The sequence below is a fragment of the Streptomyces sp. NPDC046261 genome (assembly GCF_040646235.1).
Lineage (GTDB): Bacteria > Actinomycetota > Actinomycetes > Streptomycetales > Streptomycetaceae > Streptomyces.
On the sequence record NZ_JBEYZU010000017.1, the window covers coordinates 57,672 to 113,364 of the forward strand.

The window sequence follows — 55,693 nt, forward strand, 5'->3', positions numbered from 1 at the left end:
GTCGGTATCACCAGGTCGGCCTCGACGGGGGCCTCCGCGGCCAGGCGGCGGCCCATCTCGACGCGGGAGAGGTAGACGTTGCGGCCCGCGATGTCGGTGTCGGGGCGCGCGAGGTAGACGTACTCGAAGACGCAGCCCTTGGGGCGGGCCTCGGCGAAGCGGCTGCTGCGGACGCCGTTCTCGTCGATGGCGACGAGCTCTCCGGGCTCCACCTCGCGGACGAAGGTCGCGCCGCAGATGTCCAGGGCGGCCGTCTCGGAGGCCACCACCCAGCCGCGCTCCAGCCGGCCCAGCACCAGCGGGCGGATGCCCTGCGGGTCACGGGCGGTGTACAGCGTGTGCTCGTCCATGAAGACGAGGGAGAAGGCGCCCTTGACGTTCGGGAGCACCTTGGTGGCGGCTTCCTCGATCGTCAGCGGCTTGCCGTCGTCGTCGGTCTGGCCGGCCAGCAGGGCCGTGACCAGGTCCGTGTCGTTGGTCGCCGCGACCTGGGTGGCCCTGCCGTTCTCCCGGGGGAGCGCGGCGACCATCTCGGCCAGCTCGGCGGTATTGACCAGGTTCCCGTTGTGGCCCAGGGCGATGGAGCCGTTGGCGGTCGCCCTGAAGGTCGGCTGCGCGTTCTCCCACACCGAGGCTCCGGTGGTGGAGTAGCGGGCGTGGCCGACCGCGATATGGCCCGTAAGGGAACCGAGGGAAGTTTCGTCGAAGACCTGGGAAACCAGTCCCATGTCCTTGAAAACGAGGATCTGGGAGCCGTTGCTCACCGCGATGCCCGCGGACTCCTGTCCACGGTGCTGCAGCGCATACAGCCCGAAATAGGTGAGTTTGGCGACCTCTTCACCCGGAGCCCAGACACCGAAGACGCCACAAGCGTCCTGGGGGCCCTTTTCGCCGGGAAGCAGGTCGTGGTTGAGTCGTCCGTCACCACGAGGCACACCTTGAGTCTATGGCAGGGATGAGGTTCATCCGAACCGGGGACGAGTGGTGATTGGCACACACCACGGACAGCCACTCGGCCGCCACGGTGAATCACCTATTCGGGTCCGGAAACGCCCCGCAATGGACCGCGGAATTACCGTTCGCTCACGTGAGCGGGCAAACCGTTCGCTCAGGTGAGCAGAGGAAGTTGCCCGGAAATGTCGGCGCGCTCGCCGCTGGCCGTCACAGCGGCATCCGAAAGGGCCGTGGACCACTCCGTACGGCCCGTGGCCAGCCGGATCCAGGTGAGCGGATCGGTCTCCACCACATTGGGCGGCGTACCGCGGGTGTGCTTGGGCCCCGCCACGCACTGGACCACGGCGAACGGCGGGATACGGACCTCCACCGAGCCTCCGGGGGCCTTGGCCGCCAGGGCGTCGGCGAGCAGCCGTGTGACGGCCGCGAGGGCCTGCCGGTCGTGCCGGACGGCGACGCCGGTGGCATCCGCCAAGTCGTCGCCGTGCACCACGGTTTCCACCAGTCGGGTGACCGTGAAATCGGCCACGGTCATGGCCCCGAAGGCGGTGGGGACCAGCGCGGCGGGGTCGGCGGCGGCGAGGGCGTCGGCCAGCCGCCCGGCGGCCTGATCGAGCCTGGCCGCCATGGACTTGGGCTCGACGTCGGCGAACGCCGCGGCTCCCGCCGCCGTGTCCCGGGCGACCGCGGCCGCCCGGGAGGCGAGGCCCCCCACGTAGTCGAGAAGCCCGGCCTCGGCCCGGGCGGGCAGGGGCCCGGGCTCCGCGAGGCGGTGCGGCAACAGCTCCCACGCGCCGGCCAGATGGACGATCAGCTCCCTGACCGTCCACTCCCCCAGCCGGGTCCGCTTGGCCAGCAGCGCCGGTGCGTCCGGTTCCGCGCACACCACGTCGACGACGTCCCGTACGGCCCGGACCTGCCCTTCGAGGGCGGCCCGCACCTTTGCGGGGTCGTAACTGCGAACACGGGGCTTGCGCGGTCCTGGAGGCATGGCGCGAGCCTAATCCTTGGCCAGGCTTCGGGTGGGCTCAACGGACTCACTGGCCGTGGCCGCCGTGGAGCCCACCCGTATCCGTGACGGGAGTTACGCGAGCAGCGCCGGGATGGTGGCTTCGTACGCCTCGCGCAGCTCCGCCAGGCCCAGGGTGAACTGGCCCTGGATGTCGATCGCTTCGCCGTCGACGACCCCGATCCGCGTCGCGGGCAGGCCGCGCGCGCCGCACATGTCGCTGAAGCGCAGCTCCTCGCTGCGCGGCACGGCGACGACCGCGCGGCCGGCGGACTCGGAGAAGAGCAGGACGAAGGGGTCCAGGCCGTCGGGGACGACGATCCGGGCGCCCTTGCCGCCGCGCAGGCACGACTCGGCGAGGGCCTGGATCAGGCCGCCGTCGGAGAGGTCGTGCGCGGCGTCGATCATGCCGTCGCGGGAGGCGGCGATCAGGATCTCGGCCAGCAGCTTCTCCCGGTCGAGGTCCACGGCCGGCGGCAGCCCGCCGAGGTGGTCGTGGATCACCTGCGACCAGGCGGAACCGCCCAGTTCCTCCTTGGTGTCGCCCAGGAGGTACAGCAGGTGGCCCTCCTCGGAGAACGCCATCGGCGTACGGCGGTCGACGTCGTCGATGACGCCCAGCACCGCGACCACGGGGGTCGGGTGGATGGCGGTCTCGCCGGTCTGGTTGTAGAGCGAGACGTTGCCGCCGGTGACCGGGGTGCCCAGTGTCAGGCAGCCGTCGGCGAGGCCGCGCGTGGCCTCGGCGAACTGCCACATGACGGCCGGGTCCTCGGGCGAACCGAAGTTCAGGCAGTTGGAGATGGCCAGCGGCCGGGCGCCGGTGGCGGCCACGTTGCGGTACGACTCGGCGAGCGCGAGCTGGGCGCCCGCGTAGGGGTCGAGCTTGGCGTAGCGGCCGTTGCCGTCCGTGGCGACGGCGACACCGAGGTTGGTGTTCTCGTCGACGCGGACCATGCCGGAGTCCTCCGGCTGGGCCAGGACGGTGTTGCCCTGCACGAACCGGTCGTACTGGTCGGTGATCCAGGACTTGGACGCCTGGTTCGGGGAGGAGACGACCTTCAGGACCTGGGCGCGCAGCTCCTCGGGGGTCTGCGGGCGGGCGAGCTTGTTCGCGTCGTCGGCCTGCAGGGCGTCCTGCCAGTCCGGACGGGCGTACGGGCGCTCGTAGACCGGGCCCTCGTGGGCGACCGTGCGCGGGGGTACGTCGACGATCTGCTCGCCGTGCCAGAAGATCTCCAGCCGTTCGCCGTCGGTGACTTCACCGATGACGGTGGCGATGACGTCCCACTTCTCGCAGATCTCGAGGAAGCGGTCGACCTTGCCCGGCTCGACGATCGCGCACATGCGCTCCTGCGACTCGCTCATGAGGATCTCCTCGGGCGAGAGCGTCGCGTCGCGCAGCGGTACGCGGTCCAGCTCGACGCGCATGCCGCCGGAACCGGCGCTGGCCAGCTCGCTGGTGGCGCAGGACAGGCCGGCGCCGCCGAGGTCCTGGATGCCGTCGACGAGGTCCTCGCGGAAGATCTCCAGGGTGCACTCGATGAGGAGCTTCTCCTGGAAGGGGTCGCCGACCTGGACCGCCGGGCGCTTGGTCGGCTTCGAGTCGTCGAAGGTCTCCGAGGCCAGGACGGACACGCCGCCGATGCCGTCGCCGCCGGTGCGGGCGCCGTAGAGGATGACCTTGTTGCCGGCGCCGGAGGCCTTGGCGAGGTGGATGTCCTCGTGCTTCATCACGCCCACGCACAGGGCGTTGACCAGCGGGTTGCCCTGGTAGCAGGCGTCGAAGACGACCTCGCCGCCGATGTTGGGCAGGCCCAGGCAGTTGCCGTAGCCGCCGATGCCCGCGACGACGCCCGGCAGGACGCGCTTGGTGTCGGGGTGGTCCGCGGCGCCGAAGCGCAGCGGGTCCATGACGGCGACCGGGCGGGCGCCCATGGCGAGGATGTCGCGGACGATGCCGCCGACGCCGGTGGCCGCGCCCTGGTAGGGCTCGATGTAGCTCGGGTGGTTGTGCGACTCGACCTTGAAGGTGACCGCGTAGCCCTGGCCGACGTCGACGACGCCGGCGTTCTCGCCGATGCCGACGAGCAGCGCGTCGTTCGCGGGGGCCTTCTCGCCGAACTGCCGCAGGTGGACCTTGCTGGACTTGTACGAGCAGTGCTCGGACCACATGACGGAGTACATCGCGAGCTCGGCGCCGGTGGGGCGGCGGCCGAGGATGGCACGGATGCGCTCGTACTCGTCCTGCTTGAGGCCGAGTTCGGCCCAGGGCTGGTCGGTGTCGGGGGTCTCGTCGGCGTGCTTGACGGTGTCGAGGGTCATGATGCTGCACCCCTTTCGTTCGCTTCTCCGCCCGCGCGGCGCAGGGGTGCGGCTTTCAGGTTCGTCTGCGGCTGAGCGGCCGCGCGTGCGTCGCTCACGCTGAGACCAGCCTCTTGAGGATCGAGGTGAAGAATCCGAGCCCGTCCGTGCGGCCGGTGCCCACGCCCGGCTCGACGGCGTGTTCGGGGTGGGGCATGAGGCCCACGACGTTGCCGGCGGCGTTGGTGATGCCGGCGATGTCGCGGAGCGAGCCGTTGGGGTTGACGTCCAGGTAGCGGAAGGCGACGCGGCCCTCGGCCTCGAGCTCGTCCAGGGTGCGCTCGTCGGCCACGTAGCGGCCGTCGATGTTCTTGAGCGGGACGGAGATCTCCTGGCCCGCTTCGTAGTCGGCCGTCCAGGCGGTGTCCGCGTTCTCCACGCGGAGCTTCTGGTCGCGGCAGATGAAGTGCAGGTGGTTGTTGCGCAGCATCGCGCCGGGCAGCAGGTGCGTCTCGGTGAGCACCTGGAAGCCGTTGCAGATGCCGAGGACGGGCATGCCGCCCCTGGCCTGCTCGATGACGGTCTCCATCACCGGCGAGAAGCGGGAGATGGCACCCGCCCGCAGATAGTCGCCGTAGGAGAAACCGCCGGGCAGGACCACGGCGTCCACCTGCTTGAGGTCCTTGTCGCGGTGCCAGAGCGGCACGGGCTCGAGCCCGGCGATGCGGACGGCGCGCTGGGTGTCGCGGTCGTCCAGGGTGCCGGGGAAGGTGATGACTCCTACGCGAGCGGTCACGGTGCTTCTCCGGCGGTCTCGTGGACCTCCCCGTCGACCTTCACGGTGAAGTCCTCGATCACGGTGTTGGCGAGAAACGTTTCCGCCATCTCGTGGATTCGGGCGAGGGCGGCGTCGTCGACCGGTCCCTCCACCTCGAGTTCAAAGCGCTTGCCCTGACGGACGTCGGCGATCCCCTCGAAACCCAGGCGTGGCAGCGCGCGCTGCACCGCCTGGCCCTGCGGGTCGAGGATCTCCGGCTTGAGCATGACGTCGACTACGACGCGTGCCACTGGCACTCCCGGTGTGTGGTGCGTGAGCTGAAGCGGTGATGTCAGAGTACAGTCCCGAAAAATCTACGCGCATAGATATGCTGGGCTTATCCTCCGCGTTTACCGGAGCCCGCATGGCGCCGGTGGAAAAGTTCGGGAAAAAGACCGGAAGATCGCACCGTCGTGATTGCGATGGGGCGCGCAGACGGAATTAACTGGGCTTCGCCATGCATTGCCCTTTGTTGTACAAATGAATAAGTATTGATCGAGAACAACCGCAACCCTCACGTCACCGCAGGTCAAAGCGGTGATACTGGCCGAAAGGACCGATTTCCGTGGCGCAGCGCGTAGTGGTCACACTCTCCGACGACATCGACGGCGGGGAAGCCGCGGAGACCCTCATCTTCGGGCTCGACGGCAAGTCGTACGAGATCGACCTGAACACTGCCAATGCGAAGAAACTGCGAGGCGTCCTCGCGCCTTACGTGGAGGCCGGCCGCAAGCAGTCCCGCTCGGGCAAGGTCTACCGGCGCACGGCCGTGGCACCCGACCCGGCGGCGGTGCGCGCCTGGGCCCGTTCGAACGGCATGGAGGTGCCGCCGCGCGGCCGCATCCCCAAGAAGGTCTACGAGGCGTTCAACGAGGCGGGCTGAGGCAGGGCGGGGGCCAGGGCGGGGGGCCTTGTGCGGGCGGCCGGGGCGAGCGGCAGGGGCGGGGCCCGGGGCCGGCGCCCCCTTCTGCGCGGGGCCTCGTGATCGCCCGTGATCGCCCGTGGGCCCTCGCGGGCCCCCGCGATCCCCCGCGACTTGCCAAGCACCCCGGATGATCAGCTAGAGTCTGGATCACGCCGAGGGGCAAGGCCGGGAAACCGGGCGGAACTTCGGGGTCATGCGGGTGTAGCTCAGTAGTAGAGCGCCCCCTTTCCAAGGGGGAGGCGCAGTGTGCGATTCCTGTCACCCGCTCTGACCGTTCGTTCGACCACATCAGTGGTCGGTACGGATGGACGCGCGGGTGTAGCTCAGTAGCAGAGCGTCCCCTTTCCAAGGGGAAGGCGCAGTGTGCGATTCCTGTCACCCGCTCTCGCCGTTCGATCGGCCACGTCAGTGGCCGGTGCGGATGGACGCGCGGGTGTAGCTCAGTAGCAGAGCGCCCTCTTTCCAAGAGGGAGGCGCAGTGTGCGATTCCTGTCACCCGCTCTCATCGCTTACCGACCACGCCAGTGGATCAGGTAGAGTGATGCACGCACCGCCCGGTGGTCCTTCTCTTCGAGAAGCCGTCGGTCGGAAGTATGCGGACGTAGCTCAGTTGGTAGAGCACCACCTTGCCAAGGTGGATGTCGCGAGTTCGAGTCTCGTCGTCCGCTCAGAGAACGAAGGCCCCGGTCGGGAACGACCGGGGCCTTCGGCGTTTGGAGAGCCGGCGGGGCTGTGGGGCGGGCCTGATGACATTCGTCATCCGAAGTCATGACAGGCCGCACTGACCCGGGGCGGGACCCGCCGGGAGCCTTGAAGCATGGGATTCGGGGAGAGTGTGATCGAGGTCTCAGGGCTGCGCCGGCGGTACGGCGCGTCCGGGGGCGAGGGATTCGAGGCGGTGCGGGACGTGTCCTTCACCGTGCGGCGCGGCGAGGTGTTCGCGCTGCTGGGGACGAACGGGGCGGGCAAGACCTCCACGGTCGAGCTGCTGGAAGGGCTGGCCCGGCCGACGGAGGGCCGGGTGCGGGTGCTGGGCCACGACCCTTACGCGGAGCGGGGCGCGGTGCGGCACCGCACGGGGGTGATGCTCCAGGAAGGGGGCTTCCCCTCCGAGCTCACGGCGGCCGAGACCGCGCTGATGTGGGCGGGTTGTACGAGCGGGGCGCGGCCCGTCGACGAGGCCCTGGGCCTGGTGGGTCTCGCCGGCCGCCGGGACGTGCGGGTCAAACAGCTCTCCGGTGGCGAGCGGCGGCGGCTGGACCTGGCGCTGGCCCTGCTCGGGCGGCCCGAGGTCCTCTTCCTCGACGAGCCGACGACCGGCCTCGACCCCGAGGCCCGGCACACCACCTGGGAGCTGGTGCGGCAGCTGCGCGACGAGGGCACGACGGTGCTGCTCACCACGCACTATCTGGAGGAGGCCGAGGCGCTGGCCGACCGGCTGGCGATCATGCGCGAGGGGCGGATCGTGACGTCCGGGACGACCGCCGGGGTGATCGGGGCGTATCCGGCGCGGATCCGCTTCGCGATGCCGGTGGGCTGGTTCGTCGGAGACCTGCCGCCGCTGGCCGAGCTGGGGGTGACCCGGCACGAGGAGACGCACGGGCGGATAGAGCTCCAGACCCGGGAGTTGCAGCGGACGCTCACCGGGCTGCTGCTGTGGGCGCGGGAGGAATCCGTCGAGCTGGAGGGGCTCGACGCACGGACGGCCTCGCTGGAGGAGGCGTTCCTGGCGATAGCGGGGGCGGAAGCCGAGCCGGTCGGCGCGCCTGAGGGCCTGGCGTCGGGGAGGGGCAAGTGATGGTGGTCACACGTGTGCTGGCGCTGGGTCGGGCGGAGCTGACGCTGCTCGGGCGGAACAGGATGGCGCTGTACATCGCGCTGCTGATGCCCGTCGCGATGGTGGCCGCCATGCGGCGGTCTCTCGAGGACCTCGACCTGGGCGCGTCCGGGATGTCGCTCAAAGAGGTCTCGATAACGGGGGCCTTCGGCTACATCCTGCTCTTCGCCGTCTACCAGAATCTGGTCAGCGCCTATGTCGCCCGGCGCGAGGAGCTGGTCCTCAAGCGGCTGCGTACGGGCGAGGCCGGCGACGCGGAGATATTGACCGGGGCCGCGCTGCCCGCGGTGGGGGTGGCGCTGGCCCAGTGCGCGGTGCTGGTGGTGGCCGGCGTGAGCTGGCTGGGCCTGCGGGCGGTCGCCCGGCCCGAGCTGTTGCTGGCCGGGCTGGTGCTGGGGGTGGTGCTCAGCGTCGCCCTCGCCGCGGTGACCGCCGGCTGGGCCAGGACCGTCGAGAGCGCCCAGTTGGTGACCATGCCCTTGATGGTGGTCTCGCTGCTGGGCTCGGGGCTGTTCCTACCGGTCGAGATCATGCCGGGCTCGCTCGCGGGGATATGCCGGCTGCTGCCGCTGACGCCGGTGGTCGAGCTGATGCGCGGCGGCTGGCTGGGCGGGCTGGGGGCGGCCGATGTGCTGCGGGCCCTGGGGACCGCTTTGGCCTGGGCGGCGCTGGGCGTGTTTGCTGTACGCCGGTGGTTCCGCTGGGAACCGAGGCGCTGATCGCGCCGGGCGGGGTGCTGGATGGACGAGGGGGCGGAGGGGGCGCGTGGTGGTGCGGTCACGGGTGCGGGAGTGGCGGGGCCGGAGCAAGGTCGCTCAGGTGGACAGCTACACGCGGTGGACGCTGTACCTGCTGCCGTGGCTGCTGCCGGTGGGCAACGGCCTGGCGTGGTTGCCCGACCCCGGGGGCGTACCGGCGCTGGTCTGGTTGCTGCTGAGTCTGTGCTTCCTGCAATGCGCACAGGGGATGAGGCTGATCCGGCGCTCGCTGGACCACTATCTGCGCAAGCGGTCCGCGCCCTGGTGGGAGCTGGCCGTCAGCGGGGTCATCTTCGCGCTCACTCTGGCGGTGTTCGTGGCCATGGTGCGCACGAACGGATCGTCGCACCTCACCGCCAACACGACGGTGCTGCTGCACGCCGGGCTGGTGTGCTTCGGCTCGTTCTGCCTGCTCACCCGCCGGATCCGTACCTACCTGGCCGGCTGTGCGGGGGCGGGGGCGGTCGCGGCGGCCGGGGTGGCCGTGACGGGCAGCGGGGTGGTCGGGACGGTCACGGCCTGGCTGATGGTGTTCCTGCTGGGGGTGTGGAGCATGACGACGGTGCGTACCTCGGCCTGGTTCCTCGCCGTGATGTGGGAGGTGGAGGCGGCGCGGGGCACCCAGGCGCGGCTGGCGGTGGCGGAGGAACGGCTGCGGTTCTCACGCGACATGCACGATGTGCTCGGCCGGAACCTGGCGGTGATCGCGCTCAAGAGCGAGCTGGCCACGCAGCTCTCGCGGCGCGGTGCGGCGGCGGCGCTGGAGGAGATGGACGAGGTGCAGCGGATAGCGCGGGAGTCGCAGCGTGAGTTGCGGGAGGTCGTGCGCGGCTACCGCGAGGCCGATCTGCACACGGAGTTGGCCGGCGCCCGGGGGGTGCTGGCGGCCGCGGGCATCGAGTGCCGCATCGTCGACTCGGCGGGGGCGGAGCTGCCGCCGGCGGTGCAGTCGGCGCTGGCGTGGGTGGTCCGCGAGGCCACGACGAACGTGCTGCGGCACGCGGAGGCGACCCGCTGCGCGGTGCGGCTGCGGGTCGTGGAGGGGGTGGCGGTGCTGCTCATGGAGAACGACGGCGTGCGCCGGGCCTCCGGGGAGGGTCCGGCGGCCGGGGGCGGGTCGGGGCTGGCGGGGTTGCGGGAGCGGCTGGCGGGGCTGGGCGGCACGCTGGTGTCCGAGCGGCGCTCGCAGCGGACGTTCCGGCTGACGGTGAAGGTTCCGCTGGCGCAGGCGGGAGCGGATGGGGGCGGGGACGGCGTCGGGGAGCGGCCGTCGGTGCCCGTGGGCGCCGTGGCGGCGGCCGGTGCGGAGGGGGAGCGGGCATGAGCGGGAACGAGGGTGGGCCCGTGCGGGTCATGCTCGCGGACGACGAGCATCTGATCCGTGGGGCGCTGGCCGCGCTGCTGGGGCTGGAGGACGATCTCCGTGTCGTGGCGGAGGCGGCTTCGGGGACCGAGGCGCTGGTGATGGCGCGGGCGCACCGGCCGGATGTGGCGGTGCTGGATCTTCAGATGCCCGGGGCGGACGGTGTGATGGTGGCCACATCCCTGCGGGCGGAGCTGCCCGGATGCCGGACCATGATCGTGACAGGTCATGGCAGACCGGGGCATCTGAAGCGGGCGCTGGAGGCGGGGGTGCGCGGGTTCGTGCCGAAGACGGTGTCGGCCCAGCGGCTGGCCGAGATCATCCGGGCCGTGCATGCCGGAAGCCGCTATGTGGACCCGGAGTTGGCGGCCGACGCGATCAGCGCGGGCGACTCCCCGCTCACGGCGCGCGAGGCGGAGCTGCTGGAACTGGCCGAGGACGGCGCGTCCATCGCGGAGATCGCCAAGCGGGCCTCGCTGACGCCGGGGACGGTCCGCAATTACCTCTCGGCGGCCGCGCTGAAGCTCGGTGCGGAGAACCGTCACGCGGCGGCGCGCATCGCACGCTCTCAGGGTTGGCTATAGTGGTTCCCGCACCGCACGACAGCGCGGGGCGAATGCGGACGTAGCTCAGTTGGTAGAGCACCACCTTGCCAAGGTGGATGTCGCGAGTTCGAGTCTCGTCGTCCGCTCAGAGAACGAAGGCCCCGGTCGGGAACGACCGGGGCCTTCGGCGTTGCTAGCCCCTGGCGTCGGGGAAGCTCAGGCGGAAGCGGGCGCCGCCGGTCTCGGCCTGCTCGGCCGTGAGCTCCGCGCCGTGGGCGCGGGCGATCTGGCGGGCCATGGCGAGGCCCAGGCCGGAGCCGGGCAGGGCCCGGGCCTGGCGGGAGCGGTAGAAGCGGTCGAAGACGTAGGGCAGGTCCTCGGCGGAGATGCCGGGGCCGTGGTCGCGGACGGTGAGGTCCGCGCCGCTGTCCGTGCGGGCCAGGCGGACCTCCACCATCGCGCCGGGCGGGCTGAACTTGGCGGCGTTGTCGAGCAGGTTGGACAGCAGCCGCGCCAGCCGGGCCGGCACCCCGGGGACGGTGACCTCGCTCACGTCCACGGTGAAGATCGTGGACGGCCAGTGGCCGCGGGCGACGGCCACGCAGCGCTCGGTGAGGCGATCGAGGCGGACCTGTTCGACCAGCGGCTGCGGTTCCTCGTCGCGGGCGAGCTCGATCAGGTCGTTGACCATGCCGGTCACCTCGCGCAGCTGGCGCCCCAGGGCCTCCGAGGCCCGTTCGCGCTGGGCGGTGGAGAGCCGGTCCGCGCGGGCGAGGAGCTCGGCGTTGGTGCGCAGCGCGGTGAGCGGGGTGCGCAGTTCGTGCGAGGCGTCCGCGACGAGGCGGCGCTGGGCGGCGACGGCCTCCTCCAGCTCGCCGAGCATGGTGTTGAAGCTGGTGGCGAGGCGGGTGATCTCGTCCTGGCGGCGCGCGTCCCCGTTCTCGTAGGGGGGCATCTCGATGCGGTGGGCGGGGTCGCGGGTGGCGGCGATGCGTTCCGCGGTGGCGGTGAGGCGGGTGACGGGGCGCAGGGAGGTGCGGGAGGCGGCGTAGCCGAGCACCGCCGCGAGGAGCACACCGACGCCGCCGACCGCGCCCAGGTACATCCCGGCCTGGCGCACGCCCAGGTCGACGGTGTCGGAGCGGGCGGCCACCTGCAGGGCCTGGTCCTTCCTGTCCCGCAGCCGGATGGTGTACATCCGCATGGGCTGTCCGTCGTGGGTGATGTCGCTGGAGTACGGGCCGAGCCGGCCGGCCGCGACCTGGCGGGTGGCGCCCGTGACGGGCAGGACGAGGTCTTCCTGGCCGGGGGCCGTGGGGTCGGCGGGGACGATCTGGGCGCAGGCGGGGGCGGCCCGCCAGACGCACTGGTTGAACAGGACGCCCTTGTCGGCGCTGCCGTGGGCCTGCTGGGCGATGATCCCGGCCTGCTGTTTGAGCTGGAGGTCGAGCTGGCGCACGAGCTCGTAGCGGATGACGACGTAGGCGGCGGCCAGGACGCCGAGTGCCACGAGTGCGACGGCGGCGGCGGTGACCATGGCCAGCCGGGTCCGCAGGGGGCGGCGGCCCAGCAGTCGGCGCCGCGGACCCCGGCTCACCGCTCCGCCAGCTGGTAGCCGACGCCGTGCACGGTGTGGACGAGGCGGGGTGCGCCGCCCGCCTCCAGCTTGCGGCGCAGGTAGCCGATGTAGACGGCGAGGGAGTTGGACTCCGGGCCGAAGTCGGTGCCCCAGACCCGTTCCTGGATCACCTCTCGTGGCAGGACCTGGCCGGGGTGGCGCAGGAACACCTCCAGCAGCGCGAACTCGGTGCGGGTGAATTCCAGGGCGATGCCGGCGCGCCGGCCGGTGCGGGTGAGCGGGTCGACGGTGAGGTCGGAGAACGTCAACTCGGCGTCCGCGGCCGCTGTTTCGGGTGGTGTGGCGCGGCGCAGCAGGGCGCGCAGGCGGGCCAGGAGTTCGTCCAGGGCGAAGGGTTTGACGAGGTAGTCGTCGGCGCCCGCGTCCAGTCCCGCGACGCGGTCGGAGACGGCGTCGCGGGCGGTGAGGACGAGCACGGGCGTGCGGTCGCCCAGTTCGCGCAGCCGGCGGCAGACGGCGAGGCCGTCGAGGACGGGCATCGCCAGGTCCAGCACGATGGCGGCGGGCTGGGCGGCGGCGACGGCGGAGAGGGCCTCGAGTCCGTCGGCCGCCGAGCGGACCGTGTATCCCTCGACGGTGAGGCCGTCGACGACGGCGGCTCTGACGTCGGGGTCGTCGTCGACGACGAGTACGGACGTCTCGCCCATCGGGCCTCCGGGGGTGCGGGATCTTGTGCCGGTGCTCCCACGATGGCAGACGCGTCTGAGAGGGCTCTTATGACCGGGCGGGTGGGTTCTTCTCCCCCGCCCGGCCCCTTCCCGCCGGTTATCGCCTGGTCAGGCCCACTTCTGGGCCGTCAGGCGTTCGTACGCCTCGATGTACTTCGCCCGCGTGCGGTCCACGATCTCTTCCGGGAGCGGGGGCGGCGGCTGTTCCGCCGTGCGGTCCCAGCCGGATGCGGGGGAGGTGAGCCAGTCGCGGACGAACTGCTTGTCGAAGGAGGGCTGGGCCCGGCCCGGCTGCCACTCGTCGGCCGGCCAGAAGCGGGAGGAGTCGGGGGTGAGCACCTCGTCGGCGAGGACCAGCTCGCCGTCCGCGTGGCCGAACTCGAACTTGGTGTCGGCGAGGATGATGCCCCGGTCGCGGGCGATGTCGCGGGCGCGGCTGTAGACGGCGAGGGTGCTCTGGCGGAGCAGGGCGGCGGTCTCCGCGCCGATGCGGCGGGCGACCTCCTCGTAGGAGACGTTCTCGTCGTGCTCGCCGACCTCGGCCTTGGTGGCCGGGGTGAAGATCGGGGAGGGCAGTTCGGAGCCGTCGGTGAGGCCCTCGGGGAGGGCGAGGCCGCAGACGGTGCGGGTCTGGCGGTACTCGGCGAGGCCGGAGCCGGTCAGATAGCCGCGGGCGACGCACTCGACGGGGACCATGTCCAGGGAGCGGCAGATCAGGGTGCGGCCGGCCCAGTCGGCGGGGGCGCCGGGCGGCAGGTCGGTGGACAGGACGTGGTTGGGGGCCAGGTCCGTGAGCCGGTCGAACCACCACAGGGAGAGCTGGGTGAGGACGCGGCCCTTGTCGGGGATCTCCGTGGGCAGCACCCAGTCGTAGGCGGACATGCGGTCGCTGGCGACCATGACCAGCCGGCCGGCCTCGTCGCGGTACAGGTCGCGGACCTTGCCCGTGTGCAGGTGCGTCAGCCCCGGCACCTCGACGGGTTTGGGCTTCTCGACGAATCCGGACACGCGGGCCTCCTGGTGGTTTGTCCAAGCACCTCGATTCTGCCGTACCGGTTCGCCGGGCTCCCGCGAGGGGTCAGACGCGTTTGCAGACGCGGTCGAGGAGATTGGCCGTGGCCCGCTGGATGCGGGCGTCGACATGGCCGGGCCGGTCCAGGGCCGGGGACCAGGCGAAGGTGCCGGAGGCGAAGACGAGGGCGCCGCTGGGGGCGCGGTAGAGCGAGGTCTCCTGGTGGCGCGTGGCGCCCTCGCTGTCCTCGTACGGGGAGTGGGCGAGCAGGATGCGACGGGTGTGCTCGGGCAGGGCCGTACGGGGGAAGTAGCGGTCGGCCTCGCCGGCGACGAGGCCGGGCAGCTCGTCGCCCTCGCCGGCGCCGGTGGCCTCCCACAGCCAGTGGTCGGCGTTGCGGACGACCATGGGGGCGGGCTCCGGGACACGGCCCGCGTACTGGATGCCGAGCAGCTGCTGCTCGGGGGGCGAGACCTCGCGCCAGAGGGCGGAGCGGCCGGGGCCGCGGCGCTTGCGGCAGGTCAGCAGGTGGTCCGGGCCGGCGGGCGAGGGGGCGAGCTCGACCTGCCAGTACATGGTGTTGGCGGAGAGGAAGACCAGCGAGGTGCCGCAGTCGCGGGCGTCCTCGACGGCGCGGCGCATGGCGGCCGACCAGTACTCGTCGTGGCCGGGGAAGACCAGGCCGCGGTAGCGCGCCGGATCGATTCGTCCGGCGTGCAGGTCGCGGGTTTCGGCGTAGGCGAGGCTGTAGCCGTAGCGCTCGGCCCAGCGGATGAAGTCGTAGGCGTGGCCGACGTGCAGCGGCAGGCCCGCGCCCGCGTACGGGCGGTCGAAGGAGACCGTGGTGGCCGCGTCCGCCTCGCCCAGGAGCCGGCCGTCCTCGTCCCAGGCGTGGTAGAGGCTGGCGCCGGTGCGGCCGTTCTCGGGGTAGAGGTTGTAGGCCTGCCAGGTGATGTCGGGCAGGACGAGCAGCAGATCGGCGGGGCCGCTGTCACGGACGGTGAACGGGATGTGGCTGCGGTAGCCGTCGGTGGTGGTGAGCACGGCCACGTAGGCGCCGGTGCTCCAGAAGGTGGGGATCTGCAGCCGCCAGGAGAGCCACCAGTGGTGGCAGGAGACGGTGCGGTCCACGGTCAGCGGTGGCGGCTGGACGATGCCGGAGAGCCGGGGGCTGGTGGTGACCTTGGCGGCGCCGACGCCCGCGTAGTGGCCGATGCGGTAGACGTCGACGCCGAACTGCTGCGGCGGGTCCACGGTGATGCGGAAGTCCAGGGCCTCGCCGGGGGCCACGGAGCTGGTGGAGGCGAAGCCCTTGATCTGGCAGTGCACGTCGTCCGCGGCGCGGGGGCCCGGTCTGCGGGGCGGGGGGACGCGGGCGCCGGCCGCGGTGGTCACCGGGTCCACGTACCAGGGGATGATCTGGCCGGTGCCGTCGAAGTAGTACTCGCCGCCGCGCAGCCAGGGCAGTGGGCCCTGGCCGAAGGGGTCCGAAACGGCGTGCGCGAGTGCACCGGATTCCCAGCGGCGGATCTGGTCCGTCCCCATGTGTGCTCCCTCCCCTAGGCCCCCGCATACCTTTTCGGTTTCCCAGCAGATACCCAGCAGATCACACGACGCGTGCGACTTGTCACCGTTCGTCAGGAAATTCCCCGGAAGTGATGGCTCGGCCCCTACGGAGCGTCACCACGTCACTCTCGGTCACCCGCCGCTGGTCACATCAGTCGGACCGGCTTCTCGGGGCGGACCCCGACCTCGCCGAGCCAGGCGCGCAGGGGCTCCCCGTCCCCGTCCTCGATCAGGCTCAGGACCGTACGGGCCAGGTCGGCGCGGCGGGCGCCGCCGACCAGCAGGGCCGGGCCGTCCAGCCAGTCCAGGCCGGGGGCGGCGCCGGCGGTGTCCACGGCCGCGCAGCAGACCATGGCCGTCACGTGGTCGGCCAGCAGCTCCCGGCCGCTGCGCGGCGGCTGCAGCGGGAACAGCGGCGCGAGACCGTCGACCCATGACCCGGCGGCCGCGCCGAACGCGCCCCGCTCGGCCGCGCGCTCCTCCTGGGCCGCCTCGCGCGCCACCTCGGCGCTCAGCCGCACTTCCAGCTCCTCGCCCACCCCGCTGCCGGCCGGGCCGGTGAGGCGGTCGAGGATGCGGGCGACCGTCGGCGCGGCCGGCACGGCGTCCTGCGCGGGGCCGCTGCGCGCGCCGGACAGCGCGCCCGGCACGGCGCCGCAGGCGGCGATGTCGTCGAGGACGCGGTGCAGCCGGGCGGCCTCCAGCCGCCATTTGCGGTCCACGACCTCGTCCGGGTACTGGCTCCAGGCGACCGGCGACCAGTCCGGGCCGGGCTGGGAGGGGCCGCCGTGGAAGAGCCGGGCGGCCAGCAGGGACGCGGCCTCGTCGATGAGGCCGGGCTCCTCCAGCAGGTCGCAGGCGGGCCGCTCGCCCAGCCGGGAGGCGAAGCCTTCCGCCAGCCGGTCACGGCGGGACAGCTCGGTGAGCGCGGAGACGACGCCGGCGTCCAGCCGGGAGGGCCAGCGGCCCATCCGCCAGGCGGGCAGCGCGACGCGGTTCAGCAGCCGGTCCCAGCCGGCGTAGGCGAGGCCGACCTGCTCCTGGGCGACGATGCGCAGGCCGTAGTCCACGGTCTGGGCGCGCTCGGAGGCCGCGGCGGCCACTCCGCGCTCCATCTCGGCCGCGTGGTCGCGGCAGGAGCGCAGCAGGAGCCGGGCCACCCAGCCCACGAACGCGAGGAGGGGCCGGGTCGCCGCGACGGCCACGGCGGCGTCCAGGCCCCGGACGAAGCGACGGGCGGCGGCTATGTCGGGGTGGGCGGCCGGGCCCGTCCCCGCCACCACCGGGGCCAGCAGGGCGCGCAGCTCGGCCACGCGCATCCACCACAGGAACGGCGAGCCGATCACCAGGACGGGAGCGGCCCCGGCCCGCCCGCGCAGCCGCAGGCGCTCGCGCGGCGGGGCGTGCGCCGGATGCGTACGGTCCTCCAGCCAGCTGTCGCAGTCGGGGGTGAGCGCTATGGCGGAGGGCGCCGGGACCTCCAGCCGCTCGGCCAGGTCGCGCACCAGGCGGTAGAGGTCGGGGGCCGTCTCCTCGGGGATCGGGACGGTGGGGCTCAGGGCGGGCCGGGCCCGGGCGACCACGGTGGCCACGCCGGCCGCGAGCGCCAGGACGAGCACGGCCACGGCGGTGACCGCCGGCCGGACGACGTCCCCGGGGCTGCCGGCGGGAATGCGGCCCATGGCGGAGCCCGCCGCCAGCACGACGGCGGCTGCCGCCGGCACCAGGGCGACGGCCAGCGCGGCGCTGCGCACACGCAGCACGGCGAGGGCTCTGGCGCGCGCGGTCAGCGCGCCTGTTTCCGGACCTGCCACGAGACCGATCACCCCCAGTTGCCTTCAGTGCTCTGCCGAGGTGTGTTGCGTACCTCCCCCACTGTGGCACCGGCCTCTGACATCGCAATGCCGGTGGGCCAGTTGCCGGATGCACAGCAGTCGGCCTTCGCCGCACCCTAGTTGGGGGACGGGCGTGCGTCAGCCGGTTGGGCAAGCGGTCACTCGATGGAATGGCTTTGGGCAAAGCCTCTGCGCGGGGTCCCGGGCAGCGGTTCGCGGCGGCTCAGGCCGAGGCCGCCGCCTTGGCCGCGATGTCCGTGCGGTGGTGCGAACCGTTCAGCCGGATGCGCGAGACCGCTTCGTAGGCGCGGTCGCGGGCGGCGGTCAGGTCGCTGCCGGTCGCCGTGACGGACAGGACGCGTCCACCGGCGCTGACCACCCGGCCCTCGGCGTCCAGCTTGGTGCCCGCGTGGAGCACGTACGCCTTGTCGACCTCGGCCGCCTCGGCCAGGCCCTCGATCACGTCGCCCGTGCGCGGGGTGCCCGGGTAGTTGTGCGAGGCGATGACGACCGTCACGGCGGCGCCGTCGCTCCAGCGCAGCGGCGGCTGGGCGGCGAGGTTGCCGGTGGCCGCGTTCAGCAGCACCCCGGCCAGCGGCGTCTTCAGACGGGCCAGGACGACCTGGGTCTCCGGGTCGCCGAAGCGGGCGTTGAACTCGATGACCCGCACACCGCGCGAGGTGATCGCCAGGCCGGCGTAGAGCAGGCCGGAGAAGGGCGTGCCACGGCGGCGGAGCTCGTCCACGGTGGGCTGCAGAACGCTCTGCAGCACCTCCTCGACCAGCTTGGGGTCCGCCCAGGGCAGCGGGGAGTAGGCGCCCATGCCGCCGGTGTTCGGGCCCTCGTCCTCGTCGAGGGCGCGCTTGAAGTCCTGCGCGGGCTGCAGGGGCAGGACCGTCTCGCCGTCGGTGATGGCGAAGAGGGAGACCTCGGGGCCGTCCAGGAACTCCTCGATCACCACGCGGCCGCAGGCCAGCGCGTGCTCACGGGCCGCGGCCAGGTCGGAGGTGACGACGACGCCCTTGCCGGCGGCGAGGCCGTCGTCCTTGACGACGTAGGGGGCCCCGAAGGCGTCGAGGGCCTCGTCGATCTCGGCGGGCGTGGTGCAGACGTAGCTGCGGGCGGTGGGGACGTTGGCGGCGGCCATGACGTCCTTGGCGAACGCCTTGGACCCCTCCAGCACGGCCGCCCGCGCGGACGGGCCGAAGACCGGGACGCCGCGCTCGCGCAGCACGTCGGCGACCCCGGCGACCAGGGGCGCCTCCGGGCCGACCACCACCAGGTCCGCGCGCAGCGACGCGGCGAGCTCCGCGACGGCCACGCCGTCCAGGGCGTCGACGGTGTGCACCCGCGCGACGTCGGCGATCCCGGCGTTACCGGGAGCGCAGTGCAGCTCGGTGACGTCGGGGTCGAGGGACAGGGAGCGGCACAGGGCGTGTTCGCGGGCGCCGCCGCCGATGACGAGGACCTTCACGGGTGCCACCCTATTGCACGCCCATTCGACGGCTCGTGGATCCCTACGACTCCAGGCCCGCCCCGTCCTCGTAGGAACCTCCCTGGGCGATCACGACGACGTCCCGGAACCGTCGCCCACGCACCGTGAAGGCCACTCGTCAGAACGTTTCCGCGCCCCGTACGACGTCATTACGCCGATCGGGCCGCACTCTTTCGGGTGAAGACCTCGGGCTCCTATACCCGATCCCGCTGCACTTACGGACGGAAAAGGCTGGATCTTGCGCCCAACGCCAACCGTTCGGCGGTAGGAAGGAGGCTGCGATCACTAATGACGCACGCGGCGGAGAGGGAGTGCAGGGGTGAGCCAGCCTGAGATGCAGCCCGAGGGGCTCCCTCGGGAGCAGGGAGGCCGCCAAGGGGGGGAGCACCGGGGCGACCTGCGCGGGCGTACCTTCCCGCTCGGGGACTGGGGAGAGCCCGCCGAGCGGTTGGACGAGCTGTACAGATGGGTCGAGGGCGGGGCGCTGAATCTGGCCGACTGGTACCTCACGGACCGGGCCTGGAAGCGCCGCTGGGCGCGCGGGCTGCGGCTGGGGGCGGCGCTCTGTGCCGTGGTGGGGGCCGCCCTGCCGCTGCTGGAGCTGACGAAGGTGCTGCGCACCGGCTCGGCGTGGGCCTTTCTGGCCCTGCTCGGCGCGGTGGCCTGTGTGGCCTGCGATCGCTACTTCGGGCTGACGTCCGGCTGGATGCGTGCGGTCGCGACCGCGCAGGCGGTGCAGCGGCGGCTGGAGGTGCTGCAGTTCGACTGGGCGTCGGAGTGCGTCCGCGAGGTGCTCGGCCCGACCGAGGGCACGGCCAGCGAGGCGGCCGAGCGCTGTCTGACGGTGCTGCGGCGCTTCTCCGAGGACGTCTCCGAGCTCGTACGGGCCGAGACGGCCGACTGGATGGTGGAGTTCCGGGCGGGGCCGGCGCCGCTGTTGACGCAGTCGCTGGTGGCCTGGGGGCCGCGGGGGGAAGCGGGTGGGCCCGTGGGGCGGTTCCCGTTGCCGCCGCATACGCGGCCGAACATGCCGCGGCAGCGGCCGCCGGAGTCTCCGCGGTAGGGGTGAGCAGGCCTGGGCCGGCGGGGCGGCGGCTGGGGGAATTCTCCCCGGCCCCGCCCTTTCACCGTTTCTTGTCCTCAAACGCCGGACGGGCTGGAGGCACGTCCTCAAACGCCGGACGGGCTGGAGGCATGCCCTCAAACGCCGGACGGGCTGGAGAGTCAGCTGAACACGATCATCGAGCCCTGCCCCAGGCTCCGGGTCGCCGCCGCGTGCAGCCCCAGCCAGACGTGGCGTTCGCGGGCGAAGGGGCTGTCGTCGTGCGGGGCGGGGGCCGCGCGTTCCTCCAGGGTGGTGGGACGGTCCGGGGCGGCGGGCGGGGCGGGCGGGTTGTCCGGGTCGATGCCCAGCACCGGGGCGACGGCGTGGAGTTCGCGCAGCAGGCCGTGGCTGGAACCCAAGGGGCCGCCGCCTTCGAGGAGTTCGTCGTTGGACAGCGGGTGCGCGAAGTCCACGGGCACGTACGCCCCGGCGTGGTCGTAGTGCCAGACCAGGTGCGACTGCTGGGCGGTGGCGTCGAACATCTCCAGCAACTGCTCGTAGTCGCCGCCGAGTTCGTCCACGGGGGTGACGGCGAGGCCGCACAGGTTCAGCAGGTGGGCGCGGCGCAGGAAGTGCAGGGCGTCGTAGTCGAAGCCGGCGATGGGTGCGACATCCCCCGACAGGCCCGGCATGTAGCCGAAGACGGGCACCGGCGGCAGCCCGGCCTCGCCGAGTGCCTTGTCGTACGCGGCGATCTCCTCGGCGAAGGGGTTGTCGGCGCTGTGGCACAGCACGTCGACAAGGGGCACTAGCCAGAGGTCACAGGCCACGTGAGCTCACTCTCGTTCTCGCGGTGCGATGGTCGGGGCATGCGATGGTCGGGCCAGAGTAGTGCCGCTCAGCCGGTTGTCACACAGGGCCGACGGACATAGACGCCCGGACTCCGCTTGCTTTCCGGCCGGGTGGTCAGCCCTGTCCGCGCACGTCCCACACCCACGAGTCACCGACGCGCCGCGGCTCCTCGCCCACCAGTCGCGTGACCGCCTCGCGCAGTGGCGCCGCGTTGTCCTGGGGGGTGAGGACGAAGGCGTCGGCGCGCCAGAAGTCGACGTCCCAGCCGAACTGGCGGCGCTGCTGGGCGCCGATGTCGGGCACCTTGCCGCTCTCGCGGACCTTGTTCAGCAGGTCGGAGGTGAAGCGCGGCTGGGGCCCGTAGATGCCGATGCGCTCCGGTCCCCAGGGCCCGTTGAAGTAGCCGCCGGGGAAGGGGAAGCCGAGGCCGGAATCGACCTGCCAGCCCAGGGCGGCCGTCTGCGAGGGGCTGGGCACCGGTACGGGCACGATCGAGCGGCCGGGGCGTACGTACTCCCGCCAGCTGCCGTCGGCGAAGAAGGTGGGGACGGCGGCGCGCTCGACGGTCCGGTACGGCGTCGGCACCAGCGGCAGGACCGCCACGACGAGCGCCGCCCAGCCCAGCAGCCGGCGGGAGCTCTCGCGCTCGCTGCGCAGGCGCCGCAGGGCCAGCCGGTCGCAGGCGAGGGCGAGGAGGATGCCGAGGGCGGGCGCGCAGACCATCGCCATGCGGGACTCGATGACCGACTCGAAGAACGGCATCCTCGCCACCACCCGCCAGGGGCCCGGCAGCGTCTTGTCCGTGCCGAGCAGCGGGATGTTCTGGCCGAAGGACAGGACGGCGGCGCCCAGCGCGGTGAAGCCCAGGGCGCGCACGCGCGGCTGGTCGCGCAGGTGGATGACGACGGCGACGGCCACGGCGAGGAGCGGCCAGCCGAAGAAGGCGTTCTCCTCGGTCCGGTTGAGCGACAGGGACGCGGCGACCTTCGCGTCCCCGGCCAGCGAGCGGGTGGCGAACTCCAGCATGGCCATGGGGTTGTTGCCGACCTGCCCGTGCAGGACGCTGTGGTAGCTCTGCGGGCCGTAGAACTGCCAGGCGACGGGGAAGATCACCAGCGGTACGGACACCAGGGCGGCGATGCCCAGGCCGCGCAGCAGCGGCCCGGCGACGGCCTTGGCGACGTCCGGGGCGGCGATGGCGTAGCCGAGCGCGAAGAGCGCGAAGCCGGTCACGGCCAGCAGCAGCGCCTCCTCGCCGAGGAAGATCTGGTAGGCGAGGAACAGGCCCAGGACGACGGCGTCGCGGGTGGGCCGGCGGTTCTCGCACAGCCGCAGCATCCGGTCGATGATCAGCGGCATCATGAACAGCACCGCGAAGTTCGGGTGCGCGTTGCCGTGCGAGATCATCGGCGGCGCGAAGGCGCAGAAGCCGCCGCCCAGCGCGGCCGCCCAGCGGGAGCGCACGAAGCGCCTGGCCAGCAGCCAGTACCAGGCGCAGGCGGTCGCGGCCAGGCCGCCGGTCAGCACGACGGCCCAGGTGACGTGGGCGCCGAAGGCCAGGGTGAGGGGCGCGAGGGGGACGGAGAGGCCCAGCATGGCGGTGTTGGCCATGAGGTTCACGCCGAGTGGGAAGTTCTGCAGGTCGGTGAAGAGCGGGTTGCGCAGGTGCGCGACGTTGTCCGCGGTGACCGCGAAGAACCACTCCCACTGCTGCTGGTCGGAGCCGGAGTCGGCGAGGTAGCCGGTGCCGGGGGCGCCCCACAGGCCGCCGTAGAGGAAGAACGAGAAGAGCAGGAAGAGCGCCGGCACGGCGAGCCGTACCGGGCTGATCGCGCGCAGGCGGATGCGCAGGAGGTCGGCGAGGACGCGGGGGTAGGCCAGCGGCCGGACCTTGGATCCGGGCTGGTGGGCCCAGCTGACCGGCACTTCGGCGACCTCCCAGTCCCGTTGGTGGAAGAAGCGCAGGATCTCGACGTCGTAGCTCCAGCCGTCGAGGCGGGAGCCGGTGAAGGCGGTACGGACCTTGTCGCCGTCGAAGAGCTTGAAGCCGCACTGGGTGTCCCGTATGCCGGGCACGGCGGCGGCGCGTATGAGGCGGGCGCCGAGCCGGCCCATGACCTCGCGCAGGGCGTGCTGGCGCACCGCGATGCGGGACTCGGGCAGGGCGCGGGAGCCGACGGCCGCGGTGGCGCCGGCGTCCAGGTGCCGCTGCAGGGCGGCGAGCTCCTCGATGGGGGTGGCCAGGTCCGCGTCGGTGACCAGGACGCGCCGGCCGCGGGAGGCGAGGACGCCGGTGCGCACGGCGTGGCCCTTGCCGCGGTTGGCGGGGGTCCGCAGCAGCCGGATGCGGGGCTCGTCGGCGGCCGCCGCCTCGGTGACCGCCGCGGTGCCGTCGGTCGAGCCGTCGTCGACGACGACCAGCTCCCACCGCAGCGGCTCCAGGGTCTCCAGGTGTGCCCGGATCGCCCGTAGCGTCGGGGCGAGCCGGTCCTCCTCGTTGAAGGCCGGGACGACCACCGTCAGGTCCACGGTGCTGGCTCCGGCCGGTATGGGGGGCTCCGACGGCTGGGCCGACGGCTGGGTCTTTGACATCACGTGACTGAGACGTCCCTCAAACGGTCGAAGGTTGCATATCCGACATCGAGCCCGCCGTCACGCGCGATCGTCCGGTCCGGTCACCTGTCCGATCACCGGTCTGATCACCCGCATGGCGGCGGTATCGAGCAGCTTCGACCCTATTCGGTCGAACCTGGATTGCTCCCGGTCGTATCCGTAAGACCGTCGATCAGCGCCAGCGTGTGCTCGTTGTACGCCACGATGATCCGCTGCGCCTGCGCCACGTCCCGGCAGGCCACCGCCTCGACCAGCTCGGCGTGCTGGTCCCACAGCCGCCCGCGCAGATCCCCCAGCGAGCGCAGCAGCGGCACCGTGAAGATCCAGCTCTGCACCCGGACGCGGTCCAGGAAGTCGGAGATGTAGGGGTTGCCGACCAGGCCCGCCATCTCGCGCCAGAAGCGCAGGTCGTAGCCGATGAGGATGTCGAGGTCCCCCGCGACCGCCGCCCGCGACGCCTCCTCGGCCCGGCGCCGCACCGAGGCCAGCGCCTGCGGGGTGGCCGCCTGCAGGGCCCGCGCGGCGGAGCGGCGGAACATGCCCTCGACGATCAGGGTGCGGGCCTCGATCATGTCCCGGAAGTCGGCGTGGGAGAACTCGCGCACCCGGTAACTGCGGTGCAGCTCCACATCGAGCAGTCCCTGCGAGCACAGGTCGAGCAGCGCCTCGCGGACGGGCGTGGCCGAGACCCCGTACTGCTCGGCTATCTCCTTGACGGTGAACTGCCCGCCGGCCGGGAGCCGCCCCGCGATGACCTCGTCGCGCAGGGCGTCGGCGATCTGCGAGCGCAGCGTCGTGCGCCTGACCGCGTCGCTGCCGGGCATTGGTCTCCGTCTCCCCTTCCGTGACCGTGCGCCTGGCATGCGAACGGCCCTCGCAACGATATGCGAGGGCCGTCGCGGGGCGATATGACCGTACGCACGGAAAGGGCGAACGCTACCCGATGGCCGCGCGGGACTGTCAGGGGCGGTAGGAGAAGTTCCGTTTCTTCGGCCGGCGCGCTCCCGCCACCGTCTTCCTCAGGCCATGTGGCCGTCCGCCACCGTCAGCGCCTCGTCCAGAGCCGCCAGGCCCTCCCTCACCTCGGCCTCGGTGACGGTGCACGGCGGGACGACGTGGGTGCGGTTCATGTTCACGAACGGCCACAGCCCCGCCTTCTTGCAGGCGGCGCCGAAGGCCGCCATGGGGGCGCCCGCCTCGCCGGACGCGTTGTAGGGCACCAGCGGCTCGCGGGTGGCCCGGTCCCGTACCAGCTCCACCGCCCAGAACACGCCCAGGCCGCGCACCTCGCCCACCGACGGATGGCGCTCGGCGAGCGCGCGCAGCCCGGGGCCGATGACGTCCTCGCCGATGCGGGCCGCGTTCTCCACGATGCCCTCCTCGGCCATGGCGTTGATCGTGGCCACGGCGGAGGCGCAGGCCAGCGGGTGCCCGGAGTAGGTGAGCCCGCCCGGGTAGGGGCGCCGCTCGAAGGTGGCGGCGATCTCGGCCGAGATCGCGACGCCGCCCAGGGGGACGTAACCGGAGTTGACGCCCTTGGCGAAGGTCAGCAGGTCTGGGGTGACGCCGAAGTGGTCGGCGGCGAACCAGCGGCCCGTGCGCCCGAAGCCCGCCATGACCTCGTCGAGGATGAACACGATGCCGTGGCGGTCGCAGATCTCCCGCACACCCGGCAGATAGCCCGGCGGCGGGACCATGATCCCGGCGGTGCCGGGCACGGTCTCCAGGACGATCGCGGCGATCGTCCCCGGCCCCTCGAAGGTGATGGTGTCCTCCAGGTGCGCCAGGGCGCGCCCGCACTCCTCCTCCTCGTTGCGTGCGTGGAAGGGCGAGCGGTACAGGAACGGCGTCCAGAAGTGGACCACGCCCGCGGAGCCGGTGTCGGAGGGCCAACGGCGCGGATCCCCGGTCAGGTTGATCGCCGCGGCCGTGGCGCCGTGGTACGAGCGGTAGGCGCTGAGCACCTTGGGGCGGCCGGTGTGCAGCCGGGCCATCCGCACGGCGTTCTCGACGGCCTCCGCGCCGCCGTTGGTGAAGAAGATCTTGTCGAGGTCGCCGGGCGTCCGCCCCGCGATCAGCCGGGCGGCCTCGGAGCGCACGTCCACGGCGAAGCCCGGCGCGATGGTGCACAGCCGTCCGGCCTGCTCCTGGATCGCGGCCACGACCTTGGGGTGCTGGTGGCCGATGTTGGTGTTCACCAGCTGGCAGGAGAAGTCGAGGTAGCGGTTGCCGTCGTAGTCCCAGAAGTACGAGCCCTCGGCGCCGGCCACGGCCGGCGGGTCGATCAGGCCCTGCGCCGACCAGGGGTGGAAGACGTGGGCGCGGTCGGCGGCCTTCACGGCGGCTCCGGCCGAGGGGTCGGGCTGCGTGCTCTCGGTGCTCACGGGCATGACCTCGCATCTGGTGGGGCGGGACGTCCGGGCCGAGCCTAGGGAGAGGGCTCGCGGCACCGGTACCGGCACTGTGTCGCCCCCTCGCCGCACCCGTGGACACAGTGCCGGGTGCCCGCCCGCACCCGGCCGCCGGCAGGGGGAACGGGCGCATCGCCACGCGGCGGGAAATCCCCATTCAGGGCCATTTGCCTGCTACGGTCATTTGCAGTTGCAGTTTTGGTACCCATTTGTCATGTGCGCCTGAAGGTCTGTGACCTCGGGCGCACTTGCGTTTTTCCTGGAGCACGGAATTCCGCCGTGCGCCCCCAATAAGGAGATCAGCTTGGCTACCGGCATCGTGAAGTGGTTCAACTCGGAAAAGGGCTTCGGCTTCATCCAGCAGGACGGCGGCGGCGCGGACGTCTTCGCCCATTACTCCAACATCGCCACGCAGGGCTATCGCGAGCTCCAGCAGGGCCAGAAGGTCACCTTCGACATCACCCAGGGCCAGAAGGGCCCGCAGGCGGAGAACATCCTTCCCACCTGACGGCCGGCGCCCGGCGGCCGGCGGCCGCCAACGGGACGGCCGCGACGGCCGACCGGGCGGCCCGCCTCCGGGCGGGGTTTCCAGGGGCCGGGGACCGCACTTGTGCCGTGCGGATACCCGGCCCTTTGCCATGCCGCTATTCTCCGCGGAGAAACATGGGGGAAGGAGTGCCCGGCATGGAAGATCTGTCGCCGGAAGACCCACGCACACTCGGCGCCTATCGGTTGCTCGGCAAGCTGGGCGCGGGAGGCATGGGCCGGGTCTATCTCGCCCGCTCCGACAGGGGCCGCACGGTCGCGGTCAAGCTGGTGCAGCCGGAACTGGCGGGCCAGGAGGAGTTCCGGCGCCGCTTCCGGCAGGAGGTGCGGGCCGCGCGGCAGGTCGGCGGCGAGTGGACCGCGCCGGTGCTCGACGCGGACACCGAGGCCGCCGTCCCGTGGGTGGCCACGGGCTACATCGCCGGGCCGTCGCTGCGCCAGGTCGTGGGCCAGGGCTTCGGGCCGCTGCCCGAGCGGTCCGTACGCATCCTGGGCGCGGGCCTCGCGCGCGCCCTGCAGGCCGTGCACGCCGCCGGGATCGTCCACCGCGACCTCAAGCCGTCCAACGTGCTGATCACGCTCGACGGGCCGCGCGTCATCGACTTCGGCATCGCCCGGGCCCTGGAGACCGTCACCGACGGGGGCCTGACCCGCACCGGCGCGGCCGTCGGCTCGCCCGGCTTCATGTCGCCCGAGCAGGTGCGCGGCGGCCGGATCACCCCCAAGAGCGACATCTTCTGCCTGGGCTCGGTGCTGGCCTACGCGGCCAGTGGCCGGATGCCGTTCGGCACGGCCGACAGCGGCGTCCACGCCCTGATGTTCCGCATCGCCGAGGAGGAGCCGGACCTCACGGGCGTGCCGGCCACGCTGCACCCGCTGATCTCCGCGTTCCTCGCCAAGGACCCGGACGAGCGGCCCACCCCCGAGGAGGCCCTGGCCCGCACTGGCGCCCAGGACCTGCTGACGGACCTGCGCTCGGGCGAGCCGTGGCTGCCGGGCGGCCTCGTCGCCCAGCTCGGCCGGCACGCCGTCCAGCTGCTCGACGTCGAGAGCCCCGCCCACCCGGCCGCGATACCGCCGCGGTCCATAGCCGGGGCGCCCACGCAGGTCGACCCGCCGCGGGACGCACGACCGGTGGACCCGCCGACCCTGACCGCGCCGGTCGCGGGCGCCCAGCCCCTGCCGCCGCTCGCGCCGGGGCCGCCCGCGGGCTACGCCTACCCGCCCCCGGGCCCGTACGCCGGCCCGTACCACCACCCGGTCGTGCCCGCGCCCGCGCCGCACCGCTCGAAGGCGCCCTACATCGTGGCCGCGATCGTGGCCGTCGGGCTGCTCACCGGCGGCGGCACGGTCTACCTGCTCAACCGGGACACGGGCGAGAGCGTGCGGGGCGGTCCGGGGCCGGCCCCGGCGCCCTCGGGCTCCTCCCACAGCGCGGCACCATCCGCCACGCCGGGGACGCCCACGCCCCCGCCCACGCACACGCCGACGACCGGGGGTGCCACCAGCGAGCCCGCCACCGGGCAGCACGCGTTCGCGGGCACCTGGCAGTCGAGCTTCGGCAGCGGCTCGCGCGTGAACACCCGGACCATCACCATCACCGGGGGCCCGGCCGCCGACGTCACCATCGACGGCAGCGGCGTGCTGGACGACGGCACCTCCTACGTCTGCACGTGGCGCACGAGCGCCACCGGCGGCGGCACCGACGGCGCTCCGATGCGTCTCGGCCCCTCCAGCGTCACCCGGGCGAGCCCGAAGTCGGCCTGCCAGCCGGGCTCGTCGTCCGAGCTGGTCATGCTTCCGGACGGCAGGATGCGGCGCGACTTCAGCGACTCCGGCACGAAGGACGCGTCGCTGGTCTACCGGAAGATCTACTGAGCCCCCTGCGGACACGACGGCGCCCCGGTGGCCTGAGCCACCGGGGCGCCGTGCACGCGCGCGTACCGCTTACGACAGGAACGAGTTGATCTCGATCGTCTCGTCGCGGCCCGGGCCGACGCCGATCGCGGAGATCGGGGCGCCCGACATCTCCTCGAGCGCCTTGACGTACGCCTGGGCGTTCTTCGGCAGCTCGGAGAAGGTCTTGGCCTTGGAGATGTCCTCGGTCCAGCCCGGCAGCATCTCGTAGATCGGCTTCGCGTGGTGGAAGTCGCTCTGGCTGTAGGGCAGCTCCTCGACGCGCTTGCCGTCGATCTCGTACGCGACGCAGACGGGGATCTGCTCCCAGCCGGTCAGCACGTCCAGCTTGGTGAGGAAGAAGTCCGTCAGGCCGTTCACGCGGGTCGCGTAGCGGGCGATGACCGCGTCGAACCAGCCGCAGCGGCGGTCGCGGCCGGTGGTGACACCGCGCTCGCCACCGATGGTGCGCAGCGCCTCGCCGTCCTTGTCGAACAGCTCGGTCGGGAACGGACCGGCGCCGACGCGCGTGGTGTACGCCTTGAGGATGCCGATCACGCGGTTGATCTTCGTCGGGCCCACGCCCGCGCCCGTGCAGGCGCCGCCCGCGGTCGGGTTCGAGGAGGTGACGAAGGGGTACGTGCCGTGGTCGACGTCCAGCAGCGTGCCCTGGCCGCCCTCGAAGAGGACGACCTTGCCCTCGTCGATGGCGTTGTTCAGGATCAGCGTGGTGTCGGCGACGAAGGGCTTGATCTGCTCGGCGTAGCCCAGCAGCTCGTCGACGATGCGGGCCGAGTCGATGGCGCGGCGGTTGTAGAGCTTCGCCAGGATCTGGTTCTTGAAGTCGAGAGCGGCCTCGACCTTCTGCTCCAGGATCGACTCGTCGTACAGGTCCTGGACCCGGATGCCCACGCGGTTGATCTTGTCCGCGTAGGTCGGGCCGATGCCGCGGCCGGTGGTGCCGATCTTCCGCTTGCCGAGGAAGCGTTCCGTCACCTTGTCGACCGTCGTGTGGTACGGCGTGATCAGGTGGGCGTTACCGCTGAGCAGCAGCTTGGACGTGTCGACGCCGCGCTCGTTGAGTCCGCTCAGCTCGGAGAGCAGGACCGCCGGGTCGACGACGACACCGTTGCCGATGACCGGAGTGCACTCCGGCGAGAGGATCCCGGAAGGGAGGAGGTGCAGCGCGTATTTCTGGTCACCTACGACGACCGTGTGGCCGGCGTTGTTGCCACCTTGGTAGCGCACCACATAGTCCACGGATCCACCGAGCAGGTCGGTGGCCTTTCCCTTGCCCTCGTCACCCCACTGAGCACCGAGCAGCACAAGTGCGGGCACAGGCGTACACCCCTTCCGGGCGGGGCATGTCCAACGTGCACAGGTGGCGTGAGCCCGTTGTTTCGGGCGTTCACCACCACTAGAGCCGTCGAACCGGTGCCCCGGATAGACGAAGCCCCTGGCGCAACAGCGACAGGGGCTCTTGCACCGAGAGATTACCTGAGGAAGGACGAAGGTGTCGGCTGCAGACCCGACCGGAGCGCAGCTGCTCGTCGTCATCGACCCGGTCGCACGCCGTGTGGACGGCGAGTCCACGCGGATCGCGCGGGACGTACTGTGCGCCGGAGCGGTGGCGAAAATCTGCCTCCCGAACGGGCCGGAGGAAGTGGCGCGGGCCCTCGCCCGGCGCGGCCGGCGCCGGACCGTCGTCATCGGCGACGACCGGGCGCTGCTGCGCGTGGTCGGCCTGCTGCACCGGCGCCGCGAGCTGGCCGAGGCGCCCCTGGCGTGGGTTCCCGTGGGCGCGCTGCCGGCCGTGTCGGTGGCCCGGGTGCTCGGCGTCCCGCTGGGGGCCGTGGCGGCCGCACGGGCCGTGCTGGACGGCGTGGAGCGGCGGCTGGGCATGCTGGCCGACGACAGCGACGGCGTCGTCCTGGGCGGCCTGTGGGTGCCCGCGGGCGCGGCCCACCGTGCCGCGCACCGGCCGGTGGGGGCGAGGCCCGAGCCGGGGGCGCACGAGCCCGCGGGCGCGCCCGGGGGTGAGGCGCGGGCGGTGTCCGCCGGTGGCGGCGCCCACCAGGCGTGGTGGACGCCTGCCGCGCGGACCGCCCGCACGGCCCTGACGATGCTCTCGGGCCCGGCCGGCCGGCATCCGCTGCCCTCGTGCACCCGGCTGCGGGTGGAGGCGGACGGGGTGCTGCTGGCGGATCTGGACCGGCCGGTGGGGCGCGTGGCGGTGGCGGCCGTGGACGGCCTCGCCGAGGTCGTGATCCACGCGCACGCCGACCGGGAGCCGGTACGGACCAGGGCCCGGGCGGTCACGGTGTCCGGACCGGACTTCCGCTACCGCGCCGACAACCGCATCCGCGGGCCGGTCCGTACGCGCACGTGGACGGCCGTGCCGGACGCGTGGCGGCTGACCCTGCCGGACGGCTAGCCGCCCGGGGTGACCAGGCCGGCCTCGTAGGCGAAGACCGCGGCCTGGGTGCGGTCGCGCAGGCCGAGCTTCACCAGGATGCGGCTGACGTGCGTCTTGACCGTCGACTCGGCGACGACGAGATGGCCGGCGATCTCGGCGTTCGAGCGGCCCTGGGCGACCAGGACCAGCACCTCGGTCTCCCGCTCGGTGAGGTCGCCCACGCGCTCCTGGGTGGGGGCCTTGGGGGCGCCCAGGCGGGAGAACTCCTGGATGAGGCGCTTGGTGACCGTCGGGGCCAGCAGGGCCTCCCCGTCGGCCACGACGCGGACGCCGTCGGCGAGCTGGCGGGCGGAGGCGTCCTTGAGCAGGAAGCCGCTGGCCCCGGCGCGCAGCGCCTGGTAGACGTACTCGTCCAGGTCGAAGGTGGTCAGCACCAGCACCTTGGCGCCCGCGTCGGCCGCGACGATCTCGCGGGTCGCCTCCAGGCCGTTCATCACCGGCATCCGGATGTCCATCAGGACGACGTCGGGGCGCAGCGCGGCGACCTTCTCGACGGCCTGGCGGCCGTCCACCGCCTCGCCGACGACCTCGATGTCGGGCTGGGCGCCCAGCAGGACGGAGAAGCCCTCGCGGACCATCATCTGGTCGTCGACGATGAGAACCCTGATGCTCACGCCGCCGCCTCGCCCGTCGCGACCGGGATGAAGGCGGCGACCTCGTAGCCGCCTTCGTCCGTGGCCTGTGCCGTCATCTCGCCGCCGAGCATGGTGACGCGCTCGCGCATGCCGAGCACGCCGTGGCCGGCGCCCGGGGAGGGCTTGGCGAGCCGGTCGGGGCGCCCGTTGACGATGCGCAGGCCGAGCCCGCCGAGCACGTAGCTGATCTCCACGCGGGCCGTGGAGCCCGGGGCGTGCCGCAGCACGTTGCTGAGGGCCTCCTGGACGATCCGGTACGCGGACAGCTCCACGCCCTGGGGCAGCGGACGGGCCGCGCCGGTGGTGACGTGCTCGACGTCGACGCCGGCCTCGCGGACGTTGGCCAGCAGCCCGCCGAGGTCGGCCAGCGTGGGCTGCGGCGCCTCGGGGTCGGCGAAGGCGTCCGGGTTCTCGGACCGTACGACGCCCAGGACGCGGCGCAGCTCGGTGAGGGCGGCCACGGCGTTCTCCCGGATCGTGGCGAAGGCGGCGGCCAGCTCGGGCGGTGTGTCCTGGACCCGGTAGGGCGCGGCCTCGGCCTGGATGGCCACCACGGACATGTGGTGGGCGACCACGTCGTGCAGCTCGCGGGCGATCGTGGTGCGCTCCTCGAGCACGGTGCGGCGCGAGCGCTCGACCTCGGTGACGGCCGCCTGCACGGCGACCTGCCGCTTGGAGTCGCGCAGGGCGCGGAAGGACGCGACGGCGAAGAGGATCATGCCGGAGAGGAGGGTCATCTCGACCGTGCCGTCGTCGTAGCCGTAGCTGTGCAGCGAGCCCAGGAACGCCCCGCACACGGCCGTGATCAGCCACATCTCCACGGCGATGCGCGGCCGGGTGCGCACCGTCACGATCACCATCACGGCGACATGCGACACGAACCCGCTCGGGCTCCACAGCTCGCCGCCGAGGACGACGCCGCCGACGAAGGCCGCCGCGAGCGAGAGCCACCACGCGCCGACGGGCCGGAACAGCGTGGTCATCAGCGGCACGCCCGCGAACAGCGCCAGGATCACGCCGCCCAGGTCCGGCCGGTACGCCAGCGTCGCCAGCATGAGCAGGACGGCGAACCCGACGACGACGGCGTGCGGGAACCAGCGCACGTACCGGGCCAGGCCGCCCGGCGTCTTGCGCACGAGCCCGTGGCCGCGGTCGAGCGGGGGCAGCGGCCGGAAGGCGAAGGCGTCGGTGAACAGGTCCTGGCGTATGCCCTCAAGGGCGCTCTCCACCATGCGCATCTCGCTGCGCAGGCCGTTCGTCTCATGGGTGTCGTTCACACCATCAACGGTAGGCAAGACCCCCGCGCCCGGCGTCCGCACCGGTGAGGATCTGTGGGGGTCCGTCTCAAGTACTACGCGGTGGTAACACCGCGTCCATCAGCCGGGCGCATTCCGGGGTGCCCGGTGTCACGGGGGCGAAGTGATCCGCCCCTTCCAGCAGCTCCAGTGTCACCGCCGCCCCCGCCTCCCCCGCCGTCCGCGCGTAGGCCCGCGACAGCGCCACCGGCACGTCCTCGTCCCGCGTCCCGTGCAGCAGCGAGACCGGCACCCGCGGCGGGGGCAGCCGCAGGGGATCGGCGAGGGCCTCCTCGGCCGGGCCCACCAGTTCCGCGACCGCCCCGGCGCTCAGCCGAAGGGCCCGCGCCCGGGCCAGGTCCGCCACCGGGGCCACCGCGACGACGTGATCGACGCGGACGCGGGCGGCCCGTGGCGATGCCGCCGCCCACAGCGCCAGGTGCCCGCCCGCCGAGTGCCCCACCAGGACGTGCCGCCGGGCGGGGCAGGCGCTCCCGCCCGCCTCCAGGGCGCGTACGACGTCGTCGAAGGTCCGCGGCCAGCCGCCGCCCGCGCCCACCCGGCGGTACTCGGCCAGGACGACGTGCGCTCCCCGGCCGGCCAGCGCCGCCGCCAGCGGCGCGAGGTGGTGGCGGTCGTAGGTCTCGCGCCAGAAGCCGCCGTGCAGCAGCGTCACCCGCGGCGCGGACGGTCCGCCGCGGTAGAGGTCGACGACCTGGCTGGGGTGGGAGCCGTACTCCACGGTCACGGCCTCGCTCACCGGCCCGGTCACCGGCCGAGCACCCCGGCCAGTACGCGGGCCGCCCGTTCGGCGTCCGCGAAGCGCGTGTAGAGCGGCGTGAAGCCGAAGCGCAGGACGTCGGGCGGGCGGAAGTCGCCGACGACGTCCCGGCGCAGGAGTTCGGCCATCACCGCCCGCGCGTCCGGCGCGCACCGCAGCGACACCTGGCTGCCCCGCTCGTGGTGCGCGGCCGGTGTGAGGGGCTCGGTGCGGCCCGCCGGTACGTACGCCCGGACGCAGCGCAGGAAGAAGTCGGTGAGGGCGAGGCTCTTGGCCCGTACGGCGGCGAGGTCGACGTCGTCCCAGACGTCGAGCGCCGCGTCGAGGGCGAGGAGGGAGAGGATCTCCGGCGTGCCGACCCGGCCGCGCGGGGCGCCGTCGGCGGGGGTGTAGTCGGGGGACATGCCGAAGGGGTCGGCGTGGGAGTTCCAGCCGGGCAGCGGCGAGTCGAAGCGGGGTTGCAGGTCGCGCCGGACGTGGAGGAAGGCGGGCGAACCGGGGCCGCCGTTGAGGTACTTGTACGTGCAGCCGACCGCCAGGTCCACGCCGTGGGCGTCGAGCCCGACGGGGAGCGCGCCCGCGCTGTGGCACAGGTCCCAGACGACGCAGGCCCCGGCGGCCTGTACGGCGGCGGTCGTGCCGGGCAGGTCGTTCAGGCGGCCGGTGCGGTAGTCGACGTGGTTGACGAGCGCGACGGCGGTGCGCGGGCCGGCCGCGCCCGCGATGTCCGCGGCGTCGGCGGCCACGACGCGAGCGCCGGTCATGCGGGCGGCGGAGCGGGCGAGGTAACCGTCCGTCGGGAACGTGGAGGCGTCCACGAGGACCTCGTCGCGGCCGTCGCCGTCCTGACGGGCGAGCCGGATCGCGGCGACAACCGCCTTGAAGACGTTGACGCTTGTGGAGTCGCCGGCCACGATCTGGCCGGGGGCCGCCCCGACGAGCCGTCCGATGCGGTCGCCGACCCGCTCGGGCGCGGTCCACCACCCGGACTCGGTCCACGACCGGATGCGCAACCGCCCCCATTCGCGGGCGACGACGTCGGCGACGCGTGCGGGGACGGCCCGGGGCAGCGCCCCGAGGGAGTTGCCGTCGAGGTAGACGACCTCGGCCCCCGAAGCGCCCTCCAGTACGAACTCCGCCCGCTTGCCGCGCAGCGGATCCGCCGCGTCGAGGGCGGCGGCCCGTGCGGTGAGGGCGTCAGACACGGCTGCGGGCCGTCCACAGCTCGGGGAAGACGTGCTTCGTCGCGCGCTTCTCCAGCCACGCGACCCCGGGGGAACCTCCCGTCCCCACCTTCGCGCCCATCGCTCTGCGCGTCGCGACGAGGTGGTCGTTGCGCCAGCGCCACACGAGCTCGGCGACCTCGGTCAGGGCCTCGCCCAGCCGGCACTCCTCGCTGTTCTGGTCGCCCGCGTAGACGCGCTGCCAGACGTCCTCGACCGCCGGGTCGGCGGTGTAGCGCTCGGAGACGTCCCGTTCGCGGACGGCGGCGGGTATCGCGTGGCCGCGCCGCGCCAGGTAGCGCAGGACCTCGTCGTACAGGCTCGGCGCGTGCAGCGCCTTCTCCAGCTCCGCGTGGGTCCGTGGGGCGCCGCGGTAGGGGACCAGCAGCGCCGGGGACTTCTCGCCGAGCAGGAACTCCAGGCGGCGGTAGGTGGCCGACTGGAAGCCGGAGGCGTCGCCGAGGGCGGAGCGGAAGGCGTTGAACTGGGCCGGGGTCAGGTGCGCGAGCGGCTCCCAGGAGGCGTTGAGCGATTCCAGCTCGTACGTGGAGCGCTTGAGGGCCGCCATCGCGACGGGCAGGTCGTCCTCGCGCAGGGCGCGGGCCGCGGTCTCCCACTCGTGGACGATGACCGTGAACCACAGTTCCATCACCTGGGTGGTGACGAGGAAGACCATCTCGCCGGGGTCGTCGGAGAGCGGTTCCTGGAGGTGGGAGAGGACGTCGGCGTGGACGTAGTCCTCGTACGGGGTGGTGCCCGCAAGGTCCGGGCCGGGGGTGGGGGTGGGCTGGTCGAGCTGGGGTTCCGAAGTCACGCTTCGCCTCCGCTGCCGTCGCTCCCGGCCGTCGCCGGGCTCTCGCCGGGTACGCCGCGATCATCGGTGCACGGACGCCGCCACGGCAAGGGCCGTGACGGCGTTCGCGGGGGTGGTTCGGCGCTCTTCGTCAGCCGAGCGTGTTGGCGGCCGTCGGGGAGCTGTCGCGCAGGAAGGTCGTGCAGCGCTCGTACTCCTCCTGCTCGCCGATCGACTGCGCCGCCCGCGCGAGGGCGTGCAGCGCGCGCAGGAAGCCGCGGTTCGGCTCGTGCTCGAACGGCACCGGGCCGTGGCCCTTCCAGCCGCTGCGGCGCAGCGCGTCCAGGCCGCGGTGGTAGCCGGTGCGGGCGTAGGCGTACGACTCGACGACCCGGCCGCCCTCGAACGCCTCGTCGGCGAGCTGGGCCCACGCGAGCGAGGAGGAGGGGTACTTGGCGGCGACCTCGGCGGGGGCCGCTCCGGAGGCGAGCAGTTCGCGCGGCTCGGGGTCGTCGGGCAGGTGGGTCGGGGGCGGTCCCCCGAGGAGGTTCTCGTGAATCGACATGGGCTCCAGTCTGCCGCAGCCTCCGGTGACGGCCTACGCGTCGCCGGGATCGAGCGGCGGCGAGGAGACCCCGCAGTGGTACGCGCACTCCGGGTGGCACGCACCGCGCCCCGGGGCGCGGACGGTGGCCCAGGCCAGCACCGCGCCCACCAGCAGGGCGCCCGCGCACATCAGCATGGCCTTGTCGAAGGTGGCGGAGAAGGCCGCGGGGTCGCGGTAGACGTCGGCTCCCATGCCCGCGGCCAGGGGCAGCGCGGCCACCGCGATCAGGCCGGCGGCGCGGGCGGCGGCGTTGTTGATGCCGCTGGCCAGGCCCGCCCGGGAGACGTCGACGGAGGCGAGGACCGTCGAGGTGAGCGGCGCGACCAGCACCACCATGCCCAGGCCCAGGACGACGAGGGCGGGCAGGACGTCGCGCCAGTACACCGCGCCCGCGCCGACGCGCGTCATCAGCAGCAGTCCCACGGCGCACAGCAGCGGGCCGAGCGTCAGCGGGATACGGGCCCCGACGCGCTGGGCGATCCGCCCGGAGCGGGCGGACAGCAGCAGCATGAGCACGGTCGTGGGCAGCAGGGCGGTGCCGGCGGCGAGGGCGGACCAGCCGACGACGACCTGCAACTGGAGCACCGAGAGGAAGAAGAAGCCGCTGAAGGCCGCGTAGACGAAGACCGTGACGAGGTTGATGGCCGAGAACTGCCGGACGGCGAAGATCTCCAGCGGCAGCATGGGGTCGGCCCGGCGCCGTTCGACGTACACGAACGCAACGCCCAGCAGAACGCCGGCGACCGCCGGGCCGATCACCCAGGGCGAGCCGCCCCGGTCCGGCGCGGCGATGAGCGCGTACGTCACGGCGCCGAGCGCGAGCGCGGCCAGTGCGGCGCCGAGCACGTCGAAGCGCCCGTGCGCGGCGGGGTCCCGGGTCTCGGGCACGTGGCGCCGGGCGACGAGCACGCAGACGGCCGCGAGCGGCAGGTTGATCAGGAACACCCAGCGCCAGCCCGGCCCGTCCACCAGCCAGCCGCCCACGAAGGGCCCGACCGCCGAGGCCACGCCGCCCAGCCCGGACCAGGCGCCCACCGCGCCGGCCCGGTCGTCGGGGTGGAAGACGGCCTGGATCAGGGCGAGCGAGCCGGGGGTGAGCAGCGCGCCGCCGACGCCCTGCAACGCCCGGGCCGCGATCAGCACCCCGGCGTTGGGGGCGATGCCGCACAGCAGCGAGGCGAGCGCGAACCACACCACGCCGATGACGAACACCCGCCGCCGCCCGTAGCGGTCCCCCAGGGAGCCGCCGAGCAGGATCAGCCCGGCCAGGGTGAGCATGTAGGCGTTGACGGTCCACTGCAGGCCGGCGAGGTCGGCGTCGAGGTCCCGGCCGATGTGCGGCAGGGCGACGTTGACGACGGTGGCGTCGAGCATGGCCATGCCCGAGCCCAGCACGGCCGTCAGCAGCACCGCGCGCCCCGTGGCGGTGCCCAGGCGCACCGCGGGCGCGCCGCCGGCGCCGGGCCTGCCCGGTGCCGCCGTGCCGTGCGCCGGGCGCGGCTCGGGGCCGGGCCCGCGAGGGGGCCGCGGTGCGGAGTCGCTCATGCCGGGATCATCTCCCGGCCGGGCGGGTCCGGCCACGCGAGAGGGCCCGGTCCGCCGCTCGGTGAGCGGGCGGGCCGGGCCCCTTGCGTACGCGTCCTCGGGACCGTACTTACTTCAGCTTGGTGCCCGTGGCGCGCAGGTCCGCGCAGGCCTTGGTGACGCGCTCGGCCATGCCGGCCTCGGCCAGCTTGCCCCAGCTGCGCGGGTCGTAGGTCTTCTTGTCGCCGACCTCGCCGTCGACCTTCAGCACGCCGTCATAGTTGCGGAACATGTGGTCCGCGACCGGGCGGGTGAAGGCGTACTGGGTGTCGGTGTCGAGGTTCATCTTCACGACGCCGTTCTCCAGCGCGGTGCGGATCTCCTCCTCGGTGGAGCCGGAGCCGCCGTGGAAGACGAAGTCGAACGGGTCGGCCTTGCCGTGCTTGGCGGCGATGCCGTCCTGCAGCTCGCGCAGCAGCTCCGGCTTCAGGACGACGTTGCCCGGCTTGTAGACGCCGTGGACGTTGCCGAAGGAGGCGGCCAGCAGGTAGCGGCCCTTCTCGCCCAGGCCCAGCGCCTCGGCGGTGCGCTCCACGTCGGCGACGGTGGTGTAGAGGTCGTCGTTGATCTCGTGGGAGACGCCGTCCTCCTCGCCGCCGGTCGGGGTGATCTCGACCTCGAGGATGATCTTCGCCTTCACGGCCTCGGCGAGGAGTTCCTTCGCGATCGCAAGGTTCTCGTCGAGCTTCTCGGCGGAGCCGTCCCACATGTGGGACTGGAAGAGCGGGTTCAGACCGGAGGCCACGCGCTCCTGGGAGATCGCGAGCAGCGGACGGACGTAGCCGTCGAGCTTGTCCTTGGGGCAGTGGTCGGTGTGCAGCGCGATGTTCACCGGGTACTTCTTGGCGACGACGTGCGCGAACTCGGCCAGCGCGACCGCGCCGGAGACCATGTCCTTGCTGTACTGGCCGCCCAGGAACTCCGCACCGCCGGTGGAGATCTGGATGATGCCGTCGCTCTCCGCCTCGGCGAAACCGCGCAGCGCGGCGTGGAGGGTCTGCGTCGAGGTGACGTTGATGGCCGGGTAGGCGAACTTGCCTGCCTTCGCCCGGTCGAGCATCTCGTTGTAGACCTCGGGGGTTGCGATGGGCATCTGTCCGCTCCTTGTGATGTGCGGGTACGGGCGAAATACGGGCCCTGACCTAGGGGGCGACGGTCATCGTCGGACCCATCTTCCCAGACTCCCCGAATTACTCCACATGAGGCCCACCATGCTCATATGCGCAGGGCGCGTGGTTTCACGTGAAACCACGCGCCCTGCGGCGACACTTTCGGGGAAACGGCAGGTCAGGACAGGCCCAGGTCCCCGAGGGAGTAACCGGTCACATAGCGCAGGCCGGCGCCCTCGATGGCCGATTCGGCACCGCGGTCGACGATCGTCGCCACCGCGACGACCTCCGCGCCCGCCTCGCGGGCCGCCTCGACGGCGGTCAGCGGGGAGCCGCCGGTGGTGGAGGTGTCCTCGACCACAAGCACGCGGCGGCCCTTGATGTCCGGGCCCTCGATGCGGCGCTGCATGCCGTGCGTCTTCTGCGCCTTGCGCACGACGAAGGCGTCCAGCTTGCGGCCGCGCGCGGCGGCGGCGTGCAGCATCGAGGTGGCCACCGGGTCGGCACCCAGGGTGAGCCCGCCCACGGCGTCGAAGTCCAGGTCCGCCGTGGCGTCCAGCATGACCTGGCCGACCAGCGGCGCCGCCTCGGCGTCCAGGGTGATCCGGCGCAGGTCGATGTAGTAGTCGGCCTCCTTGCCGGAGGAGAGGGTCACCTTGCCGTGCACCACGGCCTTGTCCTTGATCTGCTGCAGCAGGGCGTCACGCACATCGCTCATGGCCATGAGCTTAGGCCAGGGACCGCCAGGTCCACGTCGTGGAGATCTCCAGCGGATCGATCGGCGTGACCAGGCGGGGATGGGTGTTGAGCCCGTTCGGCGGACCGGACTGCGGCTCGACGCAGACCGCCTCGCTCTGCTCGTCGTAGACGACGACCCACTCGGTGCGGCTGGTGACCTTCAGCTCCAGGGCGCCGGGCCAGGTGAGCGTGACCTCCACGCCGTCGGGCATCCCGAAGCAGTCGTCCCAGGGCCCGGGGCGGGGGTCGATGCGCCGGCCGGTGGGCAGGTGGTTCTCGCCCCGCTCCTCCTGCCAGGCGGGCCGGAAGTCGATCTCCACGTCCTTGCCGGTGCCGAGGTTGCGCAGGAACCAGGGGTGCCAGCCGGCCTGTGCCGGGAAGGAGTCGGCGTAGGTCTCGACGCCCATGGTGAGGGTGAGGGAGTCGGCGTCCAGTTCGACCACCTGGGTGACGCGGCCGCTGTACGGCCAGGGGTCGGCCAGGTCGTAGGTGAACGCGGCGCTGCGCTCGTCCGCGCGCGCGGTGCGCCAGGCCGTGTCACGGCCGGTGCCGTGGATGGCGTGCGGTGCGGCGTTGAGGGGCAGTTGGTGGACCTCGCCGCCGTTGCGGAAGCGGCCGAGCTCGGTGCGGCCGCACCAGGGGACCATGGGGAAGGCGCCGTAGCGCTCGCCCTGACGCAGGAGTTCGGTCCCGCCGATCTTCAGGCTGCCGAGCCGGCAGCCATTGGTCGGGTCCACGGTCACCTCGGCGCTACCGGCGCCCAGCGTTACGTTTTCGCTCACGCTTCGACCCTACGGGCAGGGCGGCCGGTACCGCCGGATGACCGCGGGACGGACTCGACGGTGCGTCAGCGCTTGCGGCGCAGCACCCGGGTCACCACCACGGCGCCCGCCAGGGCGATGGCCGCCGCGGGGGCGGCCCAGCGCAGGACGGCCGTGCCGGAGGTGGTCTCCGGGGCGGGGACGGGGGCGTAGCGCCCCCTGGGCGGGGCGTGGTCGACCTCTTCGGCGCTGCGGCCGATCATCGTGCGGCGGGCGTGCGCGGCCTCGGCCGGGGGTTCGTCGTCGAGGGCGTCGTCCTCGAAGGCCTCGGAGTCGTCGCTGTCGGCACCGCCGGGGGCGTCGGCGGCGTCGGCGGCATCGACAGCGTCCGCCGTGGCGGGCTCGGCCGGGCCGGCGACCGGAACGGCCGCCTCGTCCTCACGGAGCTCCTCCGCCAGTGCCGCTCCGAAGCGGTCGAGGAGCCGTCGCGCGGCGGACTCGGCGGTCTTCGCGTCGAACTCCGCGAGCCGACCGGCGCCGCTGACCGTGCCCAGGCAGCTCAACCGCGTGCCGCCGGGCATCTCCTCCGGCAGCGCGCTCAGCGCGAGCGTCACCGTGCCGGTGCCCCGCGCCTCCGTGCCCTCGCCGGACAGCTCGTACGAACCGTCCCGCTCGGTCAGCCGCAGCGCCCCCCGGTAGGTGATCGTGGAACCGCCGATGCGCAGCCGCAGCCGCCCCGTCAGCGCCGCGCCGGACGAGGCGTCCTGCTGCAGGCCGGGAACACACCGGGCGACGCGGGCGGGGTCGGAGAGAACCCGCCGCACCGCACCGACGGGAAACGGAACGAACACCTCATGCTCCATAGCTAGCGAGCCTACCCACCGGCTCCCGCACGAGGCCCGTCCCGGTCGAATCCGATCGAACTTTCCGTCAGAAGACGGTCAGTAACCGACCGTGAATCGCTCACCGATGTGCTTCGGCGCCTCGATCTCGTCGACGACCGCCACCGCGTAGTCCTCGGCGGAGATCCGGCTGTTGCCCTGCGCGTCCGTGACGAGGTCGTCGAGGGCGGTGCGGTACGTCCCCGTCCGCTCGCCGGGCTGGATCTGGGCGGCGGGGCTGATGTTGGTCCAGCGGACGTCGGAGACGGTCCGGTAGTACTCCAGCGCGTCACCGTGCGCGTGCATGATCTGGAGCAGGAACTCGGGCAGGCCCTCGGCGTCCCAGACCTGCTTGCCGTCCGGCGTGCGCAGCGAGCCCGCGCCGCCGACCGCGATGAGCCTCGGGGCCGCGTCCCCGAGCCGGCGCAGCCCCAGGACCAGGGACTTCGCGGCGGGCGCGATGGTGGCGACATGGCCGGGCCCGTCCCCGCCGCCGACCGCGCTGACCAGGACGTCATGGCCGGCGGCCACGGCGGCCACCGAAGCCGCGTCGAGCACGTCGCCGCTGACGACCATGAGGCCGGGGTGCCGCTCCGTGATCTTGGACTGTTCGCGGAGGGCGGCCGTGACCTGGTGGCCGCGGTCCAGCGCCTCGCGCAGGATGCGGCTGCCGATCGTTCCGGTGGCGCCGAAGAGGGCGATCTTCGCCATGGGGTCTCCTGTTGCGTGTTGAACCGCTGTAGTACCGAGCGACCACGCTATGACCGCCACCGGGCACCGGCCAGGTAGGCTCGCGTCTCTCCATGGTGAAAAAACGACATGATGACCCGGACGGCGACAGCGGCGCGAGCCGTGGCCGCCGCGAGATCGTCGATCTCGCCTACGACGCCCCGCCCGGCACCCCGGCCGGCCTGGAGGTCCTGACCCTCGCCGCCCTGCGCGAGCGCGCCCCCGAGGGCCTGCTGAGCAGGCCGCAGCGGCTGGACTTCCACCAGATCGTCGCCGTCGACTCCGGCTCCGCCCCGCACACCGTCGACTTCACCACCCACACGCTCGACGCGGGTTCGGTGCTGTGGGTCCGGCCCGGCCAGGTCCAGCAGTACGGGGACCACTCGGGCGCCGCCGCGCCCGAGGGCACCGTCGTCCTCGTCCAGCCCGGCTTCCTGCCGCCCGGCACCGCAGTCTCCGAAGCGGCCGACGACCCCTTCCGCCCGGTGCTGTGGCGGCCGGCCGGCGGCGACCGGGAGGCCGTCTTCTGCGCCGTGCGCCATCTGGCCACCGACTTCCGCACCGGCGCCCACCTGCCCGCCGGCATCCACACGGACGTCCTGCGCCACCTGCTGTCCGTCCTGGTGCTGCGGCTGGCCCACGGCAGCGCCGAAGCGAGCGGCGCCCCCGTCCCGGGCGAGGCGTTCGTGCGCTTCCGCGCCGCCGTCGAGCGCGGCTTCGCCACCCACCACCGGGTCGCCGACTACGCCGGGGCGCTCGGTTACGCGCCCCGCACCCTCGCGCGGGCCACGATCGCGGCGACCGGGGTGGGCGCGAAGGAGTTCATCGACCGGCGGGTGACGCTGGAGGCCAAGCGGCTGCTGGCGCACAGCGACCTGCCCGCGGCCCGGATCTCCGAGCGGCTCGGCTTCGACGACGCCGCGAACTTCTCCAAGTTCTTCCGGCAGCGCACAGGACTGGCTCCCGGCGCCTTCCGCGCGTCCCTGGGCCGTCACCCCGCATAGCGGGGGTGCATCAGGGTCGACGGCAGCAGCCCCGGCGGGGCGCGCAGCTCCCGCAGGGGCGGCCCGGCGTCGGGCCGGCTCAGCCGCACCGGACCGTGGGAGGCGAGCAGGAAGCCCCAGCCCTGCCGCTGGGCGCGTGGTGCGGGCAGCGCCTGGACGGCGTAGGGCGCGGTGCGCAGCCCGACGGAGCGGACCGTGGCGTCCACGGTCCAGAAGGTGTGCGGCCGGGCGTCGGGGTCGCCGCCGTGGACCGCCATGCGCCCGCCGGGGGCCAGCGCGCGGGCCACCAGGCCGTAGAACTCCTGGGAGTACAGCTTGGTGCTGGGGGTGAGCCCGGGGTCGGGCAGGTCGGATATCACCACGTCGTACGGGCCGCCGGCCGTGCCCCGGGCCGCGCGCAGCCAGTCGAACGCGTCGCCCGCCACGACCCGTACGCGGCGGTCGCGGTAGGCGCCGTTGTTGAGGGCCGCCAGCTCCGGGTCGGTGCGGGCCAGCCGCACCACGGCGGGGTCGAGCTCGACGACGGTGACGGAGCCGACCCCGTCGTGGCGCAGCACCTCCCGCACCGCGAGGCCGTCGCCGCCGCCGAGGACGAGGACGCGCCGGTGCGGGCCGCCGGCCATGGCGGGGCGGACGAGCGCCTCGTGGTAGCGCGGTTCGTCACCGCTGAAGCGCAGCCGGCCGTCGAGGAAGAGGGAGAGGGGCCGGCCGCTCGCGCCCCCGCCGGTGAGCACGACCTCCTGGACCTCGCTGTGCACGGCGACGCGTACGTCCGCCCCGTACACGGCGTGCCGCGCGGCCCGTTCGAAGGGGCCGGTGAGCACGGAGCAGACGGCCAGCACCACCAGCACCAGGCCGTTGGCCGTCAGCAGCGTCCAGCGTGCCCGGAGGGAGAGGTCGCCGCGGAAGAGCCAGAGCACCAGCGCACCGCCGGCGACGGCGTTGACCGCGCCGGTCAGCAGGGCGCCCGTGAGCTGCCCGAGAACGGGGAGCAGCAGGAAGGGGAAGGCGAGCCCGCCGACGAGGGCGCCCACGTAGTCGGCGGCGAACAGGTCGGCGACCGCGCAGCCCGCGTCCTGGCGGCGGATGCGCTGGATGAGGGTCATCAGCAGCGGCACTTCGGCGCCGATCAGCACCCCGATCACGAGCGAGAACCCCACCAGGGCCGGGCGCGCCTGGCCGTACCAGGCGAAACAGGCGTACAGCGCCATGGCCGAGAGTCCACCGGTGAGCGCCAGCACCGCCTCGACGGCCGCGAAGCCGAGGGCCGCGCGCCTGCGCAGCCGCTTGGCGAGCAGCGAGCCGACGCCCATGGCGAAGACCATCACCGACAGGACGACGGACGCCTGGGTGACGGAGTCGCCGATCAAATAGGAGGCCAGTGCGACCAGTTCGAGCTCGTACACCAGCCCGCAGGCGGCGCAGATGAAGACCGTGGTCAGGACGAGGAGGCGGCCGAGCCCGGCCGGTACGGGCAGCCGCGCTGGTACCGGGCGGTGGACCATGCGGGAACGCTACGTCACGATCCGGTACCCCCTTGTCACCCACACGGGTCTATTGCTCACGCCTCTGGGTGACATCACAGGGGGCGGTCGCCCGCACCCCGACCCGGGTCCGGGTGGCGACCAGCCGTCCCTCCTGGGGATACGCGTGCCAGGTGCGCCAACTTATCTGGCCCTCGCGGCGCTGGGCGAGCAGCGCGGTGAAGGCGTGGGGGTCGCCTGGAAACGTTCCGGCCAGGCCCTGGGGGTGCTCCGCGACCAGCGCGAGCAGTTCCTGCGCGCGCCCCGCGAACGAGCTGCGCGAGAGGGTCTCGACGCGCGCCGCGAATTCGTACTCCCATGCGCCGACACGCTTGGCGACGCCGAGGGGCAGCGGGGTGCTGCTGCCGGGTATGCAGGCGACGGTCTCCGAACAAACCCCGCCCTCCTCTTCGAGTATGACCTGGTGGGAGGCGCCCAGCAGGCGCAGCTGCACCGCCGACTCGTCGAGCTGGAGATCGAGGACCGCCAGGGCGGGAAGGGGCTCCTTCCCCAGGCACCAGGCGAGATCGGCGGCGCGGGTATCGGTGTAGGTGGTTTTGAGGGTGGTGAGCATGGGTCGGCTCCGCGAACGAGCAGTGGAGGGTGGGCCGGCCCGCCCCGCGGAGGACCAGATTCCTTCGGGTGCGCCGGCTCATGCCCACATTTGAGCTCCTCGGTTCCGTTCCGGCGGATGCGATTCCGGGTTGCGGGGATTCCCAGGAGTTGTCTCTCAACGTGGCTCTGAATGAGAGGGAATCACGAATGAGCGGCGCCCACAGCAGTTTTACCCATCATCTGCAACTTTCCATCCACGCGGGCGCCATACAGTTCAAATGTTCAACAGACCGGCGTCCGGCGGAAGTCGAAAACCCACCGGACGCATATGCGGCTGGGCATGGGCCGCCCGCACATCCTTTGATCAAGAAGCGGCGATCAGCTTCTCGACGGCCTCCACCACGGACTTCTCCTGCCTGCAGAAGGAGAAACGCACCAGATGGGACGGGGCGTCGGGGCGCAGATGGAAGGCGGACGTCGGAATGGCCACCACCCCGGCGCGCAGCGGCAGTTCACGGCAGAATCGCACGCCGTCCGCATGCCCCCACGCGCGGATGTCCGCCTGCACGAAATAGCCCGCGTCCGCGCGATAGGGGCGCAGTCCCGCCCGCGCGAGCCCGTCGCTCAGCAGGTCGCGATTACGGCGCAGAATTCCACGGAGCTCCGTCGCCCACTCCTCCACGCCCCCCAGCGCCCGCGCGAGCGCCTCCTGGTACGGCGTGCCCGAGGCATAGGTGAGGAACTGCTTCACCGACGCCACCGCACGCACCAGGTGCGCCGGACCGCACACCCAGCCGACCTTCCAGCCGGTGACGTTGAAGGTCTTGCCGGCCGAGGAGATCGTCAGCGTCCGCTCCCGCATCCCCGGCAGGGCGGCGATCGTCCGGTGCACGGCGTCGCCGTAGACCAGGTGCTCGTACACCTCGTCCGTCACCACCGTCAGGTCGTGTTCCCGGCAGAGCGCGGCGATCGCGGCCAGCTCCGCGGCGTCGAACACCTTGCCGGTGGGGTTGTGCGGAGTGTTGAGCAGCAGGACGCGGGTACGGCCGGTCACGGCGGCGCGCAGCGCGTCCACGTCGAGCACGAAGCCCGCCCCCTCGTCCCCCTCGCCGTCGGCCCCGTTCTCGGCCAGCGGGACGGGCACCAGCGTCGCGCCCGCGAAGCGCGCGCCGGCCGGGTAGGCGTCGTAGCAGGGGTCGAAGGCGATGACCTCGTCACCGGGGTCGCACAGGCCCAGCAGCACCGCCGCCAGGGCCTCCGTCGCGCCCGTGGTGGCCAGCACCTCGCCCTGCGGCTCGTACTCCAGCCCGTAGCGGCGGCGCTGGTGCTCCGCGACGGCCTCGCGCAGCGCCGGGAAGCCGTAGGCGGGCGGGTACTGGTTGGCGCCCGCGAGCACCGCGTCGGCGACGTCGCGCAGCAGGGGGGCGGGGCTGTCCAGCTCGGGCACCCCCTGGCCCAGGTTGACCGCTCCCGTGCGCCGTGCCAGCTCGGTCATCTCGGTGAAGACCGACGCCCCCATCCCCCGCACGCGTGCCGCCGGGCTCCAGCCCGGGCCCGTGAGATCCACCGCGTCCATCGTCATGCGCGTCCCGCTTTCCCCTCGGTGCCACACCAGTTCAGGCGATCAAGCTCACGATAGGCGGGGCCCGGACGGCGGCACAGCACACGGCGGGCCCCGGTCCTCGCGGACACTCCGCCGTGCGGCCGAGCGGGTGGAAGGCGCACCGCTAACGGGCGCTCCGTCTCGCGCGCGCGGGGCATCGGCCGCATGGTCGGTATACGCCGGGATGCCGCCGGTATGCCTCCAACCGTCCGTACCAGCACCGGAGGTGCCCCCGTGTCCGCCGGCCCAGCCGTTCAGCACGACACAGCACCCGTCCGAGCACCGCAGCCGCACGGCGCCGGCCGCGCCCCCCGCCGGGCCGGCCGCACGGACCGCGTGCGCGAAGCGCTGCGACGGGCCCTGCCGGCACTGGGGCTGTACGCCGCCGCCCGGCTCAGCGGCATGACGGTGATGGCCGCGTGGGCCTGGTCCATCGGCAAGCACCCGCGCACACTGCTGGGGCACCTGTGGGACGGCATCTGGTACGCGGGCATCGCGCGCGACGGCTACGGCCTGATCCTGCCCTCGCCCACCACGCGCGGCGTGATCTTCAACGACCTGGCCTTCTTCCCGCTCTTCCCGGGCCTGGTGCGGACGGTGGCGGCCGTGCTGCCGTTCACCGTCGTCACCGCCGGGCTGCTCGTCGCCTGGGCCTCGGCCGGAGCGGCGGCCTGGGGCATCTACGCGGTCGGCGAGCGGCTGTACGGGCGGCGGGTGGGGACGCTGCTGGTGCTGCTGTGGGGGCTGTTGCCGCACGCCATCGTGCAGACCATGGCGTACACGGAGTCCCTGATGACCGCGCTGGCGGCCTGGGCCCTGTACGCGGCGATCACCGGCCGGCGGCTGTGGTCCGGGGTGCTGGCCCTGTTGGCGGGGCTCTCCCGCCCCAACGCCGTCGCCGTCGCCGCCGCCGTCTGCTGCGCGGCCGCGCTCACGCTGTGGCAGGACCGGCGCTCGCGCCGGGACTGGCGGGTATGGACGGGCGCCGCCATCGCGCCGGTGGGCTGGGCCGGCTACGTCGTCTGGGCCGGCTTCCGCTCGGGGGGCGGGCCGCTGGGCTACTTCGAGGTGCAGCGGCTGTGGGGCTCGCGCTTCGACTTCGGAAGGGACGCCTTCCGGTTCATCCGGCACCTGATCGTCGCGCGCGACTACATGGCGTACTACATGGCCGCGGCGATCCTCGCCGTCGCCCTGGTCGCGCTGGTGTACCTGGCCCTGGACCGGCCCCCCGCGGCACTGCTGGTCTACGTCCTGGTGCTGACCGTCATCGCGGTCGGCGGCTCCAGCTACTTCGCGTCCAAGCCGCGCTTCCTGCTGCCGGCCTTCCCGCTGCTGCTGCCGGCGGCCCTGGCCATGGCGAAAGCCCGGCCCCGCACCATCGCCATGACGGCGGGCGCGCTGGCCGGGCTGTCGTTCTTCTACGGGACGTACCTGCTGGCCGTGGCCAGGGTCCCGATGTGACGGGCCGCTACGGCCCTACGCCTCGGCGTCCGGCTTGTCGTCACCGTCGGACTCGACATCGGCCTCCAGGCCGAGCTGCTCGACGAGCCACTTGTCGAACTCGATCGAGGCCCGCACCCAGCTGACCGTGCTGGAGACGAAGTGCTCCAGCGCGACGCCGACGCCGATCAGCATCTGCGCCTCGCCGATGAGACGGACGGTGCCGTCGTCGTGGGTGTGCGTGTAGACCTTGGGCCACAGCGTGCGACGGTTCCAGTCGTCGATGACCTCAAGGAGCCTGGGCTTCTCCTCGATGCCGTGCGGCCGGTCGTAGAACGTGCGCACGGAGAAGACCTGCTGCTCCTCCTCGCCCCGGAACATGAAGTACGTGCGGAACTGCTCCCACGGCGCGGCGAGGTCACCCTCGTCGTCGACGACGTACTTCAGCTCCATCTGCTCCAGGAGCTGCTTGACCAGGTCCTGGTCGGGGATGACGGGGCCTGTCGGGCCCGCCTCAGGCTGCGGTTCGGGCTGGCCCCCGAAATTAGGAATCGAGGACGGGTCGATGCTCACCGTTTTCTTCCCTTCGTACGGTCTCCCGCCATCCTCCCCCATCCCGGGCGGGCGCTGGTACCCCCGCCGGGCCGGATGTCACAGGGATTTCGCTGCTGCCCCCTTACCAACAGGCGAAACAATGAGCCCGCCAGCCCCGTCAGTCCCGTCGGCCCCGTCCGCGACATCGACGCGGACCGTGTCGCCGTCGCGGATCTCACCGGCGAGGATGGCCCGGGCGAGCTGGTCGCCGATGGCGGTCTGGACCAGCCGGCGCAGCGGCCGGGCACCGTAGGCCAGGTCGGGCGGGGTGCCGCCCTCCTCCTGCGGCGCGTGGCCCAGCCGGGCCAGCCAGCGCAGGGCGTCGTCGCCCACGTCCAGGGTGAGCCGGCGGTCGGCGAGGCGGCGCTGCAGATGACCGATCTGGATCTGGGCGATCCGCTCCAGCTGGCCCGTGCCGAGGGGGTGGAAGACGACGGTGTCGTCGAGCCGGTTGAGGAACTCGGGCCGGAAGGAGGCGCGGACGGTCTCCAGCACCTTCTCCTTCTTCCGCTCCTCGTCCAGCTGCGGATCCACCAGATAGGTGGATCCGAGGTTCGAGGTGAGGATGAGGATGGTGTTGCGGAAGTCCACCGTCCGTCCATGGCCGTCCGTGAGCCGGCCGTCGTCGAGGACCTGGAGCAGGATGTCGAAGACCTCGTGGTGGGCCTTCTCCACCTCGTCCAGCAGGACCACGGTGTACGGGCGCCGGCGCACGGCCTCGGTCAGCTGGCCGCCCTCCTCGTAGCCGACGTAGCCGGGCGGGGCGCCGACCAGGCGGGCGACGGAGTGCTTCTCGCCGTACTCGCTCATGTCGATGCGGACCATCGCCCGCTCGTCGTCGAAGAGGAACTCCGCGAGCGCCTTGGCCAGCTCGGTCTTGCCGACGCCGGTCGGGCCGAGGAAGAGGAACGAGCCGGTCGGCCGGTCGGGGTCGGCGATGCCGGCCCGGCTGCGCCGCACGGCGTCGGACACCGCGCGGACGGCCTCGGCCTGCCCGATCAGCCGCTTGCCGAGCTCGTCCTCCATGCGCAGCAGCTTCTGCGTCTCGCCCTCGAGCAGGCGGCCGGCCGGGATGCCGGTCCAGGAGGCGACGACGTCGGCGATGTCGTCCGGGCCGACCTCCTCCTTGACCATGAGGTCCTTGGCCGAGGCCTCCTGTTCCGCCTCGGCCTCCGCCTCGGCGGCCTCCTCCAGCTCCCGCTCCACGGCGGGGATCTCGCCGTAGAGCAGCTTGGAGGCGGTGTCGAAGTCGCCGTCGCGCTGGGCGCGCTCGGCGTGCACCCGCAGCTCGTCGAGGCGCTCCTTGAGCTCACCGACCCGGTTGAGGGACTGCTTCTCCTTCTCCCAGCGCGCGGTCAGGCCCCGCAGCTCCTCCTCCTTGTCGGCGAGGTCGCGGCGCAGCTTGGCCAGGCGCTCCTTGCTGGCCGCGTCCGACTCGTTCCGGAGGGCGAGCTCCTCCATCTTCAGCCGGTCGACGGCGCGCTGCAGCTCGTCGATCTCGACGGGCGAGGAGTCGATCTCCATGCGCAGCCGGGACGCGGCCTCGTCCACGAGGTCGATGGCCTTGTCGGGCAGGAAGCGGGAGGTGATGTAGCGGTCGGACAGGGTCGCGGCGGCGACCAGCGCCGAGTCCGCGATCTGCACCTTGTGGTGCGCCTCGTAGCGGCCCTTGAGGCCGCGCAGGATCGCGATCGAGTCCTCGACGGAGGGCTCGGCGACCAGCACCTGCTGGAAGCGGCGCTCCAGCGCCGGGTCCTTCTCGATGCGCTCGCGGTACTCGTCGAGCGTGGTCGCGCCGACCATGCGCAGCTCGCCGCGGGCGAGCATGGGCTTGAGCATGTTCCCCGCGTCCATGGCGGAGTCGCCGCCGGCGCCCGCCCCGACCACGGTGTGCAGCTCGTCGATGAACGTGATGATCTGGCCCTCGCTGGACTTGATCTCCGCGAGGACGGTCTTGAGCCGCTCCTCGAACTCGCCGCGGTACTTCGCGCCGGCCACCATCGCGCCCAGGTCGAGCGCGACGAGCCGCTTGTTCTTCAGCGACTCCGGCACGTCGCCCTTCACTATCCGCTGGGCGAGCCCCTCGACGACGGCCGTCTTGCCGACGCCGGGCTCACCGATGAGGACGGGGTTGTTCTTGGTGCGGCGCGAGAGCACCTGCACCACGCGCCGGATCTCGTGGTCGCGGCCGATGACGGGGTCGAGCTTGCCGTCCCGCGCGGCGGCCGTGAAGTCCGTGCCGAACTTCTCCAGCGCCTTGTACGTACCCTCCGGGTCCGCGGTGGTCACCCGCTGTCCGCCCCTCGCGCTCTCGAACGCGGCCAGCAGCTTCCCGGCCGACGCTCCCTGTTGTTCCAGCAGCTCGCCGACGCGCCCGCCCTTGGCGGCCAGGCCGACGAGCAGGTGCTCGGTGGAGATGTACTCGTCGCCGAGCTCGCGCGCCCGCTCCGCCGCGTCCGCGAGCGCCGCCAGCAGCTCGCGGTTGGGCTGCGGCGGTGCCACGGTGGAGCCCTGCACGCTGGGCAGGCCCGCGAGCTGCCGCTCGGCACCCGACCGCAGCGCCGCCGCGTCGGCCTCCACGGCCGCCAGCAGGTCCATCACGTTCTCGTTCTCCTGCCCGGCGAGCAGGGCCAGCAGCAGGTGCGCGGGCGTCATGTCGGCATGCCCGGCCGTCACGGCCCGGTCGTTGGCGGCGCTGAGCGCCTCCCGGCTCTTGTTGGTCAGCTCGGCGTCCACGACCTGCGCTCCTCCTTGTGCTCGTTGGTACCCACGTCGGTCCTGCCTTGGGCAACGTGCGATAAGTTGAGTCTATTCCACTCAACCCTGTCCTCGCCAGCACTCCCTTGTCCCCTGATCGGCGTACAGGCCCGGCCCGACCAGGCGGAGTGGGTGGTACCGCCCCGTCGCGACCACGCCCTCGCCTAACCTGACCGTCATGGCGATCGACCTCCGCGACCCCGATCCCGCCTACGTCAGCTTCTGGCGCGAGCGGCACGTCTGCACCCTGACCACCCTCCGCCCGGACGGCTCCCCGCACGTCGTCCCCGTCGGCGTCACCTTCGACCCCGCCTCCGGCATCGCCCGCGTCATCACCAACAAGAGCAGCCGCAAGGTCGCCAACGTGCAGGCGGCGGGGCAGGACGGCGCACGGGTGGCCGTCTGCCAGATGGAGGGCAAGCGCTGGGCCTCCCTCGAGGGCCGCGCCGTCGTGCGCACCGAGGCCGACGTCGTGGCCGACGCCGTCACCCGCTACGCCGAGCGGTACCACCGCACGCCCAGCCCCAACCCCGACCGCGTCGTCATCGAGATCACGGTGACGCGGGCCCTGGGCCGCGGCTGAGCCGTCAGGCCAGCGCGTCGCGGATGTCGCGGATCATCATCGCCGGGCGGTGCCGGACGTCGGCCGAGGTGAACCGCAGGATGCGGCGGACCTCCCGGCACGCCGCCAGGTCGTTGAACCGTATGACGTCGCGCTGGTGCTGCGCCCTGGTGCCGTGCCAGGTGTATCCCTCGGTCTCCACGGCCAGCCCCTGCGGGCGGAAGAGGAAGTCGGGGTAGACCCGGCGGCCGGTCGCGGGCACCACGAGCATCACCTGGGTCTCGGGGTGGAGCCCGGCGTCGTTCATCCGCAGCCGGGCGAGCGTCTCGGCGGGTGAGCCGGAGCGGGGGTCGGCCATGGCCAGCCACCATGCGGCGGTTCCGGCGCCGCGCAGGGACGGGGCACGGGTCAGGGCGCGGCCGATGTCGTCGAGCGTGGTCAGCGGCCGGCCACGCGAACCCGGTGGCCCGCTCCCCCGGCCGTGCCGCCAGCTCAGGGCCGAGTCGACGGCCACCAGCGCCTCGTCCCGCGGGCCCGCCCGCAGCAGATCCGCCATCGTCCGGGCCACGGTGGTCACCCTCAGCCCGGCCACGACGGTCACCTCGCCCGGCGCGAGCGGCAGCCTGTGCAGCGTCGCCCCCTTGACGGCCGCGCTGCCTGGGCAGATGAAGTCGGGAACGGCAGCGGGGTGCTCGCCGGGCGGTCCGGCCTCGACACCGTGCAGCATCGCAGCCGACCAGTGGCTCACCACCAGCTCCGGGCGCAGCAGCTGATGCGTCCACAGCAGCTCCGCCCAACCCGCCTCCCGCCCCGGCACGAGCCACGCCCCGGGCCGGATCCGCGTCCATCCCTCCGCCGTCAGGAACCGGCTCAGCCGACCCCGCGTCCACCCTCCGGCCAGCGCCTGCGCCGTGAGCACCACCCCGCCCTGGGCATCGGCCCGGGCCCGCAATGAAGTCTCGTCCCCCGTCATGCTCCGAGTGTCCCGGACGCAGCGTCACCACACCACCCCTGTGGATAACTCTCCGTAATCGGCTCGGGGAAGCAATTGGGGAAGCAATGGGGAAGCAAAAGGCCGGGAGAGCGACGCGCTCTCCCGGCCCTTTCGCTGTTCGGATCAGCGCTCCCGCGGATCCCGCCGCGGGCGCCACACCACCAGGGCGCTGGCCTGCTGGACGTCCTGGTAGGGGACCAGGTCGCGGCGGTAGGAGGCGTGGACGGCCGCCTCCGCCTGCTGCATGGCCGTGGCCGCGCCCTCGACCGTCGCCTGGAGCTCGGCGACGCGCGCCTTGAGCGCGGCCACCTGGTTCTCCAGCTCGATGATGCGCTTGATGCCGGCCAGGTTGATGCCCTCGTCCTGGCTGAGCTGCTGCACCTGGCGCAGCAGCTCGATGTCGCGCGCGGAGTAGCGGCGACCGCGGCCGGCCGTGCGGTCGGGAGAGACCAGGCCGAGGCGGTCGTACTGCCGCAGCGTCTGCGGGTGCAGACCCGAGAGCTGAGCGGCGACGGAGATGACGTAGACCGGCGACTCGTCGGTCAGTTCATACGGATATGGATTACGTCGGCGGCCGGTCCCTTCCATGGGTCATGCTCCCTTCGCGGCCTGGAACAGCTCCGCTCGCGGATCCTCGTCCGCGGTGGCGTCGCGGTAGGTCTCAAGAGCCTCCCGCGCCTTGTCACCGAGGTTCTTGGGCACGGACACCTCGACGGTGACCAGGAGGTCGCCGCGGGTGCCGTCCTTGCGGACCGCGCCCTTGCCCCGGGCGCGCATGGTACGGCCGTTGGGCGTGCCCGCGGGCAGCTTCAGGGTGACCGGCGGGCCGCCGAGCGTGGGCACCTTCACCTCGCCACCGAGCGCCGCCTCCGCGAAGGTGACGGGGACGGTGACGGTGAGGTTGTCGTCCTTGCGCCCGAACACCGGGTGCGTGCCGACGTGCACGACGACGTACAGGTCGCCGCTGGGGCCGCCGCGCTCGCCCGGGGCGCCCTTGCCGCGCAACCGGATCCGCTGGCCGTCGGAGACTCCGGCGGGGATGCGGACCTGCATCGTGCGGGAGGACTTGGCGCGCCCGCTGCCGTGGCAGACGTCGCAGGGGTTCTCAGGGATCAGCCCGCGGCCCTTGCAGTCGGGGCAGGGGTCGGTCAGGGAGAACCCGCCGCCCGTGCCGCGCGACACCTGGCCGGTGCCGACGCAGGTCGGGCAGACCCTGGGCGTACCGTTTTTGTCGCCCGTGCCGGAGCAGCTCTTGCACGCCGCCGAGGAGGACATCCGCAGGGGGACCGTGGCCCCCTCCACCGCCTCGGTGAAGTTGAGCGTCACCTCGGACTCGATGTCCTGGCCGCGGCGCGGCTGGGTGCGCGTGCTCGTACCGCCCCGGTTGAAGAGGCCGCCGAAGACGTCGCCCAGGCCGCCCCCGAAACCGCCGGCACCGGCGCCGCCACCGCCCTGGGCGCCCCCGAAGAGGTCACCCAGGTCGAAGTTGAACGAGCCGCCGCCGCCCGGCCCGGGGCGGAAGCCTCCGTTGCCGAACAGGGCGCGCGCCTCGTCGTACTCCTTGCGGCGCTTGGCGTCGGCGAGGACGTCGTTCGCCTCGGAGATCTCCTTGAAGCGCTCCTCGGCCGAGGCGTCGCCCTTGTTGGCGTCCGGGTGGTACTCGCGGGCGAGCTTCCGGTACGCCTTCTTGATCTCCGCCTCGGTGGCGTCCTTGGGGACGCCGAGGACCTTGTAGAGGTCCTTCTCCAGCAAGTCCCTGCTCAGGCTCATCCCCGACGTCCCTCCTTCCGGTCACCCATGGCGTCAGCCCTCGTCCGGGCCACCGCTCTCCTCGTCCGACGCCTCGTCGGCCTTCGGGCTCGCGCCCGGCTGCGGCTCGGCGACCGCGACCCGCGCGGGGCGGATCGTGCGCTCGCCGATCCGATACCCCGGCTGCAGAATCTGCACGCACGTGGTCTCGGTGACGTCGGGCGCGTAGCTGTGCATCAGCGCCTCGTGCACCAGCGGGTCGAAGGGCTCGCCCTCCTTGCCGAACTGCTGCAGGCCCATCTTGGACACGACCGTCTCCAGCGACTCGGCGACGGACTTGAAGCCGCCGACGAGCTCGCCGTGGTCACGGGCGCGACCGATGTCGTCGAGCGTCGGGAGGAGCTCGGACAGGAGGTTCGCGATGGCGATCTCCTTGACCGTGGCCCGGTCCCGCTCCACGCGGCGACGGTAGTTCTGGTACTCGGCCTGGAGCCGCTGGAGGTCCCCGGTGCGCTCGTTGAGCGCGGCCTGGGCCTGGTCCAGCTGTGCCTGGAGGCCTACCTCGACCAGCTCTTCGCCGGGCGCGGCCGGGCCGGCCGGACCCGCCTTGTCGGCGGATCCGGCGGCCTGCGCCGCGTCATCGGGGGTGGTGGCGTCGGAGGGGCCTTCAGGCTTCTCGTTCTCGTTGAAGCCCGGGGTCTCCTCCGTCACGCCGACGCACCGCCCTTCGGCTTCTCGTCGTCCACGATCTCGGCGTCGACGACGTCGTCCTCGGCCTTCGGCGCGCCGGCGCCGGCACCCTCGGCGCCCGCGGCGGCCTGCGCGGCCTGGGCGTCGGCGTACATGGCCTGGCCGAGCTTCTGGCTGACCGCGGCGACCTTCTCGGTCGCGGTGCGGATCTCGGCCGTGTCCTCGCCCTTGAGCTTCTCCTTCAGCTCGGACACCGCGGTCTCGACCTCGGTCTTGACCTCGGCCGGAACCTTGTCCTCGTTGTCCTTGAGGAACTTCTCCGTCTGGTAGACGAGCTGCTCACCCTGGTTGCGGGTCTCGGCGGCCTCGCGGCGGCGGTGGTCCTCCTCCGCGTACTGCTCGGCCTCCTGGCGCATGCGGTCGACCTCGTCCTTGGCGAGCGAGGAGCCGCCGGTGACGGTCATCTTCTGCTCCTTGCCCGTGCCCAGGTCCTTCGCGGTCACGTGCATGATGCCGTTGG

General features: G+C 72.7%; 50 protein-coding genes and 5 tRNA genes (1 of these 55 running past the window's edge). 17 read left to right on the forward strand and 38 right to left on the reverse strand.

Annotated features, from left to right (window positions below):
• The 5 genes from purF to purS form a co-directional block, all read right to left on the reverse strand.
• A protein-coding gene (purF, locus tag ABZ956_RS24690; protein WP_361897610.1) for an amidophosphoribosyltransferase crosses the window boundary here: on the reverse strand, positions 1 to 935 show its 5' portion. Its footprint begins 583 nt before the window's first position; 935 of the gene's 1,518 nt are visible here — the first part of the coding sequence; the start codon lies at positions 933 to 935; its stop codon lies off the left edge, out of view.
• 173 nt (positions 936 to 1,108) lie between these two features.
• On the reverse strand, positions 1,109 to 1,945 hold the full coding sequence (locus tag ABZ956_RS24695; protein WP_361897613.1) for a sterol carrier family protein: 837 nt from the start codon (positions 1,943 to 1,945) through the stop codon (positions 1,109 to 1,111).
• A 93-nt stretch (positions 1,946 to 2,038) separates the two neighbouring features.
• Positions 2,039 to 4,288, reverse strand: coding sequence for a phosphoribosylformylglycinamidine synthase subunit PurL (purL, locus tag ABZ956_RS24700; protein ID WP_361897615.1), 2,250 nt, complete (start codon positions 4,286 to 4,288; stop codon positions 2,039 to 2,041).
• Between the two features lie 94 nt (positions 4,289 to 4,382).
• Positions 4,383 to 5,063, reverse strand: a complete 681-nt coding sequence (purQ, locus tag ABZ956_RS24705) for a phosphoribosylformylglycinamidine synthase subunit PurQ (RefSeq protein WP_361897618.1) — start codon at positions 5,061 to 5,063, stop codon at positions 4,383 to 4,385.
• The gene (gene purS, locus ABZ956_RS24710) at positions 5,060 to 5,335 is read right to left on the reverse strand and encodes a phosphoribosylformylglycinamidine synthase subunit PurS (protein ID WP_361897621.1); all 276 of its coding nucleotides are present in this window, start codon (positions 5,333 to 5,335) and stop codon (positions 5,060 to 5,062) included. The genes purQ and purS overlap by 4 nt, the downstream gene beginning before the upstream one ends.
• A 314-nt stretch (positions 5,336 to 5,649) precedes the next feature.
• Here purS and ABZ956_RS24715 point away from each other — a divergent pair, with 314 nt between their 5' ends.
• The 10 genes from ABZ956_RS24715 (at position 5,650) to ABZ956_RS24760 (ending at position 10,658) form a co-directional block, all read left to right on the forward strand.
• Positions 5,650 to 5,967, forward strand: a complete 318-nt coding sequence (locus tag ABZ956_RS24715) for an Lsr2 family protein (RefSeq protein ID WP_361897624.1) — start codon at positions 5,650 to 5,652, stop codon at positions 5,965 to 5,967.
• 237 nt (positions 5,968 to 6,204) lie between these two features.
• Positions 6,205 to 6,276, forward strand: a tRNA-Gly gene (locus tag ABZ956_RS24720).
• A gap of 45 nt (positions 6,277 to 6,321) precedes the next feature.
• Positions 6,322 to 6,393: transfer RNA gene (locus ABZ956_RS24725), tRNA-Gly, on the forward strand.
• Positions 6,394 to 6,438: 45 nt separating this feature from the next.
• Positions 6,439 to 6,510 (forward strand) — tRNA-Gly (locus ABZ956_RS24730).
• A 94-nt stretch (positions 6,511 to 6,604) separates the two neighbouring features.
• Positions 6,605 to 6,677: transfer RNA gene (locus ABZ956_RS24735), tRNA-Gly, on the forward strand.
• A gap of 149 nt (positions 6,678 to 6,826) precedes the next feature.
• A complete protein-coding gene (locus ABZ956_RS24740; protein WP_361897626.1) occupies positions 6,827 to 7,807 on the forward strand; it encodes an ABC transporter ATP-binding protein in 981 nt (326 codons plus the stop codon).
• Positions 7,807 to 8,565 carry an ABC transporter permease gene (locus ABZ956_RS24745; protein ID WP_361897629.1) on the forward strand — a complete coding sequence of 253 codons (759 nt, stop codon included), beginning with the start codon at positions 7,807 to 7,809 and terminating at the stop codon, positions 8,563 to 8,565. The genes ABZ956_RS24740 and ABZ956_RS24745 overlap by 1 nt, the downstream gene beginning before the upstream one ends.
• A 100-nt stretch (positions 8,566 to 8,665) precedes the next feature.
• Positions 8,666 to 9,928, forward strand: a complete 1,263-nt coding sequence (locus ABZ956_RS24750; RefSeq protein WP_361897632.1) for a histidine kinase — start codon at positions 8,666 to 8,668, stop codon at positions 9,926 to 9,928.
• Positions 9,925 to 10,551: a response regulator transcription factor gene (locus ABZ956_RS24755; RefSeq protein WP_361897635.1), complete on the forward strand. Its 627-nt coding sequence runs from the start codon at positions 9,925 to 9,927 to the stop codon at positions 10,549 to 10,551. The genes ABZ956_RS24750 and ABZ956_RS24755 overlap by 4 nt, the downstream gene beginning before the upstream one ends.
• Positions 10,552 to 10,585: 34 nt before the next feature.
• Positions 10,586 to 10,658 (forward strand) — tRNA-Gly (locus ABZ956_RS24760).
• A gap of 47 nt (positions 10,659 to 10,705) precedes the next feature.
• Here ABZ956_RS24760 and ABZ956_RS24765 read toward each other — a convergent pair.
• The 6 genes from ABZ956_RS24765 to purD all read right to left on the reverse strand — a co-directional run bounded on the left by ABZ956_RS24765 (position 10,706) and on the right by purD (position 18,706).
• Positions 10,706 to 12,049 carry a HAMP domain-containing sensor histidine kinase gene (locus tag ABZ956_RS24765; RefSeq protein ID WP_361897744.1) on the reverse strand — a complete coding sequence of 448 codons (1,344 nt, stop codon included), beginning with the start codon at positions 12,047 to 12,049 and terminating at the stop codon, positions 10,706 to 10,708.
• Positions 12,050 to 12,105: 56 nt separating this feature from the next.
• A complete protein-coding gene (locus tag ABZ956_RS24770) occupies positions 12,106 to 12,798 on the reverse strand; it encodes a response regulator transcription factor (RefSeq protein WP_361897638.1) in 693 nt (230 codons plus the stop codon).
• 129 nt (positions 12,799 to 12,927) lie between these two features.
• On the reverse strand, positions 12,928 to 13,827 hold the full coding sequence (locus ABZ956_RS24775) for a phosphoribosylaminoimidazolesuccinocarboxamide synthase (RefSeq protein WP_361897641.1): 900 nt from the start codon (positions 13,825 to 13,827) through the stop codon (positions 12,928 to 12,930).
• 70 nt (positions 13,828 to 13,897) lie between these two features.
• Positions 13,898 to 15,376, reverse strand: a complete 1,479-nt coding sequence (locus tag ABZ956_RS24780; RefSeq protein WP_361897644.1) for a N,N-dimethylformamidase beta subunit family domain-containing protein — start codon at positions 15,374 to 15,376, stop codon at positions 13,898 to 13,900.
• A gap of 167 nt (positions 15,377 to 15,543) precedes the next feature.
• Positions 15,544 to 17,220 (reverse strand): hypothetical protein, encoded by a 1,677-nt coding sequence (locus ABZ956_RS24785; protein ID WP_361897747.1) that lies wholly within the window; start codon positions 17,218 to 17,220, stop codon positions 15,544 to 15,546.
• Between the two features lie 235 nt (positions 17,221 to 17,455).
• Positions 17,456 to 18,706, reverse strand: coding sequence for a phosphoribosylamine--glycine ligase (gene purD, locus ABZ956_RS24790; protein ID WP_361897647.1), 1,251 nt, complete (start codon positions 18,704 to 18,706; stop codon positions 17,456 to 17,458).
• A gap of 340 nt (positions 18,707 to 19,046) precedes the next feature.
• Here purD and ABZ956_RS24795 point away from each other — a divergent pair, with 340 nt between their 5' ends.
• Entirely contained in the window at positions 19,047 to 19,790 is a 744-nt protein-coding gene (locus ABZ956_RS24795) for an SLATT domain-containing protein (RefSeq protein ID WP_361897650.1), read from the forward strand.
• A 161-nt stretch (positions 19,791 to 19,951) separates the two neighbouring features.
• On the opposite strand, the gene ABZ956_RS24800 is transcribed toward ABZ956_RS24795, so the two are convergent.
• From ABZ956_RS24800 to ABZ956_RS24815, 4 genes are all read right to left on the reverse strand, one after another.
• Complete coding sequence (locus tag ABZ956_RS24800; RefSeq protein ID WP_361897652.1) at positions 19,952 to 20,602, reverse strand: hypothetical protein; 651 nt, start codon at positions 20,600 to 20,602, stop codon at positions 19,952 to 19,954.
• A 136-nt stretch (positions 20,603 to 20,738) separates the two neighbouring features.
• A complete protein-coding gene (locus tag ABZ956_RS24805; protein ID WP_361897655.1) occupies positions 20,739 to 23,216 on the reverse strand; it encodes a dolichyl-phosphate beta-glucosyltransferase in 2,478 nt (825 codons plus the stop codon).
• 143 nt (positions 23,217 to 23,359) lie between these two features.
• The gene (locus ABZ956_RS24810; RefSeq protein ID WP_361897658.1) at positions 23,360 to 24,061 is read right to left on the reverse strand and encodes a GntR family transcriptional regulator; all 702 of its coding nucleotides are present in this window, start codon (positions 24,059 to 24,061) and stop codon (positions 23,360 to 23,362) included.
• Positions 24,062 to 24,256: 195 nt separating this feature from the next.
• The gene (locus ABZ956_RS24815; RefSeq protein WP_361897661.1) at positions 24,257 to 25,621 is read right to left on the reverse strand and encodes an aspartate aminotransferase family protein; all 1,365 of its coding nucleotides are present in this window, start codon (positions 25,619 to 25,621) and stop codon (positions 24,257 to 24,259) included.
• Between the two features lie 331 nt (positions 25,622 to 25,952).
• On the opposite strand from ABZ956_RS24815, the gene ABZ956_RS24820 reads away from it, so the two are divergent.
• Together ABZ956_RS24820 and ABZ956_RS24825 are read left to right on the forward strand one after the other, a co-directional pair.
• On the forward strand, positions 25,953 to 26,156 hold the full coding sequence (locus ABZ956_RS24820) for a cold-shock protein (protein ID WP_071965778.1): 204 nt from the start codon (positions 25,953 to 25,955) through the stop codon (positions 26,154 to 26,156).
• Between the two features lie 176 nt (positions 26,157 to 26,332).
• Entirely contained in the window at positions 26,333 to 28,072 is a 1,740-nt protein-coding gene (locus ABZ956_RS24825) for a serine/threonine-protein kinase (protein WP_361897664.1), read from the forward strand.
• Between the two features lie 69 nt (positions 28,073 to 28,141).
• Here ABZ956_RS24825 and ABZ956_RS24830 read toward each other — a convergent pair whose 3' ends face one another.
• On the reverse strand, positions 28,142 to 29,428 hold the full coding sequence (locus ABZ956_RS24830; protein WP_361897667.1) for an adenylosuccinate synthase: 1,287 nt from the start codon (positions 29,426 to 29,428) through the stop codon (positions 28,142 to 28,144).
• A 175-nt stretch (positions 29,429 to 29,603) separates the two neighbouring features.
• On the opposite strand from ABZ956_RS24830, the gene ABZ956_RS24835 reads away from it, so the two are divergent.
• Positions 29,604 to 30,524, forward strand: a complete 921-nt coding sequence (locus ABZ956_RS24835; RefSeq protein ID WP_361897670.1) for a diacylglycerol kinase — start codon at positions 29,604 to 29,606, stop codon at positions 30,522 to 30,524.
• On the opposite strand, the gene ABZ956_RS24840 is transcribed toward ABZ956_RS24835, so the two are convergent.
• From ABZ956_RS24840 to ABZ956_RS24895, 12 genes are all read right to left on the reverse strand, one after another.
• On the reverse strand, positions 30,521 to 31,180 hold the full coding sequence (locus tag ABZ956_RS24840) for a response regulator transcription factor (protein WP_361897673.1): 660 nt from the start codon (positions 31,178 to 31,180) through the stop codon (positions 30,521 to 30,523). The two genes, ABZ956_RS24835 and ABZ956_RS24840, sit on opposite strands and share 4 nt — an antisense overlap.
• Entirely contained in the window at positions 31,177 to 32,439 is a 1,263-nt protein-coding gene (locus tag ABZ956_RS24845) for a histidine kinase (protein WP_361897750.1), read from the reverse strand. Before ABZ956_RS24845 ends, ABZ956_RS24840 begins: the two co-directional genes overlap by 4 nt.
• A 106-nt stretch (positions 32,440 to 32,545) precedes the next feature.
• Complete coding sequence (locus tag ABZ956_RS24850; RefSeq protein ID WP_361897676.1) at positions 32,546 to 33,268, reverse strand: alpha/beta hydrolase; 723 nt, start codon at positions 33,266 to 33,268, stop codon at positions 32,546 to 32,548.
• The gene (kynU, locus tag ABZ956_RS24855) at positions 33,265 to 34,482 is read right to left on the reverse strand and encodes a kynureninase (RefSeq protein ID WP_361897679.1); all 1,218 of its coding nucleotides are present in this window, start codon (positions 34,480 to 34,482) and stop codon (positions 33,265 to 33,267) included. Before kynU ends, ABZ956_RS24850 begins: the two co-directional genes overlap by 4 nt.
• Positions 34,475 to 35,314 (reverse strand): tryptophan 2,3-dioxygenase family protein, encoded by an 840-nt coding sequence (locus ABZ956_RS24860; RefSeq protein WP_361897682.1) that lies wholly within the window; start codon positions 35,312 to 35,314, stop codon positions 34,475 to 34,477. Before ABZ956_RS24860 ends, kynU begins: the two co-directional genes overlap by 8 nt.
• 130 nt (positions 35,315 to 35,444) lie before the next feature.
• A complete protein-coding gene (locus tag ABZ956_RS24865; RefSeq protein WP_361897685.1) occupies positions 35,445 to 35,858 on the reverse strand; it encodes a DUF3151 domain-containing protein in 414 nt (137 codons plus the stop codon).
• Positions 35,859 to 35,891: 33 nt separating this feature from the next.
• On the reverse strand, positions 35,892 to 37,445 hold the full coding sequence (locus tag ABZ956_RS24870; protein WP_361897688.1) for an MFS transporter: 1,554 nt from the start codon (positions 37,443 to 37,445) through the stop codon (positions 35,892 to 35,894).
• A gap of 109 nt (positions 37,446 to 37,554) precedes the next feature.
• Complete coding sequence (gene fbaA, locus ABZ956_RS24875; RefSeq protein ID WP_361897691.1) at positions 37,555 to 38,577, reverse strand: class II fructose-bisphosphate aldolase; 1,023 nt, start codon at positions 38,575 to 38,577, stop codon at positions 37,555 to 37,557.
• 194 nt (positions 38,578 to 38,771) lie between these two features.
• Complete coding sequence (pyrE, locus tag ABZ956_RS24880; protein WP_361897694.1) at positions 38,772 to 39,317, reverse strand: orotate phosphoribosyltransferase; 546 nt, start codon at positions 39,315 to 39,317, stop codon at positions 38,772 to 38,774.
• Positions 39,318 to 39,321: 4 nt separating this feature from the next.
• Positions 39,322 to 40,113 (reverse strand): aldose 1-epimerase, encoded by a 792-nt coding sequence (locus tag ABZ956_RS24885; protein WP_361897696.1) that lies wholly within the window; start codon positions 40,111 to 40,113, stop codon positions 39,322 to 39,324.
• A gap of 65 nt (positions 40,114 to 40,178) precedes the next feature.
• Complete coding sequence (locus ABZ956_RS24890; RefSeq protein WP_361897699.1) at positions 40,179 to 40,955, reverse strand: SRPBCC domain-containing protein; 777 nt, start codon at positions 40,953 to 40,955, stop codon at positions 40,179 to 40,181.
• A 78-nt stretch (positions 40,956 to 41,033) separates the two neighbouring features.
• Positions 41,034 to 41,684, reverse strand: coding sequence for an NAD(P)H-binding protein (locus ABZ956_RS24895; protein ID WP_361897701.1), 651 nt, complete (start codon positions 41,682 to 41,684; stop codon positions 41,034 to 41,036).
• Positions 41,685 to 41,776: 92 nt separating this feature from the next.
• Between ABZ956_RS24895 and ABZ956_RS24900 the strand changes: the two genes are divergently transcribed.
• The gene (locus tag ABZ956_RS24900; RefSeq protein WP_361897704.1) at positions 41,777 to 42,706 is read left to right on the forward strand and encodes an AraC family transcriptional regulator; all 930 of its coding nucleotides are present in this window, start codon (positions 41,777 to 41,779) and stop codon (positions 42,704 to 42,706) included.
• Here the strand turns inward: ABZ956_RS24900 and ABZ956_RS24905 are convergent.
• The 3 genes from ABZ956_RS24905 to ABZ956_RS24915 form a co-directional block, all read right to left on the reverse strand.
• Entirely contained in the window at positions 42,694 to 44,211 is a 1,518-nt protein-coding gene (locus tag ABZ956_RS24905) for a polyamine aminopropyltransferase (RefSeq protein ID WP_361897707.1), read from the reverse strand. The two genes, ABZ956_RS24900 and ABZ956_RS24905, sit on opposite strands and share 13 nt — an antisense overlap.
• 49 nt (positions 44,212 to 44,260) lie before the next feature.
• The gene (locus tag ABZ956_RS24910) at positions 44,261 to 44,803 is read right to left on the reverse strand and encodes a DUF2617 family protein (RefSeq protein ID WP_361897710.1); all 543 of its coding nucleotides are present in this window, start codon (positions 44,801 to 44,803) and stop codon (positions 44,261 to 44,263) included.
• A gap of 345 nt (positions 44,804 to 45,148) precedes the next feature.
• Positions 45,149 to 46,360 carry an aminotransferase class I/II-fold pyridoxal phosphate-dependent enzyme gene (locus tag ABZ956_RS24915; RefSeq protein ID WP_361897752.1) on the reverse strand — a complete coding sequence of 404 codons (1,212 nt, stop codon included), beginning with the start codon at positions 46,358 to 46,360 and terminating at the stop codon, positions 45,149 to 45,151.
• Positions 46,361 to 46,621: 261 nt separating this feature from the next.
• Between ABZ956_RS24915 and ABZ956_RS24920 the strand changes: the two genes are divergently transcribed.
• Positions 46,622 to 47,848, forward strand: a complete 1,227-nt coding sequence (locus ABZ956_RS24920; RefSeq protein ID WP_361897713.1) for a hypothetical protein — start codon at positions 46,622 to 46,624, stop codon at positions 47,846 to 47,848.
• 15 nt (positions 47,849 to 47,863) lie between these two features.
• Here the strand turns inward: ABZ956_RS24920 and ABZ956_RS24925 are convergent, their stop codons facing one another.
• The gene (locus ABZ956_RS24925) at positions 47,864 to 48,400 is read right to left on the reverse strand and encodes a YbjN domain-containing protein (RefSeq protein ID WP_361897715.1); all 537 of its coding nucleotides are present in this window, start codon (positions 48,398 to 48,400) and stop codon (positions 47,864 to 47,866) included.
• A 78-nt stretch (positions 48,401 to 48,478) separates the two neighbouring features.
• Entirely contained in the window at positions 48,479 to 51,157 is a 2,679-nt protein-coding gene (gene clpB / locus ABZ956_RS24930; RefSeq protein ID WP_361897718.1) for an ATP-dependent chaperone ClpB, read from the reverse strand.
• Between the two features lie 199 nt (positions 51,158 to 51,356).
• Here clpB and ABZ956_RS24935 point away from each other — a divergent pair, with 199 nt between their 5' ends.
• Positions 51,357 to 51,761 carry a TIGR03618 family F420-dependent PPOX class oxidoreductase gene (locus tag ABZ956_RS24935; protein ID WP_361897721.1) on the forward strand — a complete coding sequence of 135 codons (405 nt, stop codon included), beginning with the start codon at positions 51,357 to 51,359 and terminating at the stop codon, positions 51,759 to 51,761.
• Between the two features lie 4 nt (positions 51,762 to 51,765).
• Here the strand turns inward: ABZ956_RS24935 and ABZ956_RS24940 are convergent, their stop codons facing one another.
• The 5 genes from ABZ956_RS24940 to ABZ956_RS24960 form a co-directional block, all read right to left on the reverse strand.
• Positions 51,766 to 52,713, reverse strand: a complete 948-nt coding sequence (locus ABZ956_RS24940; protein WP_361897723.1) for a hypothetical protein — start codon at positions 52,711 to 52,713, stop codon at positions 51,766 to 51,768.
• Positions 52,714 to 52,857: 144 nt separating this feature from the next.
• Positions 52,858 to 53,322 carry a helix-turn-helix domain-containing protein gene (locus ABZ956_RS24945; protein WP_071963000.1) on the reverse strand — a complete coding sequence of 155 codons (465 nt, stop codon included), beginning with the start codon at positions 53,320 to 53,322 and terminating at the stop codon, positions 52,858 to 52,860.
• Positions 53,323 to 53,325: 3 nt separating this feature from the next.
• Positions 53,326 to 54,504 carry a molecular chaperone DnaJ gene (gene dnaJ, locus ABZ956_RS24950; RefSeq protein WP_361897726.1) on the reverse strand — a complete coding sequence of 393 codons (1,179 nt, stop codon included), beginning with the start codon at positions 54,502 to 54,504 and terminating at the stop codon, positions 53,326 to 53,328.
• 33 nt (positions 54,505 to 54,537) lie between these two features.
• Positions 54,538 to 55,194, reverse strand: coding sequence for a nucleotide exchange factor GrpE (gene grpE, locus ABZ956_RS24955; protein ID WP_361897729.1), 657 nt, complete (start codon positions 55,192 to 55,194; stop codon positions 54,538 to 54,540).
• Positions 55,191 to 55,693 (reverse strand): Hsp70 family protein (locus ABZ956_RS24960; protein ID WP_361897732.1); only part of this gene is annotated, 503 nt, incomplete at its 5' end. The genes grpE and ABZ956_RS24960, both read right to left, overlap by 4 nt.

Bases quoted from the DNA above. Each gene is read 5' to 3' on its own strand.
- ABZ956_RS24765 (WP_361897744.1), bottom strand. From the start codon at position 12,049: ATGGTCACCGCCGCCGCCGTCGCACTCGTGGCACTCGGCGTCCTGGCC.
- ABZ956_RS24825 (WP_361897664.1), top strand. From the start codon at position 26,333: ATGGAAGATCTGTCGCCGGAAGACCCACGCACACTCGGCGCCTATCGG.
- dnaJ (WP_361897726.1), bottom strand. From the start codon at position 54,504: ATGAGCCTGAGCAGGGACTTGCTGGAGAAGGACCTCTACAAGGTCCTC.
- ABZ956_RS24915 (WP_361897752.1), bottom strand. From the start codon at position 46,360: ATGGACGCGGTGGATCTCACGGGCCCGGGCTGGAGCCCGGCGGCACGC.
- ABZ956_RS24740 (WP_361897626.1), top strand. From the start codon at position 6,827: ATGGGATTCGGGGAGAGTGTGATCGAGGTCTCAGGGCTGCGCCGGCGG.
- ABZ956_RS24745 (WP_361897629.1), top strand. From the start codon at position 7,807: ATGGTGGTCACACGTGTGCTGGCGCTGGGTCGGGCGGAGCTGACGCTG.
- ABZ956_RS24905 (WP_361897707.1), bottom strand. From the start codon at position 44,211: ATGGTCCACCGCCCGGTACCAGCGCGGCTGCCCGTACCGGCCGGGCTC.
- ABZ956_RS24870 (WP_361897688.1), bottom strand. From the start codon at position 37,445: ATGAGCGACTCCGCACCGCGGCCCCCTCGCGGGCCCGGCCCCGAGCCG.
- ABZ956_RS24865 (WP_361897685.1), bottom strand. From the start codon at position 35,858: ATGTCGATTCACGAGAACCTCCTCGGGGGACCGCCCCCGACCCACCTG.
- ABZ956_RS24940 (WP_361897723.1), bottom strand. From the start codon at position 52,713: ATGACGGGGGACGAGACTTCATTGCGGGCCCGGGCCGATGCCCAGGGC.
- ABZ956_RS24935 (WP_361897721.1), top strand. From the start codon at position 51,357: ATGGCGATCGACCTCCGCGACCCCGATCCCGCCTACGTCAGCTTCTGG.
- ABZ956_RS24845 (WP_361897750.1), bottom strand. From the start codon at position 32,439: ATGCGCATGGTGGAGAGCGCCCTTGAGGGCATACGCCAGGACCTGTTC.
- ABZ956_RS24805 (WP_361897655.1), bottom strand. From the start codon at position 23,216: ATGTCAAAGACCCAGCCGTCGGCCCAGCCGTCGGAGCCCCCCATACCG.
- ABZ956_RS24755 (WP_361897635.1), top strand. From the start codon at position 9,925: ATGAGCGGGAACGAGGGTGGGCCCGTGCGGGTCATGCTCGCGGACGAC.
- ABZ956_RS24770 (WP_361897638.1), bottom strand. From the start codon at position 12,798: ATGGGCGAGACGTCCGTACTCGTCGTCGACGACGACCCCGACGTCAGA.
- ABZ956_RS24945 (WP_071963000.1), bottom strand. From the start codon at position 53,322: ATGGAAGGGACCGGCCGCCGACGTAATCCATATCCGTATGAACTGACC.
- ABZ956_RS24810 (WP_361897658.1), bottom strand. From the start codon at position 24,061: ATGCCCGGCAGCGACGCGGTCAGGCGCACGACGCTGCGCTCGCAGATC.
- ABZ956_RS24895 (WP_361897701.1), bottom strand. From the start codon at position 41,684: ATGGCGAAGATCGCCCTCTTCGGCGCCACCGGAACGATCGGCAGCCGC.
- ABZ956_RS24910 (WP_361897710.1), bottom strand. From the start codon at position 44,803: ATGCTCACCACCCTCAAAACCACCTACACCGATACCCGCGCCGCCGAT.
- ABZ956_RS24780 (WP_361897644.1), bottom strand. From the start codon at position 15,376: ATGGGGACGGACCAGATCCGCCGCTGGGAATCCGGTGCACTCGCGCAC.
- fbaA (WP_361897691.1), bottom strand. From the start codon at position 38,577: ATGCCCATCGCAACCCCCGAGGTCTACAACGAGATGCTCGACCGGGCG.
- ABZ956_RS24900 (WP_361897704.1), top strand. From the start codon at position 41,777: ATGGTGAAAAAACGACATGATGACCCGGACGGCGACAGCGGCGCGAGC.
- purL (WP_361897615.1), bottom strand. From the start codon at position 4,288: ATGACCCTCGACACCGTCAAGCACGCCGACGAGACCCCCGACACCGAC.
- pyrE (WP_361897694.1), bottom strand. From the start codon at position 39,317: ATGGCCATGAGCGATGTGCGTGACGCCCTGCTGCAGCAGATCAAGGAC.
- ABZ956_RS24890 (WP_361897699.1), bottom strand. From the start codon at position 40,955: ATGGAGCATGAGGTGTTCGTTCCGTTTCCCGTCGGTGCGGTGCGGCGG.
- ABZ956_RS24695 (WP_361897613.1), bottom strand. From the start codon at position 1,945: ATGCCTCCAGGACCGCGCAAGCCCCGTGTTCGCAGTTACGACCCCGCA.